Source organism: Algibacter lectus, from assembly GCF_004368925.1.
GTDB classification, from domain to species: domain Bacteria; phylum Bacteroidota; class Bacteroidia; order Flavobacteriales; family Flavobacteriaceae; genus Algibacter; species Algibacter lectus.
Genome location: NZ_SORL01000013.1, coordinates 115,343 through 173,013 on the forward strand (window position 1 = coordinate 115,343; position 57,671 = coordinate 173,013).

General features: G+C 32.6%; 46 protein-coding genes (2 of these 46 running past the window's edge). 21 read left to right on the forward strand and 25 right to left on the reverse strand.

Annotated features, from left to right (window positions below; genetic code table 11):
- Window positions 1–167: the final stretch of a dimethylarginine dimethylaminohydrolase family protein gene (locus tag DFQ06_RS17745; RefSeq protein ID WP_133969174.1), read on the forward strand. 748 nt of this gene lie to the left of the window's left edge; the window shows 167 of its 915 coding nt (coding positions 749–915); its start codon lies off the left edge, out of view; the stop codon is at window positions 165–167.
- 40 nt (window positions 168–207) lie between these two features.
- Window positions 208–1,143, forward strand: coding sequence for a citrulline utilization hydrolase CtlX (gene ctlX / locus DFQ06_RS17750; protein WP_042505208.1), 936 nt, complete (start codon window positions 208–210; stop codon window positions 1,141–1,143).
- 2 nt (window positions 1,144–1,145) lie between these two features.
- Here the strand turns inward: ctlX and DFQ06_RS17755 are convergent, their stop codons facing one another.
- Window positions 1,146–3,218 (reverse strand): tetratricopeptide repeat-containing sensor histidine kinase, encoded by a 2,073-nt coding sequence (locus tag DFQ06_RS17755; protein ID WP_133969176.1) that lies wholly within the window; start codon window positions 3,216–3,218, stop codon window positions 1,146–1,148.
- Between the two features lie 460 nt (window positions 3,219–3,678).
- Here DFQ06_RS17755 and argS point away from each other — a divergent pair, with 460 nt between their 5' ends.
- Window positions 3,679–5,454, forward strand: a complete 1,776-nt coding sequence (gene argS / locus DFQ06_RS17760; protein WP_042505206.1) for an arginine--tRNA ligase — start codon at window positions 3,679–3,681, stop codon at window positions 5,452–5,454.
- Window positions 5,455–5,541: 87 nt separating this feature from the next.
- Here the strand turns inward: argS and DFQ06_RS17765 are convergent, their stop codons facing one another.
- The 7 genes from DFQ06_RS17765 to DFQ06_RS17795 form a co-directional block, all read right to left on the reverse strand.
- A complete protein-coding gene (locus DFQ06_RS17765) occupies window positions 5,542–6,591 on the reverse strand; it encodes a nucleoid-associated protein (RefSeq protein ID WP_042499174.1) in 1,050 nt (349 codons plus the stop codon).
- A gap of 48 nt (window positions 6,592–6,639) precedes the next feature.
- Window positions 6,640–9,069, reverse strand: a complete 2,430-nt coding sequence (locus DFQ06_RS17770) for a ribonuclease HII (RefSeq protein ID WP_133969178.1) — start codon at window positions 9,067–9,069, stop codon at window positions 6,640–6,642.
- Window positions 9,070–9,153: 84 nt separating this feature from the next.
- Window positions 9,154–9,741, reverse strand: a complete 588-nt coding sequence (locus DFQ06_RS17775; protein ID WP_133969180.1) for a ribonuclease HII — start codon at window positions 9,739–9,741, stop codon at window positions 9,154–9,156.
- Window positions 9,742–9,887: 146 nt separating this feature from the next.
- The gene (locus tag DFQ06_RS17780; protein ID WP_133969182.1) at window positions 9,888–11,117 is read right to left on the reverse strand and encodes a DUF4302 domain-containing protein; all 1,230 of its coding nucleotides are present in this window, start codon (window positions 11,115–11,117) and stop codon (window positions 9,888–9,890) included.
- Between the two features lie 5 nt (window positions 11,118–11,122).
- Window positions 11,123–11,920: a zinc-binding metallopeptidase gene (locus DFQ06_RS17785; RefSeq protein ID WP_159140103.1), complete on the reverse strand. Its 798-nt coding sequence runs from the start codon at window positions 11,918–11,920 to the stop codon at window positions 11,123–11,125.
- 111 nt (window positions 11,921–12,031) lie between these two features.
- Window positions 12,032–13,597 (reverse strand): RagB/SusD family nutrient uptake outer membrane protein, encoded by a 1,566-nt coding sequence (locus DFQ06_RS17790; protein ID WP_042505200.1) that lies wholly within the window; start codon window positions 13,595–13,597, stop codon window positions 12,032–12,034.
- Between the two features lie 26 nt (window positions 13,598–13,623).
- On the reverse strand, window positions 13,624–16,956 hold the full coding sequence (locus DFQ06_RS17795; protein ID WP_083415824.1) for a SusC/RagA family TonB-linked outer membrane protein: 3,333 nt from the start codon (window positions 16,954–16,956) through the stop codon (window positions 13,624–13,626).
- Window positions 16,957–17,682: 726 nt separating this feature from the next.
- On the opposite strand from DFQ06_RS17795, the gene DFQ06_RS17800 reads away from it, so the two are divergent.
- From DFQ06_RS17800 to DFQ06_RS17830, 7 genes are all read left to right on the forward strand, one after another.
- A complete protein-coding gene (locus tag DFQ06_RS17800) occupies window positions 17,683–18,210 on the forward strand; it encodes an RNA polymerase sigma factor (protein WP_262481204.1) in 528 nt (175 codons plus the stop codon).
- 142 nt (window positions 18,211–18,352) lie between these two features.
- The gene (locus DFQ06_RS17805; RefSeq protein WP_133969186.1) at window positions 18,353–19,546 is read left to right on the forward strand and encodes a FecR family protein; all 1,194 of its coding nucleotides are present in this window, start codon (window positions 18,353–18,355) and stop codon (window positions 19,544–19,546) included.
- Between the two features lie 89 nt (window positions 19,547–19,635).
- Window positions 19,636–23,301 carry a SusC/RagA family TonB-linked outer membrane protein gene (locus DFQ06_RS17810; protein WP_133969188.1) on the forward strand — a complete coding sequence of 1,222 codons (3,666 nt, stop codon included), beginning with the start codon at window positions 19,636–19,638 and terminating at the stop codon, window positions 23,299–23,301.
- A 4-nt stretch (window positions 23,302–23,305) separates the two neighbouring features.
- A complete protein-coding gene (locus tag DFQ06_RS17815) occupies window positions 23,306–24,760 on the forward strand; it encodes a RagB/SusD family nutrient uptake outer membrane protein (RefSeq protein WP_133969190.1) in 1,455 nt (484 codons plus the stop codon).
- Between the two features lie 22 nt (window positions 24,761–24,782).
- Window positions 24,783–25,730, forward strand: coding sequence for a substrate import-associated zinc metallohydrolase lipoprotein (locus DFQ06_RS17820; RefSeq protein ID WP_042505190.1), 948 nt, complete (start codon window positions 24,783–24,785; stop codon window positions 25,728–25,730).
- 33 nt (window positions 25,731–25,763) lie between these two features.
- Complete coding sequence (locus DFQ06_RS17825) at window positions 25,764–27,077, forward strand: DUF4302 domain-containing protein (RefSeq protein ID WP_042505189.1); 1,314 nt, start codon at window positions 25,764–25,766, stop codon at window positions 27,075–27,077.
- Between the two features lie 201 nt (window positions 27,078–27,278).
- Entirely contained in the window at window positions 27,279–29,255 is a 1,977-nt protein-coding gene (locus DFQ06_RS17830; protein WP_074939018.1) for a putative porin, read from the forward strand.
- A 40-nt stretch (window positions 29,256–29,295) separates the two neighbouring features.
- Here the strand turns inward: DFQ06_RS17830 and DFQ06_RS17835 are convergent, their stop codons facing one another.
- Genes DFQ06_RS17835 through DFQ06_RS17855 form a run of 5 tightly spaced genes read right to left on the reverse strand, consistent with a single transcriptional unit; the run spans window position 29,296 to window position 34,917 of the window.
- Window positions 29,296–30,786 carry a cellulose synthase family protein gene (locus tag DFQ06_RS17835; protein ID WP_042505187.1) on the reverse strand — a complete coding sequence of 497 codons (1,491 nt, stop codon included), beginning with the start codon at window positions 30,784–30,786 and terminating at the stop codon, window positions 29,296–29,298.
- Entirely contained in the window at window positions 30,783–31,475 is a 693-nt protein-coding gene (locus DFQ06_RS17840; protein WP_133969194.1) for a glycosyltransferase family 2 protein, read from the reverse strand. Before DFQ06_RS17840 ends, DFQ06_RS17835 begins: the two co-directional genes overlap by 4 nt.
- Complete coding sequence (locus DFQ06_RS17845; protein WP_074939022.1) at window positions 31,472–31,948, reverse strand: toxin-antitoxin system YwqK family antitoxin; 477 nt, start codon at window positions 31,946–31,948, stop codon at window positions 31,472–31,474. The genes DFQ06_RS17840 and DFQ06_RS17845 overlap by 4 nt, the downstream gene beginning before the upstream one ends.
- Entirely contained in the window at window positions 31,948–33,570 is a 1,623-nt protein-coding gene (locus DFQ06_RS17850; protein WP_133969196.1) for a 4Fe-4S binding protein, read from the reverse strand. Before DFQ06_RS17850 ends, DFQ06_RS17845 begins: the two co-directional genes overlap by 1 nt.
- Before the next feature lie 3 nt (window positions 33,571–33,573).
- The gene (locus DFQ06_RS17855) at window positions 33,574–34,917 is read right to left on the reverse strand and encodes an NAD(P)/FAD-dependent oxidoreductase (RefSeq protein ID WP_133969198.1); all 1,344 of its coding nucleotides are present in this window, start codon (window positions 34,915–34,917) and stop codon (window positions 33,574–33,576) included.
- Window positions 34,918–35,121: 204 nt separating this feature from the next.
- On the opposite strand from DFQ06_RS17855, the gene DFQ06_RS17860 reads away from it, so the two are divergent.
- From DFQ06_RS17860 to DFQ06_RS17905, 10 genes are all read left to right on the forward strand, one after another.
- A complete protein-coding gene (locus DFQ06_RS17860) occupies window positions 35,122–35,838 on the forward strand; it encodes a DUF547 domain-containing protein (RefSeq protein ID WP_162857689.1) in 717 nt (238 codons plus the stop codon).
- A 20-nt stretch (window positions 35,839–35,858) separates the two neighbouring features.
- Window positions 35,859–36,743: a hypothetical protein gene (locus DFQ06_RS17865; RefSeq protein WP_133969200.1), complete on the forward strand. Its 885-nt coding sequence runs from the start codon at window positions 35,859–35,861 to the stop codon at window positions 36,741–36,743.
- 37 nt (window positions 36,744–36,780) lie between these two features.
- Window positions 36,781–37,788, forward strand: a complete 1,008-nt coding sequence (locus DFQ06_RS17870; protein WP_133969202.1) for a glycoside hydrolase family 113 — start codon at window positions 36,781–36,783, stop codon at window positions 37,786–37,788.
- Window positions 37,772–38,521 (forward strand): hypothetical protein, encoded by a 750-nt coding sequence (locus tag DFQ06_RS17875; RefSeq protein ID WP_133969204.1) that lies wholly within the window; start codon window positions 37,772–37,774, stop codon window positions 38,519–38,521. Before DFQ06_RS17870 ends, DFQ06_RS17875 begins: the two co-directional genes overlap by 17 nt.
- Window positions 38,521–39,780, forward strand: a complete 1,260-nt coding sequence (locus tag DFQ06_RS17880; RefSeq protein ID WP_133969206.1) for a POTRA domain-containing protein — start codon at window positions 38,521–38,523, stop codon at window positions 39,778–39,780. The genes DFQ06_RS17875 and DFQ06_RS17880 overlap by 1 nt, the downstream gene beginning before the upstream one ends.
- A gap of 158 nt (window positions 39,781–39,938) precedes the next feature.
- The gene (locus tag DFQ06_RS17885) at window positions 39,939–40,343 is read left to right on the forward strand and encodes a DUF8192 domain-containing protein (protein WP_133969215.1); all 405 of its coding nucleotides are present in this window, start codon (window positions 39,939–39,941) and stop codon (window positions 40,341–40,343) included.
- Between the two features lie 153 nt (window positions 40,344–40,496).
- Window positions 40,497–41,177: a hypothetical protein gene (locus DFQ06_RS17890; protein ID WP_133969217.1), complete on the forward strand. Its 681-nt coding sequence runs from the start codon at window positions 40,497–40,499 to the stop codon at window positions 41,175–41,177.
- A gap of 307 nt (window positions 41,178–41,484) precedes the next feature.
- A complete protein-coding gene (locus DFQ06_RS17895; RefSeq protein ID WP_042505178.1) occupies window positions 41,485–41,673 on the forward strand; it encodes a hypothetical protein in 189 nt (62 codons plus the stop codon).
- Window positions 41,674–41,743: 70 nt separating this feature from the next.
- Window positions 41,744–42,193, forward strand: coding sequence for a hypothetical protein (locus tag DFQ06_RS17900; protein ID WP_133969219.1), 450 nt, complete (start codon window positions 41,744–41,746; stop codon window positions 42,191–42,193).
- A gap of 98 nt (window positions 42,194–42,291) precedes the next feature.
- Window positions 42,292–42,885, forward strand: coding sequence for a hypothetical protein (locus DFQ06_RS17905; protein WP_074939040.1), 594 nt, complete (start codon window positions 42,292–42,294; stop codon window positions 42,883–42,885).
- A 354-nt stretch (window positions 42,886–43,239) separates the two neighbouring features.
- Here the strand turns inward: DFQ06_RS17905 and DFQ06_RS17910 are convergent, their stop codons facing one another.
- On the reverse strand, window positions 43,240–46,692 hold the full coding sequence (locus tag DFQ06_RS17910) for a pyruvate carboxylase (protein WP_133969221.1): 3,453 nt from the start codon (window positions 46,690–46,692) through the stop codon (window positions 43,240–43,242).
- A gap of 195 nt (window positions 46,693–46,887) precedes the next feature.
- Between DFQ06_RS17910 and DFQ06_RS17915 the strand changes: the two genes are divergently transcribed.
- Window positions 46,888–47,619 (forward strand): metallophosphoesterase family protein, encoded by a 732-nt coding sequence (locus DFQ06_RS17915; RefSeq protein ID WP_074939044.1) that lies wholly within the window; start codon window positions 46,888–46,890, stop codon window positions 47,617–47,619.
- Window positions 47,620–47,849: 230 nt separating this feature from the next.
- Here DFQ06_RS17915 and DFQ06_RS17920 read toward each other — a convergent pair whose 3' ends face one another.
- From DFQ06_RS17920 to DFQ06_RS17970, 11 genes are all read right to left on the reverse strand, one after another.
- Window positions 47,850–49,373 carry a carboxypeptidase-like regulatory domain-containing protein gene (locus DFQ06_RS17920; protein WP_042499218.1) on the reverse strand — a complete coding sequence of 508 codons (1,524 nt, stop codon included), beginning with the start codon at window positions 49,371–49,373 and terminating at the stop codon, window positions 47,850–47,852.
- Window positions 49,374–49,564: 191 nt separating this feature from the next.
- A complete protein-coding gene (locus tag DFQ06_RS17925; RefSeq protein ID WP_042499220.1) occupies window positions 49,565–50,272 on the reverse strand; it encodes a TIGR04283 family arsenosugar biosynthesis glycosyltransferase in 708 nt (235 codons plus the stop codon).
- Window positions 50,265–51,161 carry a DUF547 domain-containing protein gene (locus DFQ06_RS17930; RefSeq protein ID WP_133969223.1) on the reverse strand — a complete coding sequence of 299 codons (897 nt, stop codon included), beginning with the start codon at window positions 51,159–51,161 and terminating at the stop codon, window positions 50,265–50,267. The genes DFQ06_RS17925 and DFQ06_RS17930 overlap by 8 nt, the downstream gene beginning before the upstream one ends.
- Entirely contained in the window at window positions 51,158–52,039 is an 882-nt protein-coding gene (locus DFQ06_RS17935) for a sterol desaturase family protein (RefSeq protein ID WP_133969225.1), read from the reverse strand. The genes DFQ06_RS17930 and DFQ06_RS17935 overlap by 4 nt, the downstream gene beginning before the upstream one ends.
- 71 nt (window positions 52,040–52,110) lie before the next feature.
- Window positions 52,111–52,314 (reverse strand): hypothetical protein, encoded by a 204-nt coding sequence (locus DFQ06_RS17940; RefSeq protein WP_042505168.1) that lies wholly within the window; start codon window positions 52,312–52,314, stop codon window positions 52,111–52,113.
- A 1-nt stretch (window position 52,315) separates the two neighbouring features.
- Window positions 52,316–53,128: a purine-nucleoside phosphorylase gene (locus DFQ06_RS17945; RefSeq protein WP_133969227.1), complete on the reverse strand. Its 813-nt coding sequence runs from the start codon at window positions 53,126–53,128 to the stop codon at window positions 52,316–52,318.
- Complete coding sequence (locus DFQ06_RS17950) at window positions 53,121–53,750, reverse strand: TIGR04282 family arsenosugar biosynthesis glycosyltransferase (RefSeq protein WP_133969229.1); 630 nt, start codon at window positions 53,748–53,750, stop codon at window positions 53,121–53,123. Before DFQ06_RS17950 ends, DFQ06_RS17945 begins: the two co-directional genes overlap by 8 nt.
- Window positions 53,743–54,237, reverse strand: a complete 495-nt coding sequence (locus DFQ06_RS17955) for a rhodanese-like domain-containing protein (RefSeq protein WP_133969231.1) — start codon at window positions 54,235–54,237, stop codon at window positions 53,743–53,745. The genes DFQ06_RS17950 and DFQ06_RS17955 overlap by 8 nt, the downstream gene beginning before the upstream one ends.
- Before the next feature lie 52 nt (window positions 54,238–54,289).
- Window positions 54,290–55,120, reverse strand: coding sequence for a metallophosphoesterase family protein (locus DFQ06_RS17960; protein WP_042505162.1), 831 nt, complete (start codon window positions 55,118–55,120; stop codon window positions 54,290–54,292).
- Entirely contained in the window at window positions 55,105–56,448 is a 1,344-nt protein-coding gene (locus tag DFQ06_RS17965; protein WP_162857688.1) for an SLC5/6 family protein, read from the reverse strand. Before DFQ06_RS17965 ends, DFQ06_RS17960 begins: the two co-directional genes overlap by 16 nt.
- Window positions 56,441–57,671: the 3' portion of a SusD/RagB family nutrient-binding outer membrane lipoprotein gene (locus tag DFQ06_RS17970; RefSeq protein WP_133969233.1), read on the reverse strand. Its footprint extends 212 nt past the window's final position; the window shows 1,231 of its 1,443 coding nt (coding positions 213–1,443); its start codon lies beyond the right edge, outside the window; it ends in the stop codon at window positions 56,441–56,443. The genes DFQ06_RS17965 and DFQ06_RS17970 overlap by 8 nt, the downstream gene beginning before the upstream one ends.

Below are 57,671 nucleotides of genomic sequence, written 5' to 3' on the forward strand. Positions count from 1 at the left end.
ATGTTTTTTCAATTTCCGAAGATGTTATTATTTCAGAAAAAAACTTCACACGTTTAAATACTTGGTTAAGGTCTGAAGGCTTCACTGTTGAAGAAGTTCCTTATGCCGAAATAAGTAAACAAGAAGGTTTGTTGCGCTGTACAACCATGCCTTTAATTAGAGATTAAATTTTCAACTATATATTTAATAATACTTTTGTAATACATTATGCAACAAACTACAAATACAATTTTAATGATTCGTCCGGTTAATTTTAGGATGAATGAGCAAACGGCTGTAAATAATTATTATCAAAAGGATTTAGAAAATACTTTACCTAAAACGGTTAATGCAAAAGCACAGCAGGAATTCGATACTTATGTTGATAAGTTAAGAAACATTGGGGTAAACGTAATTGTGGTTAATGATACAGAGGATACTGATACGCCAGACTCTATTTTTCCTAATAACTGGGTGTCATTTCACGAAAACGGGAATGTTGGTTTATACCCTATGTTTGCCGAAAACCGTCGTGTAGAGCGTCGTGAAGATATTTTGGAAACTCTCGAAGAAAATGGATTTGTAATAAATAACGTTATAGATTATACAACGGCGGAAGATGAAGATATTTTTTTAGAAGGAACTGGAAGTGTAATTTTAGATCGTGTAAATCGTAAGGCTTATTGTGCGTTATCTCCAAGAGCAGATGAAGATTTATTTATAGAATTCTGCGAAGACTTTGAGTTTTTCCCTGTTATTTTTAACGCAAATCAAACTGTTGAAGGAGAAAGAAAAGCTATTTATCATACAAATGTAATGATGTGTGTTGGTGAAACTTTTGCGGTAATTTGTTTAAGCAGTATTGATGATAAAAAGGAACGCAAAAATGTGTTAAAGCATTTAAAAGAAGACGGAAAAACCATTATTGATATTACGGAAGATCAGGTCAATAATTTTGCGGGCAATATGCTTCAGGTAAAAGGAAGTGATGATACTTCGTATTTAATAATGAGTCAGTCGGCTTTTGATAGCTTAACAAAACAACAAATAAATACTATAGAACAACATACTAAAATACTATCGAGTTCTTTAAGTACTATAGAATTTTGTGGAGGTGGTAGTGCACGCTGCATGATGGCCGAAGTATTTCTACCAAAAGCTTAGTTTTATTCTTCTGGTTTCGATTTGGGTAACTGTATGTAAAATGTTGTACCAACGTTTACCATACTTTCTACCCAAATTTTACCGTTGTTTAGTTCAACCAGTTCTTTACAAATAGGTAAGCCTAAGCCTGTGCCTTTTTCATTGTTTGTGCCAGAGGTTGTAAACGGAGTGCTTTTAAAGAGTTTATTAATATTTTCTTCAGGAATTCCAATACCAGTATCAGCAATACTCACAATACAACTTCCATTATTTATATGGTTGGTAATACTAATCACATCACCTTTTTTACAGAATTTAAGTGCATTGGCTAATAGGTTTTGTATTACTATTTCAAACATGCTTCTATCCGCGAAAGCGAAATCACGAAGAGAATTATTCATTAGCGTGATACCTTTCTTTTCCATTCTTTGTTCAATAAGTTGCACTTTGTCTTTAAATACTTCCTGAACATCAAATAGAGTTGGCTTAGGCTCTAAAGATTGCATTTGAGACTTAGACCAGTTTAATAGATTAAAAAGAAGTAGTGACGCGTTATTGGCATTTTCACTTAATTCTGGTATTAAGGCATCGAACTCTTCTTTTGTTAACGAACCGTCTTTTAGTAAATTAATAAAACCTGTGATAGACGATAGCGAATCTTTTAAATCGTGAGAAATGATTGAGAATAATTTATCTTTCACATTTATAACATTCTCAAGGTTTTGTGTTTCCTCTAGTAATGCAGCATTTTCTAATTCAACTAAAGTATTTCTTTCTTCAAGTTCTGTTGCTCTTTTAGCATTTTTATTTCCTTTAAGGTAAATAACTATTAAGATTAGAACAGCTATACAAAGTGCGGATACTAAAAAATATACATAGAAGTTATAGTGATTAAATTTTAATCGGCTACCAGATGCACTTTCGTCAATACTTTTAATGTCTTGTGTTAAGTTTGACGATGTCAATGTATCAATAACTTCAGAATCAAAGTCTATCGTAGTTGGGCTTGTTACAGGAGCTTGCACAACTTCAACAGGAGCCTGTAAATCAGCTTTTAATTCATAATATTTACCTTGCCAGATAAAAGCATTATAGAAATTCCGTTGCGTAGAGTCTACGGCTTTCATTAACTTGTATTGCTTAAGTAATTCGGATTTATTATTTAAGTTTTTTGCAATTTCTCCAGCTTCGAGTAGTTGGTTTTTAGCTGTCTTTAATCGGTTTTTCTGTAAGTTTAAATCACCAAGGTTATTTAATACAGTAAGTAAATTATGCTTGTTGTTACTAGCTCTGTTTAAGTTGTAGCCTTTTATTAGGTAATTTGTAGCCTTATCATAATTTTTAATCGCCAAATACTCCCCACCTAATTTAGGATATATGGACGCTCTTAATGTATCCGAATATCCTTTTAAACTCAGTAACTTTTCAAAATAAAATATAGATTTTTTATGTTCTTTCTTTTTATAATAAAGGTCAGAAAGTCTTTGGTACGTTTTATTTACTCCACTAGAATCTTTTAATTGTTCCTGTAGAGCTAAAGCTTTTATGTTGTAGGTTATAGCGAGATCTTGTGCATTTGTGTGGTAATAACTTTCGGCTAACGTATTGTATGCTAGGCTAAGTTCTTCTTTTAAATCACTGTTTTCTAGTGTTTTTGTTGCAGCCAAAGCATGTTCTATACCTTTAGTAAAGTTGCCGCGGCTACTTTCTAGTGTGCCAATACTGTTGTGTACTTTGGCAACAGCAATAGTGTCGCGTTGTTCAATAAATAAGTTTTTGGCTTTTGCAAAGCCACTTATAGCATTGATGTAGTCGTTCTTTTCGGCATAATACAAGGCTTTGTAAAATGTAGTTTCTGCAATACCTTTTTGGTAGTTGAAAGAATAGGATAGTTTTTCACTAGCCTGAACATATTTCATACCTCTATCATACTCCTTTAGAGCATACAGCGATTTAATTAAATGTAAATAGGGAACAACCTTGGTGGAATCTTGTTTTTGAAAAGCAAGTTCAATAAACAGACTATCTATTTCTTTGGTTTGTGAAAAACCAAGAAACATAGTAAAAAATAGAAAAGCCGTGATTATTTTCCTCATAAAACGTCGCAATCACTTTTAAGCTAAACTATAAAACAACCGTGTAGTATTGAGAGCGGTTATAGTTGTTTTGGCTACTAGAGAACTGTTAGTTAGGTGTTATAAAAAATTAATTTATTTTTTGTTGTAATAGCATTACGTTGCTAATTTTATAAAAAGCATGTTTATAATCTAATTTTTAGGGCTTATTGCCAATATATTAGATGAAATACGACTTAAGTTTTTTCGAATATTCGACGAATAGTTAAAAGACAATAAATACTGATGAAATACAATTTGGATAGCTAATTATTTTTGAACCCTTTACTCAGTAATCCCTTTAAAAACATAGGGTTATGCCTACAAATAAAGTTTGTTTTTTTGTGTAGAAGAGTTCGTTTTTACTTTTATATATTAAGACAAGTTTTTACAATTAGGCATAAATAAAAATTTTATCTTTGCAGACTTAAAGTTACAAGACATGAATCTTCAAGAAACCTTATCAAATCAAGTAAAACAAGCTGTTTTATCTTCATATAAAGTAGAATTAGACACTGTAGAATTTCAAGCAACAAGAAAAGAATTTGCTGGAGATATTACGGTAGTTGTTTTTCCTATGCTACGTGTTGTAAAAGGAAACCCAGTTCAAATTGGTGAAACAATTGGAAACTATTTAGTAGATAATGTTAGCAGTGTAAAAGCTTTTAATGTCGTTAAGGGCTTTTTAAATATTGAAATTAGCGATTCTTATTTTATCGATTTCTTTAATGAAATAAAACAAGAATCTGCATATGGTTTGGTTGCTCCAACGGCAGGTGATAAGGCGGTTATGGTAGAGTATTCTTCACCTAACACAAATAAGCCATTGCACTTAGGCCATGTTAGAAATAACTTGTTAGGCTATAGTGTAGCCGAAATTTTAAAAGCTTCGGGTAAAAAAGTATATAAAACTCAAATTATAAACGATCGTGGTATACATATTTGTAAAAGTATGTTGGCTTGGCAGAAGTTTGGCGAAGGAGAAACACCGGAATCTACAGGGTTGAAAGGAGATAAGTTAGTTGGTAACTATTATGTAAAATTCGACCAAGAGTATAAAAAAGAAATTCAAGATTTAATTACTAAAGGAAGTTCTGAGGAAGAAGCTAAGAAAAATGCACCTATTTTATTAGAAGCTCAAAATATGCTTTTGAAATGGGAAGCTGGTGATGAGGAAGTGGTTAAGCTTTGGAAGGAAATGAATAGTTGGGTTTACGATGGTTTTAATGTTACTTACAAGAATTTGGGAGTAGATTTTGATACTTTATATTATGAGAGTAATACTTATTTATTAGGAAAGGAGTTTGTTGAGCAAGGCTTGAAATCTGGTGTTTTTGTTAAAGAAGAAGATGGATCGGTTTGGTGTGATTTAACAGAAGACGGACTTGATAAGAAAATTGTACAACGATCGGACGGTACTGCTGTTTACATGACCCAAGATATAGGTACAGCCATACAACGTATTAAAGATTTTCCTGATGTTGGCGGTATGGTTTACACCGTAGGAAACGAGCAAGATTATCACTTTAAAGTGTTGTTTTTAATTCTGAAGAAACTCGGGTTCGATTGGGCTAAAAACCTGTACCATTTAAGTTATGGTATGGTAGATTTACCTAGCGGAAAAATGAAAAGTCGTGAAGGAACTGTTGTTGATGCTGATGATTTGGTTGAAGAAATGGCTAAAACAGCTGGAGAAATTTCTGAAGAATTAGGAAAACTTGACGGTTACTCTGACGAAGAGAAACAAGAACTTTATAAAACAATTGGTTTAGGCGCCTTAAAATACCATATTTTAAAAGTGGATCCTAAAAAACGTATTCTGTTTGATCCTAAAGAATCTATCGATTTCCAAGGAAACACAGGGCCTTTTATTCAATATACTTATGCTCGAATTCAATCTATTTTAAGAAAGGCAGAGATAGAAAATTCAGATTTAAAAAGCACGGATTTACACCCAAAAGAAAAAGAACTAATAAAGCAACTTCAATTATTTCCAGAAGTTGTACAAAATGCGGCAGAACAACATAGTCCTGCTTTAATAGCTAATTATACTTACGATTTGGTTAAGGAGTTTAATTCATTCTACCAAAATGTATCTATTTTAGGAGCAGATAACGATGTTGAAAAACAATTAAGAGTACAATTATCAAACACGGTTGCAAACACTATAAAAAATGCTTTTTCATTATTAGGAATTCAAGTTCCTGAGCGTATGTAGGACCATGGTTTAATAATATAGATTAAAAAAAATCGGCTTTTCTTTATAGGAAAGCCGATTTTTTTGTTTTTGATAATTGCTTACTTGCTAAGCTTCTTCATTAAAAAACACTTTGTAGTAGTGCATTTTCTTTTCCTCATCATAACCACGTTCTAAATATTCTTCCGAGGCATCGGGCGCATCAATATCGAGTTTAATTTGGATGTTGGTATCTAACTTTATATCAGTTTTAATCTTTCTTTTTTCTTTGGTAACAACAGCCTCTGCAACATCAAATTGATTTCTAATAATGTAGCTTTGTTCACCTTCAAACTCTTTTTTGTAAGAGTCGAATTCTTTTTTGTGTTTATCCTCTTCGAACAATTCGTCTTTAAAACGCTCGATGTTTACAATTTCATTTTCTTTAAAAAAATCTATCGATTTAGCTAAAAAAGTGTTTTGCTCTTTAGCTCCATAATTAGGTTTTAAAACATCGGTAGAAAAGTCTTTTAATAGTTCTATATATTGTTGTGTATGGTTGTTAGCATCATCAGCATACTTAATATTTAAAAAGTGATTTAACCAATAAGCAGCATCATAACTATTATTATCTACACTTAAAATAATATTGCCTTCACCATCAGATTGATTTAAAATTAAACAACCCTTATCTACCTTTTTAGAACTTATTCCGTTTTGTACCAAAACATCATAACTATTGTTTTCTAAATACGTTTGAAAAAAATTTACCTTGCTTTCAATTTTAAAAATACCAATAGCATTTGTGGTAATATCTCTAAATTCGATGCCTTCAAACATCACAATTAAAACATCACCTGTTTTTATCTGTGCAGAACTGGATTGCTCGTATAGGTGCGTGACAATGTGTTTAGAAACTTCAACAAAAGCCTCTTCATCATTAAACATTTGAGCCGAGTAGCTGTTTATTTCGTTTAGTGTAATATTGGCATGGTGGTTAAAACGGTAACTTTGTACAACACTGCCAAAAGGACGAAGGAGAAAAGGGAGCATCAGCTCGTAACTAGCTTCATCAAATTCAACGAGGTTGTCGGAAAATGCATTTTTAGTATCGTTAAATTTATTACCAACTTTATGAATTATGAATTTTGATATTTCGGCATTTTTTCTTGTAATCATTTGCGTTTTTTTAAGTAGAGTAGTTTGAGTTTAAACTAAAAGAATAGATTAATTAATTTGATAAAGTAAAACCGAATTAGAGTCTCCTTTAGTAATAAACTCTAGGTTTTTGTCTTTATCACTATTTGCTAAGTCTATTTTAGAGTTGGCATACACCGGGAAATTTGGTAGCAACTTGGCTTGGCTATCGAACAAATACGTTTTTTGCGACTGTAAGTCGGTAATGGAAACGTAAATTTTATTGTTTAGAATAAATATTTCGGCATCGGCATAATTTCCATAATCTAAATTTATGGTTTTATTTCTAATAGTTAATTTGTTTTCCGATTGATATACTAATGTTTTACTTGTAGTAGCGATGTTATTTTTGCTAGATAAATTGAGGTTTTGGGTAGTAACATTACCTTTTGTATCAATACTTATTAAATCGCCTTTATTGGTGGTAGTTGTAAATTTACTGAGGTATATATAAATAGGTTTGCTTGAAAACGAAAGTGTAGTTTTCGGTGTTACTCTGGTTTTTCCAACACGATCTAATATTAAAAGTTTGTTTTCGGTTGTTATGGTAATATAATCTTTATTCCCAATTCTAAAGTGTTGTGGTTGCGAAATAATAGTGTTGTTGGCTGCTTTAAAGGTAAATCCTTTTACAATTTTTCCTTTAGCATCGTACATTAAAACGTTTTTACCTTGAGTTACTAAAAGACGATATTTTTTGTTGTTATCATAATCAAAAACAGAAAGTGGCTGTGTAATAGCATCGCTGAATTTTAAAGGGAAGGAAGAAACATCTTTGCCTTTTCGGTCTAAAATATAAACACGGTTTGGTGTAGCAAAGACAAGTTGTAGTCTGCCATTTTTATAGATGTCAATTTGTTCAATTTTACCTAAAACAGGACCTTGTAACTGTTTTTTCCACTGTATTTTTCCACTGTTAGAAATTAAGTATAGGTTATTCTCAATATCTTGAACTACAATATCTTTTTGCTTTGTAATATGGTTGGTTACAAATTGTGGAGTGTTTAGTAAATCGGCATCTAGCTTGATGTTGAATTCTTCGGAAATAGATTGTTCTACGGCCTTCGTTTTATTCTTTTTTATGATAGCATTTACATGCGAAAAATTAGTGTCGTATATAAATTGAAGTGCCGATGTTTTGTATGCTTCTAAGGTTAAGCTAGGCGTTTCTGTTAGGTTTTTATTTATAATTGTTTCTAAGCTATTTGAATTGGTTATCATTAAAATTGAAGCAGCATCGCTTAATTCTTCCTGAACATCTTTGAAATAATTTCGAGAGCCTAAAGTTGTTTTGTTTTGATAGTTAGAGATAATGTTCTGAAGCATTTCTAAATCTGCTGCAAAAACAAAAAACTGATCTAGAACACAATATAATTTAGCTTGGTTTGAAGAAATTAAAGGTGAGAATGTTTCAAGAAATAGGCTAGAATTACTAAAGTTATAAATAGAAATATCTCTATAGGTTTCTTCTATATTTTGTTCTGCAAGTAAAGCATCTTTAGTAGCTATTATATCTGTTGAATTTAAAACGATAGCTCGTTTTTCATCTTCATAAATAACACCAATTTCGATAACGTCATCAAAAAGATTAGTAGTGCTCGTTATAGTGTCTTTTTCTCTAAAAAGAGCTAGATTATGTTTTAATACTTTAAAATCGTTAAAAGTGAAGCTCATAAAGGCATCACTATTCGAAGGTGTAATATGTTGAATTGTGTTAACCTGCGGAATGGTGTTTTTAAAAATATTTACTAAACTTTTTGCAGAATCGGTGGCTTTAGTAATTCCATTAAATTTTAAAGTGTTTTGGCTCGCGTCTATATCTAAGGCCAAATAATTTGTAAATGTTTTTAATGGGATAGAATCTTCAATAAAAATTGAACTTATAACGTTGGCTTTAGTATCGATTATTACAGATAGATTTTCCTTGTCTGTACTTTTGTAAATCTTTTGTTTTTCGTTGTCGATGCTAACTGGAGTAGAAGCTAATTCTATTGTTTTTTTAGAAGAGGACGCTATAAATATACTATCTATAATTGCGCTGTAAAAAACGTTTTTGTTAAGCGTACTTTTTATAATGGTACTCTTTTTAAAAGGAAAAGATTCTTCTTTATAATTTTTTAGAGAATCTGTAACAAATAGACTATCGTGGTATTTTGTAATTAGGGTGTAGTTTAAACTATCTTCTTTTGTTTTTGAAAAGCAAATTAGTAGTGGGCTATTTGATTTTAAAATATCTAAATTTGCGAATTGGGTCTCTAAATTCTGATAGATATTAGCTTTGGAAAACTGCTGAATGAGTTCGCTATTGCTTATAGTGCTTTGCAGACTTTCAATGTTTCTAGCCTTTAAAACAACGGCACTGTTTTTAGGTATAAAATCGATTAAGCCAGTCCGTTTTTTTTTAGTATTGGAACAGCTTAAAGTGATAAATAATAAAAGAATTATTGAAAGAAAACGCATGAATAAATTAATTTTTACAAACCTACGATTTTTCGGTTTTATAATATTAAAAAAGTATTAATTACTAGTGTAGCTAGATAAGGTTTAAACTGCTTCGGGCAAAAGTCTAAACGATTTTCTATGGTATTTTGTAATGCCAAATTCTGCTATAGCACGTCGATGCTCTTTAGTAGGATAACCTTTGTTTTGTTTCCAATTATACATAGGGAACTCTTCATGAATTTTATTCATATATAGATCTCTATATGTTTTTGCTAAAATAGATGCTGCAGCAATGCTTAAGTACTTACCATCACCTTTAATAATGGTTTCAAAAGGGATGTCTTTAAAAGGTTTAAACCTGTTACCATCTACAATAATAAATTCTGGCTGTGGTTCTAGTTGCTGAATAGATTTATGCATCGCTAAAATTGATGCGTTTAATATATTTATATGGTCAATTTCTTCTTGAAAAACGTGGGAGACTCCAAAGGTTAATGCTTGTGCCTCAATAATAGGTTTTAAAATATCACGCTTTTTCTCACTAAGCTGCTTGGAATCGTTTAAGATGATGTTTTTAAAATTTTTAGGCAAGATAACTGCGGCAGCGGTAACTGGTCCGGCTAAACAGCCTCGTCCAGCTTCGTCTGTGCCACATTCTAGGAGTATGTTTGAGTGGGTGTTTAAAAGCATATGGCTAAAATAGAATAAAGCCAATAAAGATTCAAGATGAGTAGTGATAATTTTGTAGATATAGAAAAAGCCCAAGGTTAAATTTTAACCTTGGGCTTTTTTTAGGTTTATTAGCGATACTGATAAACGTTAGTTTTATATACAGTTTATTTTCTAATAGTAAACCAAACGTCTGGATCTACTGTACTAGTTAATTTAACGACTGTAGGGTCATCAGCAGGTGTGCCTTCTACTTCGTAGGGTTCATTATCCACAATTAGTGTTATTAGAGGATCTAAATGTCCATACCACTGCCAGTTGAAGCCTGCACCTTTTCTAGCTATAGACAATAATTCGGGATTACTAAAAAGTAAAGGGAATGTAACGTTATATTCTGCGTAATATCCAGATGAATAGAACTGGATGCCAGTAGGTGTTATTGTATTCCCAAATTCTATATCTGTAGACAACGTTTCTCCATATATAGCGCCATTGTTATTATAAATATTAACAAAAGTATTAAAAAAGGTGTCAGAAACTTCACCAGCGCCAATAACATTAATTATCCAATTTTGACTTGTATTAAGAGGAGGGAATACAATGTCTAAAACTGTACTGCCATCTAAAGAAATTAATTGATTAGCATCTTTGTCTAGCGTGAATTCAGTCACTTCATTTCCATTAATAGTGGTAGTTTCGTATAGCTTTATACCTGTGTCAGTATAAATAAAAGCTACTACCGTGTCTTCTTCAAGATCCTCACCAGGGAATGTAATGTTACGATTTGATACAGGAATTTGTGTTATTTCCCCGTCTGTAGACATTATATAAACAGCTCCATCTAAATAATCGACAATCTCTTTTACTTTTGTTAAGTAAGATTGAGGTGATTCTGTTAATTTAATTAATTTTAAATTATTGTCAGAAACAGTCCCTCTAGCATTCAAAACGTCTTCAACATCAGTATGAGATAAGATAAACTCATGGTCTCCACCTTTTGCCTGGTATTCCGCAGCCGATGGTGTAGAAAACTCATGCATCACAGAGTTGTAAGTGTCAAAGGTTAAAACAGGTCCTCCTATAGATAGTATATCATAGCTAGAGGTCTCTGGGATAGAGAAGTCAGCTTGGCGTTCTGAATATACATCTACCATGTTGTTATCGTCAAAAGATAAAATGTAATTGTAACCACCATATATTTGTAAATCATGTGGGTAGTATTCAAATATCCAACCCTCAGTAGGTTCTGTTAATGTTGCTTTAATTTCAGTTACAGCTTCTGAAGATCTTTCAGAGGCTGAAGTATCAAATGCAGGATCATCACCAATTTCGGTGCAAGAAAATGCAACCAAAAGGATTAGTGTGCAAAATTTAAATTTATTTATAATTGTTTTCATATTTCTTAGTTTATGTTATCTAAATCTTGATCATTTAAGTTCGCAGATCTTGTTTGGATTTCATCACGTAAATCATCAATGTTTATTGACCAAGTTGTTTGAAGATATTTTTTTACAAGTTCCATTTTTTGAGTAATAATTGGACCACCTGTATCACCAGCCGCCGCTATTATGTCATCCCATGTAGAGGTAGAACTTGTTATATAATGAGCAATTAACTCAACAAAATCTTCAGTTGCTTCTTTACTTGCGTAGTTACTAATATAACCAGCGGCGTTAGATGGGTTAGCAGCTGTCCAGCTTTCATTCCATGAATCACCTACGTAAGTTGTTTCAGTGATGGCATCAAAATCAGAAGAGAAATCAACGTTTTGATGTAATATATGAGAAAACTCGTGATAAATAGTTCTGAAATAAAGAGCATTTAATGTTTCAATATTAGTTACATCTAAGTTGTTGATTTCAAATAAAGAAATTTTTAAACCACCTTCGGCTGTACCAATAATTCTAGTACCATTATTTTGATAAGCAGCAGAGCCAACCATTAATAATTGTTTAGGAAAGAATTTTTTCATAAAAAATTCTGGTGCAACAGCATCATAAGGTTCTAAACATAAGTATTTAACTAGGTTAGACATCTTAATTGAGTTTTCTAGAGTCGCAGGTACCAATGTGTGATTGAAATTGGTTTCGATATCTGGTAATTTGTATAAAAAACTGATATTGTATGGGTCTACATATTCTCTATCAAGATAGAGGTCAAATTTATTTTTTTCACCATCATCTCCATTTACTACGCTCACATTTCTATCTAATGCATCTGTGTTTTCACATGAATTGAAAATGACAGATGAAAATATAAGGAGTATTAAAAAATTTATTTTTTTCATATTTATATATTTTAAAATTACTTTTTATCTTGGGTTTGGAGTAATACCAGCACTAACAACATCTTGAGGTATTTGTAGTGCTTTACGGGGATCATCAGCTTCCAATTCTGCATTAACACTTATTGCGTTATTTAAACCAATTAAAAAACGAGAAACTGGAATACCATAACGTTTAATATCAAACCATCTTAAACCTTCGTGTAAAGTAAGTACACGCCTGCATTGCAGTACATAGTGTATCAAGTTTTCTTGATCACCAGCGGTAACTGTAAATTTAGGGTTTAATTCTTTCTTTTGAGTAATGTTCGTTCCAGAAGAATAATCTAGGCTGTTGTAAAAACTATTTACATCTGCTAAGGTTACAGTTCCTGGGTTTGCGTAAAAATTAGTACTCCAAGTATTAATGTCATCTAGTCCAGCATCAAACAAGCCAAGCATAATATTTGCTTCAGCTCTTACCAAAAGAGTTTCATCTGTAGTGAAAGGTACTAAAATGGTTTTGCTATATCCAATTTGTGCAACAGGATCTGTATACTCAAACCTGTAAGGTATTTTGTAAAGTAACGATTTATCTAAATTTGTTGCAGAATAGTTAAAAGGACGAAATTTATGTGCAAATGTAGATAAACTAGATGTTGGATTCCATGGTAAAGGAGCAAGAGAGGTTTGCTCATCTGCTATTTTACGGCTATGGTTAAAACGAGCTCCAGAATAGTAAGCGCCAAATACAACTCCCATACTTGAAGTATAAGCTTGTACTAATAAATTACTGTTATCTTCTATATATGCATTGGTTACTACGGTGGTCGTTCTTGGTAAGTTACCTAAAGCATCCCAATCTCTTAATGCGTTTGCAGGATTAGAACCAAGTGCAGCAGTAGCATAATCTTTTGCTTTTTGCCATTTTTGGTAGTATAAATTAAATCTTGCAGCGAAGGCATTAGCTGCTCTCACATTAAAATGATAAGACGGTACATCGTAAATAGAATCGTCAATTAAAGGTAGTCCATTTTCAATATCGGCATTTATTTTTTCATAAACTTCGGCTACAGTTCCTCTTTCGTAAGAAGGATTCAAGGTTGTTTCCGGATCTTCTAGAAAAGGAACTCCTAAATCGGTTATGCTTGATTGTTCGTTATAATGTTTACAGAACACATTTACTAGTACAAAGTGACCGTAAGCTCTAGCTACTAATGCTTCTCCTTTTTCAGGCAAAAGATTGTCTGGAGTGCCTAGTTCTTCTATAGCTGCTAAAGCTTGATTGGCATGTGCTATAGCTAAATAAGCACTTTCCCAGGCTCCAAGTGGATCATCGTTACTAGTTTCAGTAACATCTTCCCAGTATGCCATTTGGCTATCGATTCTTTCTCCGTAAGGATTGCTTGTACCTGCATCATCGACATTATCTGAAGATAGCTCTGTGTACAAAGCATGTGTAGATTCTGGATATGCGGATACTAACAGCTTTCTAATCTTTGTAGCATTGTCAAGTTCTGCTCTATTATCTGGTAATTCATCTAAGAAATCATTACAAGACACCACAAACAGCGACAAAAGCAAAGCCTGAAATAGTATTTTAATATTTTTCATTATCTTAATATGTTTTCGTTATTTTATTATAGACCTAATCTAAGTGAAAAGGTAATTTGTTTTGCTAATGGTGAAGCAACACCACCTGAGTTGAAAAATTCAGGATCTTGACCGTTTAATTTTTTATCAGAATAAAGTAAGAACAAGTTGGTAGCATTTACACTCATAGATAAGCTGCTAATTTTTAGTTTTTCGATTAAACTTTGGTCAAATTGATAGCCTAAAGTTACTTGCTTAAGTCTAATAAAATCTCCCTTCGCTATTCTAGCAGTGGAGTAGTTGTAAGCATTATAAGCAATGTCTAACTCACTACCACCATAATTGTCAACTTGTCTTGCAGAAGCAATTCTAGGTATATCTGTAAAGTTTTCATCACCAGGAGTTACCCATCTGTTTTCAAATTCTCTAGGAAAAGCAGTTAAGTCTGTATACTCATCATTAAAGATAGGGTTAAGTCTCACTACATTACCAAAAGAGTAGGAAGCAAAAACATTTAAGCTAAAACCTTTATAAGTAAATGTATTCCCTAAACCTCCAATATCTGTAGGGTCAGCAGAACCTGAGTATTCTAAAAAGTCAATATTATCTCTTTCTTGAAAGTAAATATCGCTTACAGTGGTTTCACCGTTTTCATTAGTAAATGTAGGTAATCCTTCAGAGTTTAATCCTTCAAATGGAATTGAAAATATAGACCTTACAGGGTATCCTGTTCTTGCAAAACCATTTCCTGTAATTAAATCAATTACTCTAGATCTGTTTTCTAATTCAGTAACCTCATTGGTTGTTTTAGAGTAGATGAAGTTTGTTCTCCAAGAAAAATTATCAGTTTTTATATTGGTAGATGAAATCGATAGCTCAAGTCCTTGAGAAGTCATAGAAGCTACGTTACCAAATTTTGTTGCTTCACCACCGATACCTTGGGTGTTTACAATACCTATTAAATCATAGTTATCTCTTGTGTACCAATCGAAACCTACATTTATTCTGTTGTCTATAAAGCCAGCATCAAAACCAATATTAATCTCATTTTTCTTTTCGTAAGTTAAGTCGCTGTTTTCTAAAGATTCAATGGTTAAACCACTTTCTCTTACACCAGAACTAGGTCTCCACGGGTTTACACTTCTAATATCAACGGCTGAGTTTGTAACATCAAAAGGTCCGCTATCTGCAGTTAAACTGTACGATGCTCTAACTGTGAAGTTAGATAAAACAGGATTTAAAGCCTCAAAGAAATCTTCTTCATGAGCATTCCATGCACCAGATATATTCCAAGTTGGAAGCCATCTAGATTTTGTAGATTTTCCTAATCTATTTGTTCCTTCATAACGAACAGTACCATTTATAGTGTAACGTCTTTTCCAAGAATATGTAGCATTAGAAAAGAATGCAACACCTCTATTTTTTGTGTTATTTAAACCGTAGTATAGAGAGTTTTCTTCAACTTGTTTTTTGAATAATTCATATCCATAAAAAGGAATTTCTCCTAATGAATATTGTAATCCCCAACCTGTAAAATTAGTTCTGCTTCTATCTATAGAATTTAATTGCATACCAGAATAGAAGTTTACAGTATGAATGTTGTTAAATACATTCTTGTAAGAAAATGTAGAAGTTAAATCGTATCCTAAAGATTCATAATCTGTTTTTCTATAAATACCTCCTTCTGGTAACACGCTAATAGGTGTTGCAGAGGTGTCGTCTGGATCTGTGTATAAAAATGGATTAGCATCTCTAATAGTCGCGTTTTCTGGGTAAATACCAGCTCTATATGCATTTGCTTGATTAGAAAACTCTGTAGAGTGATGCTCTTGAGTTGACGTTTGGTATTTTAAAGCACCTAAAACACTAATCTCAGTTTTTTTAGTAGGCTTGTATTTTAATTGAGCCTGAAATCTTAAATCAGTCGATTTTAAATCGATGTAATTCTCTTCCAATTCATCTAGAATATTGAAATCTGTATAATTAGCAATATAAGATTGATTTGGATCTAATGTTCTTGAAGAGTTAATTGCAAAAGAGTAAGGGTTGATGTCAAAATCTCTTCGAACCTCACCAGTAACAACATCTGTTTCTTGTGCTAAAGTACCTGGAGCTTTTTGATTTCTAAAAGACACATTACTAATAGTATTTAACTCTAATTTATCAGATAATTTGTATGAAGAATTAAAGTTAGCTGTGTATCTATTTACGTTACTAGCTTTTGTCCATCCCGGATCTAATAAAGCACTTACCGATCCATAATAAGTAGATTTCTCTGTACCAGAAGACATACTAATAGAATGGTTTTGCATTAAGCTAACATCAAATAATTGTTTAAACCAGTTTGTGTTTCTGTATTCTGCCATTCTTAAAAATTCTGCAACACCAGAGGCATCGTTTTTTACAGCAAAATTTCCACTTGAGTCAACATCATAAAATGAGTTGTAAAGTTTTCCGTAAACACCAGAACTAGCAGCTGTTGATACATCTGCAGGATTTAACCAACCAGATCTTCTCATTTCTTCATAAACAGACATTTGATCTTGAGAATTCATAACATTAAAGTCGTTGTAAGAAGGAATTGTTCTAAACGTAGATTCAACGCTATAGTTAATTCTGCTTACGCCTGCTTTACCTCGTTTTGTTGTTATAACAATAACCCCACCTTTAGCACGTGCACCATAGATTGAAGTTGCAGAACCATCTTTTAATACATCAAAAGTGTCAATGTCTTCAGGGTTTAATCCTGCTATAGCAGAACTTATTAATGTTGTAGCATCACCAGACGATAAATCATCTGCTGTAATTTCTACGATATCTTCAATAATAACACCGTCAATTACCCATAACGGTCTTGAACTTCCATAAATAGAAGTAGCACCTCTAATTCTAATTTTTGGTGCTGCACCAAAAGTTCCGGAGACATTTTGCACAGTAACACCTGCAGATCTACCTTCTAGTGATCTACTAATATCTGGCGTACCAGCTAATTTGATTTCGGTTGCTTTAACCGAGGAAGCAGCACCAGTAAACAAACGTTTATCTGTTGTTGTAATTCCTGTAATTACAATTTCGTCTAGACTTTCAGAACTTTCTTTTAGAACGACATTAATTGTGTTTCCTTGTGTTACTGTTTTTTCAATGGTTTCCATGCCAAGGTATCTAAATACCAGCACGTCTCCGGGTTTTGCCGAGATGGCATATACTCCGTCAAAATCGGATGTAACTCCAGTTGCAGTGTTTTTTAAGATAACCGATACACCGGGAAGTACTCCACTAGCATCAGAAACCGTTCCTGATACCGTTTTCTTTTGTGCAAAAGACATCTGCATAAAAGACACCAGGAAAAGCGTAAAAATTAAGGTAGTTTTTAATTTCATTTATAATTGATTTGAATTAGTGTTGCAATAATATTAAATTTATGTTAATAACGGGTTTATTGGTGTGATAAAAATAGAGAAATATTGATTTTGGTGATTTTTTAATAGGTTTATGATGGTAATGGTGTTAAATCGGTATTTTTTTGTGTTTTTTTGAGAATAATGTATTTCCAGGTAGGTATCTCGTTTTTGTCTCGTTTAAATGGTGTGTTAGTTGTGAAAATTGGATAAAAAAAGGAATGAAAAACTCTACTAGAGTTTTATTGTTATATATTTTTTTTGAATAAAAATTCGTACAATTTTTTATAACAGATTGTCTTTTGTGATTATTGAATAATCATTAATTTTGAAATTTTAGTTGTTTTATTTTATTAAAAAATATAAAAATAAGGATATAATTTAAGTAAAATCATAAAATGGTGAATGATGTATCGTTAATTATTTGAATTTGTTTGTTTCTTTAGTATTAAATTAAGAGGTTTGTTTTTGTTAGTGAAACTGTCAATTCTTTTTTTAATCGTAAAATGAATTGTGTTTTATAAAATTTAAAACTTCAATTATTTTTTATAAAAATCAGGATTAATAAAGTTTTACTAATATCCAATATACGGCATGTAAATTTCACATTAGTAAATAATCATCATCATTAAACATCAATCTAAAATAGAAAAGGAAGAAGAAATATGGTCTAAATTTGTAAGAGGTGATAAGAGTGCTTTTTCATCTATTTACAGTCTACACATCGATTCTTTATTTTCTTACGGTATGCGATTGAAACCGGATAGAGATTTTGTTAAAGATTCTATTCAAGATGTTTTTTTAGATGTTTATGAACACAGGGAAAAACTCTCTAGACCAAATAATATTAATTTTTATTTATTTAGAGCTCTCAAACGAAATATATTTAAAAAGCTTAAAAAAGAAAGGAAAACAGACGATTTTAGTGCATTGAGCACCATGGATTTTGTTACTGAGTATAATGTTGAGCATGCAACTATCGATAAAGAAATTGATAAACGTAACAAAAAAATTATTACGCAAGTAATGAAAGAGCTTACGTTTAAGCAACAGGAAATATTGTATCTAAAGTTCACAAAAGGCTTTAGCTATATTGAGATTTCTGAAATAATTGGTATAGATCATAATTCTGTACGTAAACAAGTTTATCGAGCTATCAAAAAAATACGAGAAAATCCTGTTTTTAATGTGCATACCAATATCATATTCTTTATGTTATATCCTCGGTTAAGCTAATTAATTTCTTCATTAATTTAGTGCCTCTGATATTCTTTTCAAGTCTATAATTTCATAAAAAGAAGGCTTTATTAAAAAAAAACTTAAAAAAAGTGTCCACAAAAATAAAGTTTTGAGCCCTATGTGAATATAGACCTAAATTATGAAACCTTATTCTAAATATCTTGAAGACAGCTTTTTTATAGATTGGATATACAAGCCAACGCATGAAAGTGATGTTTTTTGGGAAACCTACATTTTAAATAATCCTCAAGAGCAACAGGTAATTTCAGACTTAAAAGAAGTTTTGTTAGCGATAAAAACAAACGATTTAAATCTAACGGAAGCAGAAAAAAAGGAAATGCTGGGGAAGATTTTGGATAAAATGATGTCGTCTAAAAAAACATCTACAGAATTTAATTTATTTAAAAAATATTTTAAATATGCGGCCATGTTGTTGGTTCTGCTGGGGGTAGGTCTTTTTTTTAAAAACATGTTTAGTCAACAAAATCCTACTCTAGTCAAAAATTTAGACATGATGTCTTTGGATTCGTTAACACATACGCAACTAGTATTTAAATCAGGAGAACCACTTTTAATAAATAAAAAGGAGTCTGAAATTAAATATACTAGCTCGGGTAAAGTTGTTGTGAATGCTAATGACACTATAACTAGTGTAACCGAAGAAAAAGAAAAAGAAACTTATAATAAATTATTGGTGCCTTATGGACAACGTAGTAAGATAACTTTATCCGATGGATCTGTTGTGCATCTTAACGCAGGAACAAAATTTATTTTTCCCGAAAAATTTCTTTTAAGAGAACGTACTGTCGTTTTATCAGGTGAAGCTTTTTTTGAAGTTAAACCTAATAAAGAACGTCCGTTTATTGTGAAAACAATGGAAGAGAATTTTTCGGTTGAAGTCTTAGGTACCAAATTTAATGTGTCAGCATACCCTGCAGACGGCTGCATCTTTACAGCTTTAACAGAAGGTAAGGTTAATGTAGTGGAAAAAGGTTTTTTTAACAATAAAAAAACAGTTTTAAAGCCAGGTCAATTGGCTACATGGTCTAAAAAGAATGGTAATGTCGAGGTGAAAAATGTCGATACCGATAATTACACCTTATGGACATCAGGGCTTTTATATTTTGAAAGTGAATCTGTGATAAATATAATTAGAAAGATTGAGCGTTTTTATAACATAGACATTGTGCTGGATGAAAAATTGGATATTTATAAAATAAAAATAAGCGGGAAATTAGATTTAAATGATAAGATAGAAAAAACACTTCAAAATTTAATGTTCATAACAAAATTTAAAATAGAATTAATAGATGATAAATACATTATAAAATAAAAAAAAAACAGAGAATGCGCCAACATTCTCTGAATAGAAAACTGTTAAACTAACAGCTTATTTATGCTTAATTAAAAACAATCAAACTTATGAAAAAAAATCAAAATTCTTGTAACGCCTTATTGGATTTCAGGAATAAAACTCTATTTATTATGAAGGGGCTCAGTTTCTTTTTACTTCTGTTTACATTTTATTCTTTCTCAAATTCCTATTCTCAAAACGCCAAATTGAAAATAGAGATTCAGAATGCTACATTAATGAATGTAATTAAAACTATTGAAAACCAAAGCGAATTTGTTTTTATTTATAAAGATGAAGTTTTACCTGAGTTAAGAAAAGAACTAGGTGATGTTAAAATTAAAGATAAAACGATAAACAAAGTTTTAGAAAGAGTTTTAAATACAGATATATTTAGTTACTCTATTAACGAGCGCCAGATTATTTTGGATAAAAAGGAACAAGTGTCTATCGTTAAATTTCAGTCAAGAACAATTTCAGGAACTATTACAGATGCAAACGGGGTTCCTGTTGCAGGAGTAACTATTGTTGTCGATGGTACTAATCGAGGTGTTGTCTCTGATTTTGATGGTAATTATGCTATAAAGGCGGAAAAAGGTGAAGTTCTTAAAATGAGCTTCATTGGTTTGGAAACAAAATTTATCACTGTCGGCGCTTCAGATACTATCGATGTTGTGATGTCAGAAGATGTTGAAAGCCTAGATGCTGTAGTGGTTACCGGATATCAAAAAATTGATAGAAAACTATTTACAGGTTCTGCATCTACCGTTAAATTAGAAGATGTGAAACTTGAAGGAGTTCCAGATGTTGCAAGAGCTTTACAAGGCCAAGTAGCTGGTGTGGAGATTGAAAATGCATCTGGAACTTTTGGGACGGCTCCAGTAATTAGAATTAGAGGTAACTCATCAATTAATGGTATTAATAAACCTTTATGGGTTATTGATGGCGTTGTTTTAGAAGATGCTGTAGAATTATCAAATCAGGATATAACCACAGGGAATTTAGAAACTATTTTAAGCTCGTCTACAGCAGGAATTGGACCTAACGATATTGAATCTTTTACAGTATTAAAGGATGCTTCTGCAACGGCGCAATACGGGGTGAGGGCTTTGAATGGTGTAATTGTTATTACGACTAAAAGAGGAGAAACAGGAACTCCAAGAATTAATTTTTCTAGCAGTTTAACAACAAGAACAAAACCAACTTACGGTCAATTTAATATATTAAGTTCTGGAGATGAAATGGCGATTAACCAAGAACTTTACGAAAAGGGATGGATTGATATAGCTAACTCTAATACAGCTAGAAATCACGGAGTGTTTTCTGATATGTTTTACAAAATAAGAAATAACGAAATCAATTGGGGCCCAGGAGGAACGCCTAATTACGATTATTTGCAACGTTATGCCGATGCAAATACCGATTGGTTTGATGTGTTATTTAAAAATTCATTTGTTAAAACAAATAGTTTAAGTATTAGTTCTGGTACCGAAAAATCTAAATATAGAGCATCTATTAGCTATATGGATGATGAGGGACAAACTATAGCCGATGATGCTAAAAATCTAACGGCAAATTTAAATGCCGATTTTAAAATTGCTGATAATATAAGTGTTGGGTTTAAATTAACTGGTAATGTTAGAGATCAAAGGGTTGCCGCTTCTCAAGATCGAACATTTGATGCGCTTTCTGGAGTTTTTGAAAGAAATTTTGATATTAATCCATTTAATTTTGCTTTGTATACCAGTAGAAGCATGACGCCTTATGATGAAAGTGGGGATTTACAATATTACAGAAGAAACTGGGCGCCGTTTAACATTTTACATGAAGTAGAAAATAATTATGTAGACTTAGATTTAACAGATTTGTCTTTACAAACTAGTTTTAATTGGGAAATTAATGAAGATTTTACTTTTAATACCGTTTTACAAGGTAGATGGTATGGAAGTAGAGCAGTACAAACTGTGCATGAAAACTCTAATAATGCAGCAGCATATAGAGCGGATGATCCATTATTAGTTAATAGTAATATTTTCTTATTTGATGACCCTGATGCTCCCGAATTAGATCCTTACACAGTATTGCCTAATGGTGGTTTTAGAAATACAACTAATAACACGCTTGTAAATTATTTTATGCGTAATACTCTTAATTACTCAACGCGATTTGGAGACAACCATCAAGTAGATGTTCTTGTTGGTCAAGAAGTACGATCTAGTGATAGAACTAAAGAATATGCCGAAGGGTGGGGATATTTATTTGATAAAGGAGGTCTTGTGTTAAGTGATCCTAATTTTATAAGATTCCTAGATTCTAGAGGTGATGATTATTTCGAAGTTAATGAAACTAGAAATAGAGCTTGGGGTACATTTGCAACGGGAGCATATGCTTTAAAAGGAAAATATATTGTTAACGGTACTTTTAGGTATGATGGAGACAATAGAACAGGTAATTCTAAAACAGCACGTTACTTACCAACATGGAATGTTAGTGGAGCTTGGAATATCCATCAAGAATCATTCATGGATAATGTAGATTGGGTAAACCTATTAAAACTTAAGTCTACTTATGGTTTATCAGGATCTAATCCTTATGATGCTAGTGCGGGTTTAATTGTAAGTGGAGATGAGCCTTTACGTCCGCAAGCATCGGAAAGAGAAATAGCTTTAGTTATCAACCAATTGGAAAATTCAGAATTAACATTTGAGAAATTATACGAATGGAATATTGGTTTAGAAACAGCATTTTTGAATAATCGATTAGGAATTGAATTTGAATATTATAGAAGAAAATCTGAAGATTTAATAGGTTTTGTAGAAACTAACGGTGTTGGTGGTGAAGGACGAAAATTAGGTAATATTGGCGAGCTAGACCGTAATGGTTTTGAGTTTACTTTAAGAACAACCAATTTTGAAACAGAAGATTTTAGATGGACTTCAAATTTCAATTATAGTTATTCTAAAAGTGAGATTACAAATTGGCAATCTCGAGATCGTATTGGCGATGCTATCAGTAGAAATGGCGGTAACTTTGTAGGATATTCCGCTGGCTCGCTATTTTCAATTCCTTTTGCAGGATTAGATGCTAACGGTATACCAACATTTTACGATAAAGATGGAGGTGTTATTCAATATTTAAACTTGCAAGAAAGAGAAGATGTATTAGATTATGTTACTTATGAAGGGCAAACGGAACCTACCTTCTTTGGAGGTTTCAATAATACTATTTCTTATAAAAATTTAGATCTTAATTTTGGTTTTTCATATAGAGGTGGTAATAAAATCCGTTTGGACGATTTATATGATGTGCGTTTAAGTGATGGTTCTGCTAGGTTATATGATGATTTTAGTTCTCAGTCGGGCGACTTAATCAATAGATGGACATTGCCAGGTGATGAAAATGTTACTAATATCCCTGCCATACTTTCAGCTACTGCAGTTGAGGCATTAAGATCTCAAGGATTAAACCCTTTTGATTTATATAATAAAAGTGATATTCGAGTTGCAGATGGGGATTTTGTGAGGCTTAAAAACGTAAAACTTACCTATAGATTCCCTAATAGTTTTATAGATAAAACTTGGATGAAATCTGCATCAATGAGCTTATCTGCTCATAACCTTTGGTTAATTTATTCCGATGATAAATTGAATGGTGTAGATCCAGAGTTTTTTCAATCGGGTGGTGTTTCTTTACCATTAACAAAAACATACACCTTTACTCTTAATTTTAATTTTTAATGCTATGAAGAAAAGATTTATAATACTATTTACTCTAGTTTCATTTTTTTCGTGTGATTCTTATTTAGATGAGGTTCCAGATAATAGGCAGGAAGTAAAGACTTTAGATGATGTTTCAGAGTTATTGGTTTCTGCCTATTCTCGAGCAACTTATAATTTTGTTGAAGCGAAATCAGATAACGCAACGTATATTATTCAAAACACTCAATACCCTTGGATGACCGAAAATTATACTTACGTACCCGTAGTATCTAGCGAGCAACAAGATACGCCTACTTATTTTTGGGATAATACTTATAATGCAATTGCTCATGCTAATCAAGCGTTAGTTGGTTTATCTGAAATAGATGGAGGTGATGACGATTTTAGAAATTCATTAAAAGGAGAAGCCTTAGTTTCTAGAGCTTATAACCACTTTATGTTAGCTAATATATTCGCATTACATTATAGTGAAGCAAATAAAAGTGCTTTAGGTATTCCTTACATTACGGCTCCAGAAACAGAATTAAGTGTTTCTTATGAAAGGGGGACTTTAGAGGAAACATACAATTTAATTGAAAAAGATTTATTAGAAGGACTGCCTTTAATATCTGATGATTATTATGTAGGAACAGGAAAGTATCACTTTAATAAAAGTGCAGCTTACGCTTTTGCTTCTCGTTTTTATTTGTTTAAAGGAGATTACGTAAAATGTATAGAATATTCCAATAAACTTTTAGGGGAGGGCGTAGTGAGTATAAACTATATACGTGATATGGATGAAGTTTTTACAGGTACTGGTTCTGTTCAAATTGCAAATAATTTTATAGACGTATCAAAGCCAAGTAACTTGTTAGTGGTAAGAAAAGAAAGTTTCGCTGTTACTAGATATACTAGGGGATTTCAGGCAAATAGTGCTCTTCTCACTGAAATTTATGACCAAGATAATCCACAAGGATCTTCTGATTTTCGTGATTTAGGTTATGGTTTTTCATCATCATCTGCAAGAACTCCACCTAAGTACACGGAGCTCTTCGAATATACAACATCTACAACGGGGTTTGCTTACTTTATTATGCCAGAGTTGCGTAGTGAAGAGGTGCTTTTAAACAGAATGGAGGCCTATATTATGGAAAATAGATTGGAAGATGCTTTAAATGATTACAACACTATGTCTCCTTTGAGGTATAGTAACGGTGGGCAACTAACCTTAGGAGAGGTAGCTGCATATTATGGAGGTACTGAGAAAGATGCCATGTTTAGTTTGGTAATATCTGAACGTAGAAAAGAATTTCTTAGAGAAGGGTTAAGATGGTTTGATATTAAGCGTTTAGGACTGGAAGTGTATCATGTTGTTTCAACAGATGGAGACGGTAATGTTGTAACTGATGTTACATTGGCTGGTGACGATTTAAGAAAAGCTGAGCAGTTACCGGCTAAAGCAATTGCTAATGGTATTGAGGAAAACCCAGGTTACTAATTATAAAAAAAAAATGAGAACAATGAAAAATACAATTAAATATTTTGCTGTTATAATACTAGCAATATTTAGTATTCAGTGCACATCTGAAGATAGTAATGCGGTATATGTACAGCCTGAATCTGGAGCGTTAACACATCCAAACGATCTTTATTTATACGATAACAATGGAGAAAGTTTGTTTGAAGAATTTAAAACAGCTACACGTTGGAGGTGGAATGATAATTTTATAGATCCATCACAAAGAGCTACACCTATCAATGCGGAATTGGTAATTCCATCCACACAATTGGTCCGTCATTTGTGGATCGAGCCTTATTCGTCGTCTGGAGAAGGTGGAGATAAATTAATTCAAGATTTATTTCCTGCAGAGTTAGTTTATATTGGGTCTTATATATATAAAGATGATGGATCTAGACTTTTAGGGTATGCTGAAGCAGGAGCTCGTGTTACCTTGTTGAATTTGAATAGTTTAGATTTCTCTAATCGAACTTGGCTAGCGAACCCAGGAGGAGGGATTTTGTCAACAGTTCATCATGAATTTTCTCATATAGTACATCAAACTTATGGTATGCCTGTTGGATTTAATACTATTTCTGAAAAATATTTAGGACAAAACTGGTCCAACGGTGTAAGTCGTGATGATGCGATTAAATTGGGAATGGTTAGAAATTACGCAACTTCAAGTGAGTTTGAAGACTTTTGCGAAATTGTATCGCATTTATTAGTTGTAGATAAAGAAACATTCGATGAAGATTTTATTACACAACAAGATTGCTCGTCATTAACAGATCTAGATGAAATTATAAATTGTAGAGAACTTAATGAAGGACGTCAATTAATTCAAAAAAAAGTAGAGTTAGTAGTAGGTTACTATAAAGACAATTTTAACATTGATTTATTAGAGGTTAGAGATATTATTCAAGAGCGATTGGATAATGTAGTGGAAAATGGAGCAATTCCAGATTAATTAAATTATAACTAACATAATAAAAATATAATAATGAAAAATATATTTAATCTTATTACAAAATTAAATTTACTCCTTCTGCTTCTTTTTGCCTTAGGTTGTACAGATAATGATGTTGAACCATTATTCGAGCAGTCGATAAAAGAGAGAACAGACGAGTTTATAGCAAATTATCAAGAAATTTTAACCAAGCCAGAAAATGGATGGGTTGGTGTTTACTCCCCAAATAACTCATTTGGGGCATATACTATGGTTATGGATTTTGATGAAAATGGTAATGTTAAAATTAATTCAGATTATGAAACAGGTGGTCAAGATAATACCATAACTTATAGATTAGACAAAACATTAAAAATTGAATTAGTTTTAGAAACTTACGCAGTTTTTCATGAAATATTTTCTTTAAATGATAATAGTAATCAAGGTGAGTTTGTATTTAATATTCTTTCTGCTACTAGTGAAGAGATAGTACTTGAAAGTAAATTAGATTATGGTGATGATATTACTATTTTTACCTTAAGGCCAGCCGCTGCCGATAGTATTAATTTTGATCAAGTTTATGAGTCTGCTGAACAAATTGAAGGAGATGGAACAGAGTCTGTATTTAGAAATATTTTATTGAATGATGAAGTTATAGCTACTTTTGATTATAATAATTCATCAAGGCTTGCAACTATAAGTTATATAAAAGAAGATGTTACAATATCTGTAAGTGCTCCCATTGCGATTACGGCAACAGGTTTTAGTTTTTTGAAACCAATTGATGTTAATGGTACTAGCTTAATTAGTTTCGAATATAATGAAACAGATAATGTTTATGAAAACATAGATCAAGGTTTAGTAATCTTGTATGATAATATACCAGGTTTACCACTAGCAACACCTGCATTTGCTGGTTATGCAAATTTGAGATATAATTATGTAGATACAGAAAGATCGAGTACTGCATTTAATGATCTTTACGCCAAAACTCAGGAAGATTTCACTAATGCTAATGGTGGTAGAACTATTTATAGATTTTACTTATACAATATATTGCCAGATGCAACAGGAGATCCTTATCTTTCTATACAGTACTTAAGCGGAAGTTCAAGTTACAGTATGAATTACTATTTAGAACGTCAAATTGTTGATGGTAAAATGTATTTTGAGGTTACAGGGCAGAGTGGTAATGCAGATAGTAGAGGTGCAACAGTAGTTGAACTTGTAGATGCTATTGTAACAAGTGCTTCTGGTTTTTATATGAAATATGATGGAACCTTTTCTACTTATACTAATCCTACAGTAACGATGATTAATGGTGATAATACTAAATATGCTATTAATTATTATCAATGGGGGTCTTAATTTTTTAACATAAATAATATGCGTGTTAAAAAGCCAACTTCTAAGTTTTTAGAAGTTGGCTTTTTAGGTTTATAGAACTGAATGTTTTTTTATATTGATTCTTAAATAATTCTCAGCATTTTTCAGCGTTATCATATTTTGTCTTTACATTTGCAACGGTAATATTTGTAAAAGTAAAACCAAAGCAAGATTTTTGTATTTATGAATAAAATAGTTCTATCATTCTTTTGTTTGCTGTTGTTTAATGCGTTAAACGCACAAAATACGCCGCGTGAATTACCCGAGAGCAAGGCACCTAAAACAGAGGAGCAAGATAGTTTGAAGCCTCAAAGTAAACTGTCTAAAGCTGTTTTTGGGAAAGATAAAGAAGACGAGAAGCCGAAAATTCAGGACTATCTTATTATATCTCATGAAAATGATACCACTTTTGTAGATACTACATTGTCTGTGAAAAAAGATTATAAATTCAATTATTTAAGAAAAGATAATTTCGGATTGATAGCCTTTTCAAACTTAGGTCAAACATATAATAGCTTAACTTACAATTTCCAAAGTACCGATTTGGTGCCAAACTTGGGTGCGCGTGCTAGGCATTTCAATTACATGGAAATTGAAGATATTAATTACTACCGTGTACCAACACCGCTGACAGAATTAATGTATAAAACAGCTTTTGAGCAAGGGCAGTTACTCGATGCGTTTTTTACTGTAAATACAAGTCCACGTTTTAATTTTTCCATAGCCTATAAAGGCATGCGTTCCATTGGTAAATACCAACACATTATTACAAGTACGGGTAACTTTAGATTTACATCAAATTATCGGTCTGAGAATGATAGATACCAAGCACGCGGCCATATTGTAACCCAAGATTTATACAACGAGGAAAACGGAGGGCTTCAAGATGAGAGTATTGAGTATTTTGAGTCTGGTGATGAGGAATTTATAGATCGATCTATTCTAGAAGTGAACTTCGAAGATGCCGAAAGTATGCTGAAAGCAAAGCGTTTTCATTTAGAACACAGCTATGCTTTTATAAATCAAAAAGACTCATTGTCTCGTAATAATTTAAGTTTAGGTCAAGTTGTTTCGTTTGAAGATAAGTATTTTGAATACAGCCAATCTAGTGCCGAAACCGATATTTTTGGTGAAGCTTTTAAGAGTTCAAGTTTACAAGATCGTGCAACTTTAGAACATTTTCACAATCAATTTCAATTAAATTATAGCAACAATATTCTTGGCGATGTACAGTTCGATTTAGGTTATGATAATTATAATTACGGTTATGATAAAATCGTTGTTCTAAACGGAACAACAATAACAAACCGTCTTAAAGGTGATATTCTATCGGCTGGTGGAAAATACCACAAGGAATACAAAGGTTTCGATCTTTTAGGTGAAGTAGGATTAAACGTGTCTGGAGATTTCGATGGAAACTTTTTGAAGGCTCAGGCTAGTTTCAAATTAAACGATGATATCAAAGCTATTGCATCGCTTAATCATAGCTCTAAAGCGCCAAATTTCAACTTCTTGCTGTTTCAAAGTGATTATTTAAACTACAACTGGATAAATAATTTCAATAATACAGAAACACAACAATTGGCATTCGAATTAAAATCAGATAAACTAGTTAACTTGAGTGTCGATTATTCTACCATTAGTGACTATGCTTATTTTCATTTAGATGAAACAACTCAGTTGGTCGCGCCAACTCAATACAGCGGCACTATAAATTATTTAAGAGCTAAACTAGATAAGGAAATTAAAGTCGGAAAGTTCGCTTTAAACAATACCTTTATGTACCAAAATGTTACAAATGGTGAAGGTGTTTTAAATGTGCCTGAATTAAACTTACGTAGCACACTCTATTATTCTAGCCATTTGTTTAAAAAGGCGTTGTTTCTTCAAACAGGTGTAACCTTAAATTATTTCTCAAAGTACAACATGAATGCTTACGATCCTGTTTTAGCGGAGTTTTATGTGCAAAACGAACAAGAGATAGGGGAGTTTCCTAGGTTAGATTTCTTCTTAAATGCTAAAATACGTCAAACTCGAATCTATTTAAAAGCAGAACATTTTAATGCAGCCTTTACAGGGTACGATTATTATTCGGCACCTAATTATCCGTATCGAGATTTCTCAATACGTTTTGGTGTGGTTTGGAATTTCTTTTTATAGGAAACGTTTATTGTTATAAAATTTCAGCTAAAGCTTAAAATTAAACTTTAGAAACTAACGATTTTATAAACACAAATCCGAAGCCTAAAAATAGCATCAGGTGAAAAGGGAAGAGCCCAAAATCGCCTCCTTGGTTACCAACAATAAAAGCACTGTACATACCAAAACCGAAGTAAGCCATAAGTAGGCCTTCAAAAATAACGTTGATAGATACTGTTTTCTTTATGTATTGGTTTGTTTTTAAGTTGTCTTTAAACTTACTAATGTTGAATTTTGGTGTACGTACAAATTCACTTTTCTTACCAATATGACCTTCAATTACAGCAATAGTATTGTGTAGTGAAAAACCCATAGCTATTGAGAAAAAGACAAAGAACATGGCTATATAATTTACAAAGTTCTTTACGCCGCCACCATAGATGTTTTTATACATTACCCAATAGCAGATAAAGAATATTAGTGTGCTTATCACAAAGAAACTCATTACAATAAAATACGTTTTTAAGTGCGCGTATTCATTTTTTATGTAAAGCATTGGTATACTCAAAATAGCAACTAATAAAATATTTAAAAACATGGTGCTGTTCAGTAAATGCAACAAGCCGTGTATTTTTGTTTTAGTTGAAATGTTTTTACTTTTAAGAACACGCCATTTCATTTTCTTAAAATTTTCTGCTCCACCTTTATTCCATCTAAACTGTTGCGAACGTGCGGCACTAATAACAACTGGAAGTTCTGCAGGAGTTTCTACATCTTCTAAATACTTGAATTTCCAGTTTTTAAGTTGTGCACGGTAACTTAAATCTAGATCTTCAGTCAAGGTATCACCTTCCCAGTTTCCTGCGTCGAGAATGCAAGCTTTACGCCATAAACCAGCGGTACCATTAAAATTTATAAAATGTCCTTTACTGTTTCGTCCTACTTGTTCTAGGGTAAAATGCGCATCTAGAGCAAAGGCTTGTATTTTAGTAAGTATAGAGTAATTTCTATTGATGTGTCCCCAACGGGTTTGCACAACACCAATTTCAGAATCTTTAAAATAAGGAACCGTTTGTTTTAACCAGTCTTTTTTAGGAAGAAAATCGGAATCGAAAATGGCAATAAATTCACCTTTAGCAATCTCTAAACCTTCTTTTAAAGCACCTGCTTTAAACCCAACTCTATTTGTACGGGTAATGTGCTTAATATCCAAACCTGTTGCTTTAAGTACTTCTACTTGAGCTCTTGTAGTCTCTATGGTTTCATCTGTAGAATCGTCTAAAACCTGAATCTCTAATTTGTCATTTGGATAATCAATTTCTGCTATATTATCCAGTAACCGTTGCATAACATACATTTCATTGTAAACAGGAAGTTGTATGGTAACAAAAGGAATTTCATCTGGATTGGATAAATCGAATTTTACAGATTTATCGGTTTTTCTTTTCGCCGATAAGTAATTGAAAAGTAAGTTAAGTTGTGCCAATGCATACATTAAAATAAGTAGTAATGCAATGGTGTAAATTGTAATTATTATGCTCTCTAAAATCATTTCTTTATGCTGTATTTAAAAATCCATCCCAAGATTTTTGCGCCTGCAAATATAGCCCCTTTTACCGTACCAGACACTTTTGAGACGCCTATTCTGTTTCTATAATTAACAGGGACTTCTGTGTAAGATAATTTTTGCTTTAAAGCCTTTAGTTGCATCTCTACAGTCCAACCATAAGTTTTATCCTCCATGTTAAGAGCTAGTAACTTATTGTATTTTATGGCTCTAAATGGTCCAAGATCTGTAAATTTAGCGTTAAAAAACAAGCTCATTAAGGTTGTTGCTAGCCAATTCCCAAAAATTTGTGGCATAGTCATCGACCCAGCTTCTCTTAATTCTTTTACACGGGCTCCAATAACAAAATCTAAATTATCATTAATTATAGGTGAAACTATTTTAGTAAGCTCTTCGGGGTAATCGCTATAATCACCATCTAGAAACACAATAATATCTGGTTTTTTAGATTGGTTAGCAATATACTCCATGCCTTTTAAACAAGCATATCCATAACCTTTATTTGTTTCTTTTAAAACGGTAGCACCTGCATTTCTGGCATTAATTTCTGTATCGTCGGTAGAGTTGTTGCTTACCACAATAACTTCGTTAACAATGTCAGGAATGGCTTTAATAACATGTGTAATGGAATCTGCTTCGTTGTATGCAGGAATTATGACTTTTATTTGGGTCATCTTAAATTAAGTAGGTTGTTTTCTTTTTTAAAATCTTTTAGGTTGTACCATTCTTTAATTTTTTTACCCGCATTGTATTTGCTAGCAGAAATAATATCGCCGTTTTTATACTTTAAACAATATCCGTTTTTCTGATTAAATTTAAGTTGACACTTGTGGCTAACCTGTCCTGAATGGTCATAAAACACCCACCAATTTGTTTTTTTTCCGTTAACAAAGTGGCCTTCGCTTTCTTTTAATCCATTTGGGGCGTAAAAATACCAATATTCTATAGGATTATTGTTTGAAAAGTGACCTTCTTTTTTAATTTGGCCATTATCGTAGTAAAATTTCCAATAATCTTCTTTTTTATCCTGCTTAATCCAGCCTTCAGATTCTAAACTTCCGTTTTCGTAAAATGTTTTTACATAAGTCTCATTGTCAAAACTATTGAAAGACATAGAAACTAAAAGCAGGTAGCAGATATATTTCATTATTTTTTATTTACTAAATCCATTAAATCAACATCGTTACCAAGTAAAACATCTGTTGGATTTATACGGCCTTCTTCTGGTCCGTTTTCTAATTTTAAAACTCCTCTTGGGCAAACTGCAGAACAAACTCCACAACCTACACAACTAGAGCGTACAATATTTTCTCCTTTTTGTGCATAAGCTCTAACATCAATACCTTGCTCACAGTAAGTAGAACAGTTTCCACAAGAAATACATTGCCCTCCATTTGTTGTAATTCTAAATCTAGATTTAAAACGTTGTACAAAACCTAAATATGCAGCTAAAGGGCATCCAAAACGACACCAAACACGGTTACCGAAAATAGGGTAGAAGCCCGTACCAATTACACCAGCAAAAATAGAACCGATTAAAAAGCCATATATATCTTGTATGGTTTGTGTTTTAATACCTAATACTTGGCCTTCACCAGAAAAGAAAGTGTACAGAGCAAAACCCGTCATGACTAAAACAAATATCAAAACAGAATGGATTATAATACGTTCTACTCTCCAAGATAATAATGTTTTACTAGAAAGTTGTCTGTATGGATCTCCTAATGTTTCGGCTAAACCTCCACAGCCGCAAACCCAAGAACAATACCATCTTTTTCCGAAGAAGTAAACCATTACCGGTACTACTATAATAGTTAAAACAATACCCCAAACTAATATGAATAAGCCAAAAGCACCACTAGCAAGAAGTTCTTCTAAATTCCATCTAAAGAAAAAATCGTAATCTAAAGGGAACGCATTTTTAAAATCGTACCAAGGTTTCTCAAAACGCACTAGAATTTCTGGAATTAAGAAAGCAAATACAATTTGAAAGAATAAAACAGATGTCGTTCTTAATATTTGATATTTGTTATGGCGGTATTTAATATACATTCTAACAGCCATTACCGACATTACTGTACAGTATAGAAAGCCATATAAAAACCATTGACTTGCAGGATTTCCGCTTATAGATTTGCTAATAGGGTCTACTAAATATACCCAGTTTACAATATAATCAGGAAAGAAATAAAGTAGAATGTAGAATGTAACTAAAAAGATAAATGCAAACCAACCAATCCAACCGCGGTTTGTGGCAGCATTCAGAAAAACACCATTGTTTTTAATACCAGGTTTTCCTAGTAAAATAACATCCGGAACTATATACATAAGTGCTCCAATAATAGCTAAGCCAAACGTTAGAAACCACATAAGGCCAGTACTATCTGGAGCAGGACCTTTTCCTGCTGATTTAGCTAGTGAAAAACTTAAACTATGCGGTTTTCCTGAGATTTTATATTGAAATTGTTTTCCTTTTTCGTCCCAATTTTTTTCAGCATCATACTTCTTAATAAGATTGTCATAATGATTGTTAGATGCAGCATATGCATTTCTAACCGCATTAGAAAACTGAAAAATGTTTAAATCGTTAGTGGTAACAACAGCTTTTTGTAGAGCTTCACCTATAACTTCGCTTTTATAATTTTGCTCTTTTAAAAACGTATCTAACTCAGCTTGTTTTAAACTGAAAGAACCTGTGAAAATGGTTCCTATGAAAATGGCAAGTCCTAATAGAAAAAGGACTAAACCGGTTTGTTTTATTGCTTTCATATCTTATGCTTTGCTAAAAATACGTTTCCAGCTTTTCTTTTTTAATTGAATGTTAGTGTTGTTCTCTTGGTTGAATTTTGCAACGATTTCCTTTTCGTGAAGTTTGTAAAATTCAGGATCGAAATTAGCATCGGCTAAGTGTTCTAAAACATAATCTACCGTGCGCTTTTCATTTAAAACCTTGTCGAAAAATTCGTGACGCATTCGTATTCCGAAGTTGTTAATACCAATAAATTCTCGAGTGGTTTTATCGTAATTAATATGAATACATTTTTTACCATCTTCATGTTCCCAATAAAAACGTGATTCATGGTCTTTAGCTTGTGCCCAAACCCAACCATAAGTTTGGTATTCTATATCGATAAATTTGGCAGAATTAAACCAATGCCCAGGTTTGTATTGTGTTTTATTATCGCAAATAGTTTGTGCTAAAGTTTCTCCCATCATACGGCCCGTATACCAAACGGCTTCAATAGGGCGACGTTGGTCAATACCTTCATGTTGCTCGGCACAATCGCCAATAGCATAAACATCTTTTACATTAGTTTCTAGGTAACGATTCACTTTTACGCCTCGACCTATTTCAATACCAGAATCTCTTAAAAAATCTATATTTGGAGCAACTCCTGCGGTTAATCCAACCACATTACAAGGAAGTTCTTCTCCTGTTTCATCAATAATAACCGATTTAACATTGCCGTTTTCATCAGCAACTATCTCTTTTAAGTTGGTAGAAAGGCGTAAATCTATACCGCTACTTAAAATTTCACGGTTTATCATGTTGCTTTCACCTTCTGGTAATACACCATTCCAAAAACTATTTTCTCTTACTAAAAATGTTACCGGAATATGGCGAGAGTGTAGCATTTCGGCCATTTCAATACCAATTAATCCGCCTCCCACAATTACGGCACGTTTACACACTTTGTTATTTGGAGCATATTTTTCTAGATTTTCTAAATCTTGTTTATGGTACATGCCCATAACGCCATCTAGATCTTGACCAGGCCAACCAAATTTGTTTGGTTTACTTCCGGTAGCTATAATAAGCTTGTCGTAGGTTAAAGAATCTCCATCTGCAAAGTGAAGCGTTTTATTTTCAGTCTCAACTGTTTTAACAAAAGCCTTTTTTAATTCTATTCTATTCTTTTTCCAAAACCAATTTTCATAGGGTTGCGTATGTTCAAACGTCATGTGCCCCATGTATACATACATAAGTGCTGTTCGAGAGAAAAAATATTCGGTTTCAGCCGATATAATAGTAATTTTTTTATCAGAAAGTTTTCTAATGTGTCGCGCTGCGGTAACACCCGAAATTCCATTCCCGATTATAACAATATGTTCCATAATTTTTAGAATTGTGATTCTTTAGGTCGTTTTAAAGATAAGAACTTAACTTGGTGCATTAATTTAGAATAGATTTAAATAGAGAGGGCCTCTGTAAGGCAAAGCCTAATTGTCAGACTTTTCAAAAAACTTTTTTAAAGTGTAAGTTGGCTAACAAATAAAAAGCAAGAGGAAGTTTTACTTTGTATCATTAAAATTTATAAAATGAAAAAACATATTATTATAGTATTTACCATGAGCTTATTATCGGTTACGAGTTTTGCTCAAAACACAAACGAATTCTTTTCTAAAGCCGATGCTTTTTTTAAAACCTATGTAGTTAATGGTAAAGTAGATTATTCTAAAATACACAACGAACCTAAAACTTTAGATGAGGTTTTAAAATTAGCCGAAGGTATTCCGGTATCAAAAACAGATGCTAGTGTTTACCAAGCATTTTGGATAAACGCTTATAACTTATCAGTAATAAAAGGCATTGTAGATAACTATCCGCTAAACTCTCCTCTAGATAAAAAAGGCTTTTTTGATAAAACAACATATGCTTTAGGTGGTAAAAACACAACGTTAAATAATATAGAACATAAACTTTTACGAGAGGTTTTCAATGATGCTAGATTTCACTTTGTACTTGTTTGTGGCGCTGTAGGTTGCCCTCCATTAATAAGTAAAGCATATTTGCCTAAAACAGTAGATAGCCAAATGACGAAGCAAACTAAAATTGCCCTTAATGGAAGCTTTTTAAAGGTGAATGCTAAAAAGAAACGTGTTGAGGCTTCTCAAATTATGGAATGGTATAAAGGCGATTTTACCATGAATGGGAAAAATGAAATTGACTTTATTAACCTTTACAGAACTGAGAAAATAGCTGCCGATTTTAAACTGAGTTACTTTCCTTATAACTGGAAAACTAACGCGCTATAATACTAATTTTAAAACACATAATGATGAAAAAAATACTAACAACTTTATTATTAACTATATCTTTAGTGGGCTTTGCTCAAGAAGATACTACTGAAAATGAAAAAAGTAATATTCAAACCTATACACCATCAAAACTATTAAGTAGTGGCCAATGGGATATTAAATGGTTTAATAATTTATATACGGAAACCAAAGATTTATTTGGGCCAAATGGTTCAAAACAAGATATACCGAGAAATACATTTTTTACGTCTACGCTGGATGTTTTTACGGGTATTTCAGCTAACAGTAAATTAAATGTTGGTTTGTTATTAGAGTTTCGTTCCAATGTTGTTGCAGGTAGAGACGCTTTAGATGTTTTTAAATTTGATGGAGAAACAAATTCAGCACGTTCTGGTTTAACATCTTTCGCACCAGCAATAAAATTTAATCCTATAAAAGGTGTTGGTAATTTTACTATTCAAACCGCTTTTCATATTCCTTTAATAGACAATGAAACTGAAAACGGTGTGTTTTTAGATCAAAAAGGATTTATTTTTCAAAACCGTTTCTTCTACGATTATAGTTTTTCGGGTGATAAATGGCAATTATTCTCAGAGCTTAACACAGAGTATAACTTTGGAAAAAAAGAAGATAGCTTTGCAAACAATAGCCTGCGTTTAACACCTGGCGTATTTTTAAGTTATTTCCCAAGTTCTAAATTTACTGTATTAGGGTTGATACAACACTCACAATTAATTGATGCTGGAAATGATTTCTCTCAAGATTTTACAGCACTTGGTGGTGGTTTAAAATATCAATTAACAGATGTTCTCAATGTAGAAACCCTTTATACAGGCTTTGTGAGAGGTAATGATACAGGGCTAGGGCAATCTTTTAACATAGGTTTAAGAGCTTTGTTTTAATGTTTAGTAGTAAATTAGGAGCAAAAAAACTTTTTTAATGAGAAGAAATATATTCCTAGTTTTACTTACCCTGTTTATTTTACAGAGTTGTAATGCCCAACCAAAAAAAATAAATGGTGTTAGTTTTGTAGCCTCTCGAGAAGCTATTTCTCAAAAAAATGTAATGCCAGTAATTAATATAAATGCCAATTTTGCGGCAGTTATGCCTTTTGGTTTTATTAGAGATATTACGCATCCCGAAATTGCTTTTAATACACAAAGGCAGTGGTTAGGCGAAACTAAAAATGGTGCACAGCAATATGCCGTAGAACTTCAAAAGCACGGTATAAAAATAATGATAAAACCTCAAATTTGGGTGAGTCATGGCGTGTATACTGGGCATATAGAAATGGCTACGGAAGCAAACTGGAAAGTTTTCGAACAATCGTACTCTAAATTTATTTTAGAATATGCCAAGTTAGCCGAAGAGGTAAATGCCGATATATTTTGTATTGGTACAGAACTAGAAAAGTTTGTTGCAAACAGACCAGAATACTGGAACAATTTAATTGTAGAAATTAAAAAGATTTATAACGGTAAATTCACTTACGCTGCCAATTGGGATGAGTTTAAACGTACTCCCTTTTGGGCGCAAATGGATTATATAGGTATAGATGCTTATTTTCCGGTTAGCGAAACCAAAACACCAACAGTTGCGGAGTGTATGGCTAATTGGGGCACGCATAAAGCGGTTATTAAAAGTACATCGGAAACTTATAAAAAGCCGATACTATTTACAGAATTTGGTTACCGAAGTGTCGATTTTACGGGTAAAGAACCTTGGCGAAGCGATAGAGCTATGGATTCCGTAAACCTAGAAGCACAGACTAATACGTCTGAAGCTTTGTTTAAAACCTTTTGGATGGAAGATTGGTTTGCTGGAGGGTTTATTTGGAAATGGTTTCATAACCATGAAAAATCAGGTGGAGAAAATAACTCGAGGTTTACGCCACAAAATAAACCTGTAGAACAGTTAATAAAATCTCATTATGAGGCTTATAAGTAATTTAAAACTTTTAATAATATGCTTATTTATTAGCGCTTGCGATAGCGATGATGGTGCTGAGTTGCTTTTAAATAATAATACCATTTTATCTGAAGTTTTAAGCGTTAATATCTACGAAGAAGATGCTGTTATAGCTTGTGCGGCTAGCACAGATTATGATGCTAATTTGGTTAATGTTTATTTTTATCCAGAAGCAGGAGCTCAATCTTTTAAATTATATGAAACCGATGCTTTTACGGTAAATGGCGAAGATTTTTCAGAATACAATTTTATTGATTTAGAAACCAAACCACTTTTTAATGGCGCTTTGCGCTTTTTTGAAACCACATCTAATGCTGCTTGGTTTACGGTGGTTTATCAGGTGGGTGATGTTATAAAAGTTGCAACACCTGTTCGGAATAAAAAAAGCAGTCAACCATCGCAGTGGACCGATGAGGTGCTTATTAATCAACAGCAATCAGGAATGCCAATTTTTTCATGGGATGTGCTTTCCGAAGAAAACAATGCTATTTTCTTTGAAGTTTTAACTACAGAGAGTTCCGATTTAATCTCAGGAACCTATACCTATAACAATCAATTTCAATATTATAAACTCGATAATGTGGTGCTAAATATTACTCCAGATACACCGCCAAATTTAATATCGGGAAATAATTATATATTTACAGTAATGGACGTGAGCTTGGATAATTGGGTAAACCAAGTGATTATGACGCCATTTACTGTAGAATAATGAAAAAAACTTTACTTTTTATTTTATTAATAACCTTTGCTCATGGTGTGGCTCAAAACCATATGGTGGCCGATTTAAAAATTCAGGGGAATAATAAATTAAAAACATCTTTCATTAAAAGTTTAGCGTCTATAAAAGGTGGTAGCATTTTAGATTCAACCATTATAGAGCAAGATATTAAACGATTAAAGCGTTTGCCGTCGGTTGCTCATGCGTATTATCAAGTTTTTTTGTCAGATGATGGTGCTTACAATGTGTTTTATGGCATTGAAGAAAACTTTACCCTTATTCCTTCACTTAATATTTATACTACCGATAACGATGAGTTTGCCTACCGCGTAGGTTTGGCAGAATTTAATGCTTTGGGCAGAAATATTGCCGTTGGTGGTTTTTATCAAAAAGATGTTTTTAATAGTTATGCTTTAAACTTTAGAGCGCCTTATTTGTTTTCTAAACGGTTTGGTTTGGCTTTTAACCTGCAAAGTTTAACGACTCTAGAACCTGTGTTTTTCAATAATACATCGGCTAATTATAGGTATAATAATAAGTCTGTAGAAATCTCTGGTTTGTACGAGTTTAATTTTAGTAATAAGCTCGAAATTGGATTAAATAGTTTTGAGGAAGATTACCAATACCAAAGTGGTGAAACTAGCGAAAATGTGCCGCTAGAACTCAATATACCCAAGTGGCTTATAAAGGGTATTTACGATTATAATATGTTAGATTATTTTTATCAATATATTTCCGGATTCCGAAGTCAGTTTAATTTTCAGTTTGTAACCTCTAATCAAGATGGGGTTGATGATTTCTATATAGGCTGGAACGATTTTTTTATTTTCAAACGCGTTGGCGAAAAAGGGAATTGGGCAAATAGAGTTCGGTTAGGTTTAGCATCTAACAACGATACGCCTTTTGCACCATTTTCTGTAGATAACAATATTAATATACGTGGCGTAGGAAATACTATAGATAGAGGCACCGGAGTTATTGTTGTGAATACCGAATATCGCCACACACTTTTCGAGAAAGATTGGTTTGTTCTACAAGGTAATGCCTTTATAGATGCTGGTTCTTGGCGAAATCCCGGTGGCGAACTATCCGATTTTAGTAGAAGTGAAAACATGAAACTTTACCCAGGCATTGGGTTGCGGTTTTTTCATAAGAAGATCTATAATGCTGTTTTTAGAATAGATTACGGCTATGGTATTTCTAAAAACGCCACGCAAGGTTTAGTATTTGGTATTGGTCAGTACTTTTAATTTTTTGATACTTTACCGTTATTTTTTTTTAATTGCTGAAGTTGTTTTACGTAAAAAAAACTTATTTTTATTCGGAAGAAAATTCTTTCGGTATAGAGAGGTGGGATATTTCTATGAATCATATACCTTAGTTACCTGCAAGCTGAAAAACAGAACTTATGAAAAAAATCGGAACATTAATTTTACTGTTAATTTCCTCAAATATATTTGGACAAAACCTCTCTGAATGTGGAATTGACAATAATCCGAAACTCACTCAAGTGGAGTCTGAATATCTGAACGCATATCTGAATGAAAAACTAAACGGATTTGACTTTAAGGACAAAAAAGTGATTTTCATAACTGGGAATAGCGGTAACCGAATTGGAACTAAAAAGGAATATTTTGAGCACATAAAAAAGTGGGATGAGAAAAACTCTAAAGTAGCGACTGGTATTGATATTCTGACTAATGAGCAAAAATCGGAATCTGGAGGATACGATGTTATTGTGACTTATTGGGTCAAGGTTTTGACAGAAAAACGGAAAAATAAAATATTAATAGGAATAAAAGCCAGCAGGTAACATTGTATAAAAACAATGCTTAGTTTAGTGCTTAATCAAAGGTTAGTGCGCTTTTTCTAGCTTCTGATTTTTCTACGGAAAATCCTCGCATACAAAACTGCACTATTCTTATACTTAAACGTTGTGTTTCATCTGAAAAACCGATAATAAATAATGTCCTTCAGTAGCAGAAAATTCGATTTTTATATTCTCTTTGGAGACAATCCTAAAAGCGGATTCTTATGGACAAAGGAGTTTTGGACTTCAAAAACGGAGCCTTTACTCAATCAGATACTAAATTTATCTGTTAATAAAATTGAAACTGGACTAAAAGTACTTGAATATGATTTCAAAAACACAACTGATAAATATCGGGGAGAACTTAAATTCGGACAATTAAAATGGGATAAAAAATCACATAACAAATGGATTTTAGAAAAAAATGACACCAAATTGTTTACGCATTTTGAATCTTGGACACCAAAACGGACAATTTGCGAAAAAAATGATAAATCTCCAGATGTTTTTATTGCTATCTGGAATGAAAGACATTTAGGAGAAGATAGAAATTATCAATTTGATTATTTAATAACCATAGCAATTGCTAAAGATTTGAATAAAGAAACTAAAAGCGTAATAAAGAAAGTTTCTAAATGCCTAAATGCAAAAAAAACTATTTTTTGCGAGAGAACTTGGGGGCGTGGGAAAATTGACAAAAATGAATGCTGGGAATTTAGAAAATGGATACAAGACATTTCTAGCAATGGTATTTATAAAAAAGACGGGAAATTGAATATACACGAAACTAAATTTGAAAATATTGAATTTGAGCCCTATTGGGAAATTATCGACTAAAAAAAGCTGAACATGCAAAACTTTATAAAAATAATTGTGGTTTTGTGCTTAATCAAAGGTCGTTGTTATTTTGTTACGTAAACGTTATTATACTTTAAACTTTTTAATACTCTCGAAAAATGATAAAAAGAAATTTAGCTTCAATATTTGTAATAGCCTCTTGCGTTTTGGGTATATTAAATATTGATTTTTCAAACATTTCAGACCCCAACGAATATTGGCTTTTGATTTTTTCATCGTTAATTATTTTAGCATCTATAATATTCACTTTAAATACGGAATCAAAATTTAATAAAAACAAATAAATATGAATTATATAAAAACAGGATTAATCATTTCGACAATTATTATTTTTCTTTCTATGGTGTTTTTAGAGTATGATGTGCTAAGTGTTAATACCATTAAAGATGTTTTTGTAATTCCTGCATTCATTATTAATGTAGCTTTGATCTTTAAGGTTTTTAAGAAGAATAAACAAAATAGCGATGTTGTGTAGGCTAATTTAATAAACATCCAAACGCAACCTTTTTGTCAAAATTTCATCTACAAAGCAAAATCTAATTCTGATGAAAAACTTCTATTTACTTTTAGTATGCGTTACATTAATTTTCCAAAGTTGTAAAAGCGATGATTGTGGAGATTGCTTTACGCCACCTAATAGTTTTATTTTCGAAATTGTAGACAAAGCGAGTGGCGAAAACGTATTTACGAATGGTACCTATGTGGCTGGTGATATCGAAATAACAGACCGTTTGAATGATAATGAACGTATTGAGTTTGTGTTTATTTCAGAAGATAATATAAATCAAATTCAAATTGGTTCAATAGGTTGGGATACAGAAATTGTAAATTTAAAAGTGAGTATTTCGGGTCATGAAATTTTTAATCTTTATGTGGATGCCGAAAGAAAAATGGGTGAGTGCTGTAGTTATACAGAATACAACGCAATCACGATTATAGATGCTGAATTTGAATTGGATGCTGAAACTGGTATTTATAAAATACTTGTGGATTAGAAACTATTTCCTAAGTAGTTGTCTAAATAAATGTTATTGGAAAAAATTAGGTTGAACTGATTTTTGAATTTTATAAAAATAGTATCTTGGGTAAATTTATGGAACGATATATAATTATAATAAGCCTGATTAGTTGCAATTTTGTGAGTGCTCAATTCTTCGGTAATAAAGCCTTTTATTCATCAGGTGAATTAAATTTTGGAAATTACATTGGTGTTGATTTAAATTTAAATTATGTTTATAAAGAAAAGTATTCATTTATAATTGGATATACGGGTAACATTCGCAAGCCTAAATCACAGCCCAGTGATTATTCTTCGGGAATAGTCGGAGTGTTTTCTTTTGGTTTGGCTAATCCTCATGACCAAATGGAGAACTATAAAATAGGCGTTGGGAAAATCTATAAGCTCAATGAAAGCGGTACCATTAGGGTTAATATGTCTGTTGGAGTAGCTTACACTACGATAAGAGAACCTGAGAATTGGCAAACAAAATCTGATACTTTTTTTGTAGAGAATTATACATGGAACTATAAAGCTCAAAATACATTGAGTTTAATTCTTAATCCTAAAATAGAATTTCCGTTTACGAGGTATTATGGGTTAACAATTTCTCCTATGGTGCAAATAAATAAAGACCGTACATATTTTGGAATAGGAGTAGGACAAATGATTGGGTTGTTAAGGCCTTAAAAAAAATATGATTTCTATAATACACAACACATTGATTTTACCCCAAAATGATGCAAAATTAACAGATAAATAAGCATACAAATACATCAATTTCAGTGTTTTAAAAAATGGATGATGACTATACCTTTGTAGTGTAAAATATTGCAAAAAAGAACAAGTCCAAATCTTAATATTATGTTTATATCTCAAGCTTACCAATGTTATCAAGTATTACACGAAGAAAAGAGTTCAATTTCAAAAACGAGTAAACAAACAAATACGGATGTTAGTTTTTCTCAAAAATTAAAACAACTTTTCAGTGTTAAAAAGCGTGTATTCCAATCGTAATAAATAGTATAATATATAATGTTGTGTTTATTCTAGAACAACAACAAGATCTTCTGAGTTTACCATATAGCCAGTTTTTAAAACAATTTTCTTAACGGTAGCATCGGTATTTGCTGTAATTGTTGTTTCCATTTTCATGGCTTCAATAATAAATAATGGCTGATTTTTACTCACTTTTTCGCCTTTTTTAACCAAAATAGTAGAAAGCATACCTTGTAATGGCGCTCCAATTTCGTTATCATCGTTTTTATCGGCTTTCATGTTTTCAACTTTATCAACTTTGATAGCGGTGTCTTTTATTTCAACACTTCGACCTTGGCCATTCACTTTAAAATAAACGGTTACAATACCATCTTCATTAGCTTTACCTATGGAATCTAAAGTAATAAGTAACGTTTTTCCTTTATCGAGCTCAACAATGGTTTCTTCACCAATTTCCATTCCGTAGAAAAAATTCTTGGTCGGTAAATTCATGAGGTTATCGTATTTTAAATGCTTATTGAAAGCATCTGTAAAAACCTTAGGGTAGAGTTGATAAGATAGAAAATCGGTATAATCTATAGTTCTGCTTAAATCGTGTTCAAATATTTTTTTGAAATCCTTGTATTCCTGATCTAGATCTAATGGCGGAATATGCGCATTTGGTCTGTCCGTATAAGGTTTTTGGTCTTTTAAAATTAATTTTTGCAACGCTTCCGGGAAACCGCCAACAGGTTGGCCAAGTTCGCCTTTAAATAAATCTACAACCGATTGTGGAAACGAAATACTATCGCCGCGCTCAATAACATCTTGTATTGTTAAATTGTTGCTCACTAAGTATTGTGCCATATCTCCAACTACTTTGGAGCTCGGTGTTACTTTTACAATATCACCAAAAAGGGTGTTTACTTCGCCGTACATTTTAGTAATTTCATGAAAACGACTTTCTAAACCTAATGCTTGTGCTTGTGGTTTTAAGTTTGAATATTGTCCGCCAGGAATTTCATGTTTAAAGACTTCGCCAGATCCGGCTTTTAAACCCGATTCAAATGGGTAATAATAATCTCTTACGGTTTCCCAATAGTTAGAATATTCATTTAGAGAATCAATATTTATACTGCTGGCTCTATCTTGAAACTTCATCATCTCTACCACGGAGTTAAAGTTTGGTTGAGATGTTAATCCGGATAAACCACCAAGTGCCACATCTACAACATCTACACCAGCTTCAATAGCTTTTAAATAAGTGGCAGATTGTATTGATGAGGTATCATGTGTATGTAAATGGATAGGGATTTTAAGTTCAGATTTTAATGCTGAAATTAATTCGTAGGCTGCATAAGGTTTTAGTAAACCAGCCATATCTTTCACGCCTAAAATATGTGCGCCTGCATTTTCAATTTCTTTGGCGAGATTAACGTAATATTTTAAGTTGTATTTTGTGTTTTCTGGATTTAAAATATCATTGGTGTAGCAAATAGAACCTTCGGCTAAACCGTTTGTTCTCGTGCGTACATGCTCGATACATGGACCAAGAGATTTCATCCAGTTAAGTGAATCGAAAATTCTAAAAACATCCACGCCATTTTCCCAAGCTTGTTCTACAAATTCACCAATTAAATTATCAGAATATGCTTTGTAGCCCACACCATTAGATCCGCGAATAAGCATTTGTAGTAAAAGGTTTGGCATCGATTTACGTAGCATACGTAAACGTTCCCATGGGTTTTCTTGTAAAAAACGTAAGCAAACATCAAAGGTGGCGCCACCCCAAACTTCCAGACTAAAAATATCAGGATGATTTTTGGCATAACCTTCGGCAACCTTTAGCATATCGTAAGTTCGCATACGCGTGGCTAATAAACTTTGGTGTGCATCGCGCATGGTAGTATCGGTAAAATGAACTTTTTTTTCATTCATTAACCATTGAGAAAATTTTTCAGGACCAAGTTTTGAAAGCAAATCCTTTGTGCCTTCAGGAAAACGAGCATCTGGATCAAATTTTGGAACTTTTGGTTTTATAAACGTTTTAGAATGATCTATTTTTTTAACATCAGGATTTCCGTTTACAATAACATCACCTAAATAAGTAATGAGTTTTGTAGCTCTATTTCTAGGTGCTTTAAATATGAATAAATCCGGATTGGCTTTAATAAAGTTAACAGTAACCTTACCTTGCCTAAAAGTATCATGTTTTAAAATATTGTCTAGAAAAGGCATATTGGTTTTTACACCGCGAATTCTAAACTCTGCCAAGGCTCTACGTATTTTTCTACTTGCACCATCTAACGTTCTACTATTCGCTGTTACTTTAACTAGCATAGAATCAAAAAATGGCGAAATAGTAGCACCTTGATAAATACTTCCGGCATCTAAGCGAATACCAAAACCAGAAGCGCTCCTGTAGGCAGATACCGTGCCGTAATCGGGTTTAAAATCATTTTGTGGGTCTTCGGTTGTAATTCGGCATTGCAACGCATAACCGTTTATTTGAATAGATTCTTGATTTGGTATTTTTATTTGCTCATCGGCCAGTTTATAACCGCCAGCAATAAATATTTGTGTTTTTATTAAATCGATGTTTGTAATAACCTCCGTAACGGTGTGCTCTACTTGTACACGCGGGTTTACTTCAATAAAGTAAATAGAATCATCATCGTCTACTAAAAACTCAACCGTACCAATGTTATTATAGTTTACGGCTTTACAAATTTTAATGGCGTAATTGTATAGGGCTTGTTTGGTTTCATCTTTTAAACCGTATGATGGAGCAAACTCGATTACCTTTTGGTAGCGTCTTTGTACGGAGCAATCGCGCTCAAATAAATGCACGGTATTGCCATAGCTATCGGCAACAATTTGAATTTCGATATGCTTAGGGTTTTCTACAAATTTTTCAAGAAAAACGGTATCGTCTCCAAAAGCATTTAAGGCTTCGCGTTTACTTTCATTAAAAGCTCCTTTAAGTTCGTCTTCTTTTCTAATAACGCGCATACCACGACCACCACCGCCAGAAGCCGCTTTTAGCATAATTGGGTAACCTATTTTTGTTGCTTCGGAAAGTGCTACATTAATATCTGTCAAAGGTTTTTCATTACTTTGAATAATAGGAATATTGTTTTCTACAGCCACTGTTTTGGCTGTGATTTTATCACCTAAAGCTTTTAAAACAGAAACTTTCGGACCAATAAAAATAATGCCGTTATCTTCACAAGCTTGAGCGAAATCAGCATTTTCAGATAAAAAACCATAGCCAGGATGTATGGCATCGGCTCCATTTTTTAATGCTATTTTTATAATAGCATCAATATTTAAATATGGTTTTAAAGGCTCGTTGTCTTCTCCAATTTGGTAAGATTCGTCTGCTTTGTATCGGTGTAAAGAGTAGCGGTCTTCAAAAGTATAAATTCCTACTGTTTTTATGCTTATTTCGGTACAAGCTCTAAAAATTCTAATTGCAATTTCACCTCTATTGGCTACTAATATTTTTTTTATTTTCAAGGTAGTTTCGTGTTTAGTTTGTTTGGTATTAAATATAGCTAAATTATTTGTAATATATTTCTTTGATATGCCTTATAATTAATACAAAACAAGAGTTTTAGGTAGAAAACCGTTAGATAATTTTTAATCTAAATTTAATCTTACAATTTTTTAAATAATTTATATTCCGTTAGCTTTGCTTAAAAAGGAAAATACATGCGTACAATAGCAATTGGAGATATTCACGGTGGGTTAAAAGGTTTGGTTCAACTTTTAAATAAGTTAGAGGTTAGAGATGAAGATGAACTTATTTTTATGGGTGACTATGTAGATGGTTGGAGTGAGTCGGCTCAGGTTGTGCAGTTTTTAATTGAATTGTCACAAAAAATAGAATGTGTTTTTATTAGAGGAAATCATGATGTTTGGTGTGAAGAATGGTTGGAAACTGGAGAGGTGAACATGACGTGGTATATACATGGAGGTATGGAAACGATGGCGAGTTATGATGATTTTTCAGATGAAGAAAAGAAAGAGCATCTTGCCTTCTTTAGAAAACTTAAATTATATCATTTAGACGATCAAAATCGATTGTTTTTGCACGCCGGATTTACATCTATGCATGGCGTAGAGAAAGAAGTGCATAAACCTACGCTATATTTCGATAGAACACTTTGGGAACTTGCTTTGGCCATGGATAATAACTTAGATACTAAATCGTATTTCTACCCAAATAGATTAAAACATTATCATGAAATTTATATAGGGCACACACCAACAACTAATTTTAAATGTGATATTCCTATGAATGCTATAAACATCTGGAATGTAGATACCGGAGCGGCTTTTAAAGGTAGAATTACAGGTATGGATATTGAAACTAAAACGTTTTTACAAAGTGATCCTGTTTACACCTTATACCCAAATGAAAAGGGACGTAATAAGGATTAGTTATTACACCCTTTTTTGAAAAATAGTTATGTTATGCCGACAAAGGAGACATCGCATAATATTGACTTTCATTATAAATGTAGAAGAAATCAACAGCGAAGAACATTGCAGTATATAGTTCTGTTATTTGTTATAAAAGTCATGTCGACAAAGGAGACAACACATAACGGTGGTTTTAATTCCTCATGAGATGTTTCCTTTGTCGACATGACAAAAAGATTTTTATTTTTTTACTCTAAACTTTTAAAATCTTTAATAGCTTGGTTAGGCTCAATAACATTATAACCTTTCCAAAATTCCGGATCGTATTTTGGTAAATACACGGGTTTTACTTCTGGTTTTTCTTTAAAGTCGTTAAAAGCAACTTCTGTTATTTGTTCGTTTTCAAAAACAACTAATTCGCTTTTTTCCTTAATGGCCATTATAAAATGAATATCAGTATCCAATTCGTTTTGTTTACGTCTGCCTTTAACGTGTTTGTTTTTTTCAATAATGGTTAATGGCCGTTTAATTCCAAATTGGCTGCCTTCTTCAACTTCGGCATATTTTAAAGTATATTTCTCGGCTTCGTTTTTAGAATAAATAAGCGTTCCTTTTTTTAGGTTTCTTGTGTGCGATAAGCCAAATAATTTAAAACTATTAAGCACTTTTACGTTTTCATAATCTATTCTAACAATCGCAAAATCATCAGTGTTTACATAAATTGTTCCTTTGAAATCTTCTTTTCGTTTTGGTGTAAAAGTTATTTTATAAACGAACTCATCATTTAAAAAACTATAATCTTCCACTTTAAATTCAAAACGATTTTGTTTTTCTAAAAAGTTTAAATCGCTGTCTTCAAAAATAAAACTACCATGCTCAAGTCTCGCAATAGCCGATTTACGGTAATTAGCAAAATCTTTTTTGCGCTCAGCTTCTTTCTTTTTTTCTTCTGCGAGCATAGCTTCGGTTTTTTCAACCTCTTCCTTTTGCTCACCGTAATCAAAGGCAGTAGAGTCTATATCTGTTTTTACGCCAAATAAGCCCGATTTAATTTTGAAATATGAATCACGTTTTACATTTTCTTTTAAAATAGTATTTAGTTTTTCTTCGTAGGTCTCAAAACTCATTTCTGCGCTTTTATCATATAGATGAGAAGCCTTAATAATATCTATTTTTTGCTTATCCTTTTTACCTGGTATGCCGTATGAGTTTGCTAGAAGCTCAGTGTAATCGTCTGCGTTTTTCGGTATGGCAGCAATTAAACTATCTATAAATTGTTGATTAAATTCAGGAATAGTCGATTCGTTAACCTCAACATCACTTTTTATTAAATTTTGAAATGATGAAGCGCGATAAAATAATTTTCTTTTAATAAAATTATAATCATAATTGTTTGCTAAGTTTTCTTGTACTTTTTCAATAATTTCCTCTGGAGTATAATTTTTGTTAGAAACTAAAACTTCATCTAATTCCATGGCTTTTGTGCTTAGAAAAACAATGCTGTCTTTAAAGTTTTTAGCAAGAAATTGTTTGGTTTCGTAACCTAAACATCTAATTTTTAAAGAATCTTTCTTGCCCGATTTTTTATTTAAATAAATAAGAAAATCGCCATTAGCGTTACTAATAACACCGGAGTTATCATTAATAGAAATAGTAGCATACGGAATAGGTTCTTGCGTAAGAGAATCTAAAATTTTGGCACTAAGCGATTCTTGTGAGTGGCTGTAAATTGATAGTAAACCGATGGCAATAAAAATGTAGAAATGTTTCATGTATCTTGTTGTTTCTTATAAAAGTAGACGAATTACCGAACCATTTGTAACATTTAATTTTTCTTTAAGTGAATTTTATAAGTTTTTAACACGGTATTAAAACTCTGTTAAACAAGATGGTATAACAGAATTTAACCTTATTTTATTTTGAAATAAAAAATGAAATTAGAAGCAATTAAAAATGAATTTACCTAATTATTCTGTGCTGCAATATGCTTTAAGTAGTAGTGGTTTAGTTTTTCTGGAGAAGCACCAAGGCGCTTTTTTAAATGAATGGCCCAGAAATGAAATTGAAGGTTGAAGATACCATGATTGTTGTATTTTCTAGCTGAGGTTGTTAGCCAGTCTTGCAGCACAACAAATTGCTTGCGTTGGTATAATTTGGAAATAAAATCATTGTCTTCGTAAATGGTGAAATTTTCATCAAAGCCACCAATATCTTTAAAAAGAGCATGTGTAATAAATAAGCTCTGGTCGCCACCTCGACACACTTGCCAATTAAACTGCGTAAACCAACTCGCTAATTTTAACCACCAATGGTTGGAGTCAAATTTCATTTTAAAACAACCAGAAGCGTTGCCGTTTTCTATAGCCGATAATATAAGTTGATCGTATCTATTTGGCGGGAAAGAATCGGCATGTAGAAAGTATAGAATATTACCGTTAGCCTCACTTGCTCCAAGATTCATTTGTTTGGCACGACCTTTTTCAGAGTTTAAAACTTTAATATTTAATCCTAAGTTTTTAATTATTGGTATCGTGCCATCGGTACTGCCACCATCGACCACAATAATTTCTGAAATATTGTTTAAAGCAGAACAATCTATAAGATGAAACAACAAGTTTTCAATCGTCTCAGCTTCATTTAAAACAGGAATTATAATGGAGATTTTATTCATTTAAATTCCAGTTATAGTCTTTGTAGCTTTTTTTCGCTTTCGCGGAAATGTCTAAGTTACTGTATTGGTTTAGAAAGTCTATGATGTCTCCATCTTGTTTAAAATCTTTAGAAAACCACTGAAATATTTTTGAGATTTTAATGCTGTTTTCCGAAAGTTCGTTACGTTCCGAGTCACTTAAAAACTCTTTAGTAGCGTTGGTAAGTTGAGTTTCTAGATTTGAAGCAGTAAAGGCAGTGTTTTGTAGTTTAGGACAAGACACGGAGGCACAAACTATAGCAAAATGAATACGTGGTTCGTCCATTTTACGTAATATTTCATGCTCAATATCACTTAAATTAAACCATTTGTCTCCTAGTTTCCAAAAACGTTGATCCCATGGTTTATCAATATCTTTTATACTTTTTAAAGGGTAGTTTTTTAGAATTAAATCTACCGTTAGTGCATTGTATGCATTTATCCAAAAGGCAAGTGTTTCTTCTCTAGAAAGTGATGTAAAGCTAGCGTCAGTATAAATAAGGTTTAAACCTTGTATATAACTCAGTAGTTTCGCTTTATCCGTTTTAAAGGCTTTGTAGTTTACCTGTCCAGCACCCGAAACATGTTTTTGTAATAAGTCATTCCATAATATGTGAGTAGCTACTATTTCTCTTTTAGTAGTTTCTTCAATAATATCGGTTTGGCTTACTGTTTCTTGGGGAGTGTTTATAGCAGGAGTTTCTGCTTCGCTACTTTCTTTAATAAGTTTTGTTTCTTCTATTTTTTCCGGTTCAGTGTTTACTGCTGGTAGGGTAGAAGGAGTGGTTTGTTCTGGTGCTTTGGTAACAGCTTTATTAGCGCTGCAAGCGAGCAAAAAAAAACTAAAACTGAAGTAAATTAAATATTTCATTTTTTTAACGGATAAAGTTCTTGACTTAAAAAATCTTTCGGGAACTTCTCATCATCCTCAAAACCTAATTCAATATCTCTACCATCGTGAGGGATATAGTCGGTTTTAAAAATGTAGTCCCAAATACTTAACGTTAGTCCGTAATTAACACCAAACCTAACATCGTTTGGTAAGCTTTTAACATGGTGCCAAATGTGCATTTTGGGGTTGTTAAACACGTATTTTAAAATACCATAATCCCAACCTAAATTGGCGTGATTTAAATGACCAATAGCAATACTGAAAAAATAAACAATAGCAACATCTTGCGCGCTGTAATTGGCTATTAATGCTAAAGGAATATAGAGTAACGATTTGTAAACCACTGGCTCCATCCAATGATAACGGAGGTGTGCGGCAAAGCCCATTTCTTTTACTGAATGATGGACTTTATGGAAATTCCAAAAGAATTCAAAACGGTGCAGTAATCTATGTGTGTTCCATTGCACAAAATCAGAAACTAGAAAGAAAATAATCAATCCGAGCCATTTTGGTAAATCTTCAGCATCAAAAATCTGCAAATCTTTTAGAGATAAGCCTATCATTTTTAGAGTATCATTTAAAAACTCTGCGGCCGTATTAGAGAGGGCCATTAAAATAATGAGGTTTAAAAGAAAGAAATTGAAGAACATGTAAAACGTATCTAACCAAAAGTCTTTTCTAAAAATAGATTGATTTTTCCGCCAAGGAAAAACAATTTCTAATACCCAAACAATAAGAGAAATGGCTATTAAGCCATAAAAATAATTATCCCAGTTGTTTTGAAAGAGAATCTCGTTTTTAAGATAATTCCAATAACCAGAATAGGCGTTTTTTATTATGTCTAGGTATTTATTCATATAAAACTAAATAATCTAATCTTGATTATTAAAGTAAATCAAACTCATTTCAAACAGAGCATTAAAGGCAACTATATGCCAAATTGCTTTTTGTCTTTGTATATTTTAAATAAATTATAAGCAAATGATACACCAGCTATAATCCATATACCTCTATAAAGCCAAATGTTTATTTTTATATCGAAAAGTACGCCGTATTTTTCGTCTAATAGAAAGCTAGTTAGTACTTTATATATGGATAAAGCGAGTATAATTACGGGGATTAATATTTTCAATTTAGAGTGTTTTTATCAATTCTTTAAAAAGTGTAATCATTTCTGGTTCAGCTTTGGCAGCCATAGCTATAATTTCACTAATATCTACAGGTTGTAAGTTGTTTGGGTCGCACTCATCGGTTAGTACCGAAATAGCTGCAGCTTTTAAGCCTAAATGGTTAGCAACAATAATTTCTGGAACGGTGCTCATACCAACAGCATCGGCACCAAGAATTTTTAACATGCGGTATTCTGCGCGTGTTTCTAATTGCGGTCCAACTACACTGGCGTAAACACCTTCGTGAAGTTTTATGTTGTTAGCTTTAGCAATGGCTTTAAATTTGTTGTTAATAGCAACATCGTAGGGTAGACTCATGTCAGCAAAACGTTCACCTAGCAATTCTACACCTTTAAACGCTAATGGCGAGCTACCTTGTAAATTTAAATGGTCGTCGATGAGCATAAGTTCACCCTTTTTGTAATCTAAGTTTATAGCGCCCGATGCATTAGAAACCAATAAGGTTTTTATGCCTAATTTTTCCATTATACGCACAGGATATGTTACATCTTGTAACGAGTAACCTTCGTATATATGAAAACGGCCTTGCATTATAATAACCTTTTTGCCTTCTAATTCTCCATAAATTAGTTTGCCTTTATGAAACTCTACTGTAGCAGTCGGGAAATTTGGAATGTGATTATAGCTTACTTCTTTTATGATGGTTATTTCATTTACAAGCTGGCCTAATCCCGTGCCAAGAATAATACCTATTTCTGGCTTTTCAAATCCTTTGTCTCTTAAATAATCTACCGTTTCTTCTATAAATTTAATCATGTAATTGTTTTAGTTTTTCTTGTAATTCCGTGTTAGACTGATAAAATTTTGAAGCTATTAAATCTTCAAAAGTATCAATGTCATTTAAGGTCTCTAAAGTACTAAAACTTACTCGGTTTTCTTTTAATTCGTTAAGCGTTTCTTCTAATAAATTATCTTGACTCCATGGCTTGTTTTGAAATACAAAATCGTGGAATTTAGAAAAACCAACAAGATAGTAACCACCATCTTCAGCTGGGCCAAAAACGACTTCATTACTCTTTAATGCTTGTAATCCGGCGTTAATTTGAGACTCGGTAATATCTGGTAAATCGGAACCAATTAGTACAATTCTATCATAGCCATCTTCAAAACCTTGTTTAAAAGCATGACTCATACGGTCTCCTAAACTTTCGCCTTGTTGTACGGCTTTAAAGTTGTTTTTCCATGTGTTTTCTACTACCGCTTCAGAAAAATAAATTCGCTTATCTGCTCTAATATTTTTAATAGATTTTTCTGTAACGTCTACCAATTGGGTATACACATCAAAAGCACCTTGATTGCCAATTGTAGCTGCAAGCCTGGTTTTTACTTTGCCTAGTTTTATGTTTTTTACAAAAACAATAACGAGTTCTTTATTCATATACTTTTATTCCTTTTTGTAACCACTTGCTCCATGTTTTATTGAAGGTATGGATACTATCTGTTTCTTTTTCTTGTTTATTATAAACGGGGAAATCATTGCTTTTCCATTGAAAAATACCGCCGTATAAATTTTCTACATGTTTATATCCTGCTTTTTTAAGACTGTCGGCAATGGATTCCGATCGAATACCAACGGAGCAATACACCACTATTTTGGTGTCTTTATTCGGTACTTTTTTATAAACACTATCTATTTTAAAATGATCGTAACCAACGTGAATAGCATTTTTTAAGTGGCTGGTTTCATATTCTTCTAGTTCTCTAGAATCGAGAATTATAGCATTGTTTTTTGGCATAGCTAATTCCTGTACACTTATGTAAGGCACACTATTATCGTTGTATTGTTTTAATAGTTTGTCAATTGATTTTTGAGCAAACATAGAAAACCCATGCAGAATTAATAATAAGAATAAGCTTTGTTTCATGTTGATTTAGTCTCTCAAATTTAATAAAATTACATTTGGTGGTGATTTTGATTTAAATAATCTGAACTCCAAAACCTTGTAAGCCACTTTCTATAGCTGGTAAAATCTCGGTGTTGTCCCAAATACCGGTAACAATAGTTCTTGCATATTCTTTTGGAAGCGAATCGTTTAACATGAGTTTGTTTGTTAATCTGTAATTGTAATTTAAACTATAATGTTTAAAACTGAATGTGTTTTGCGAATCGTCTAAAATTGCATACCACACATTTGGACTTCCGTCGTTTGCAGGCATGCCAATAACACCTGGGTTTAACCATAGTTTATTGTCGTGCTTATCTTGAAAAGGTAATCCGCAATGACCACCAATAACAACATCAAATTCATTGCCGTTAAAACTTGGTGCTTTGGCATCCCAAGGCGTGGATTTGAAAATAAATTCTGATGTATTTTCAAAAGAACCATGAACGACTAAAACCTTCCGGTTCGCATAATTAAACGTAATATGATCGGGTATGGAGCTAATGAAGCTTAGCGAATCTTTAGAAAGTTTACTTTGTGCATAAGGATACCATTGTTGAGAAAATCCATCGCATCGAGATCCTTTTCTAAAATCGCAACCACAATCTGTCGCGCCTTCGCTAAGTTGTACTTCCACATTACCCGCAATACTTTTGGCATTCCATATTTTAAAAAGCTGTACGGTTTCTTCGGGCTGTGCACAATAACCAACAATATCTCCGGTACAGATACAACGCTCTGGCGGGATATTTTCTTTCTCGGCAATTTGTTTTAGAGCTTCTAGGGCTTGAAGGTTGCTGTAAACACCTCCAAAAAGTAAAACTTTACCAGAAATTTGACCTAATTCTTCTATTTTTTTATCCATTTTGGAATAATATATAATGTGATACAACTTAAAACGCCCCAGAAATTAATCCAAAGTAAATCGGCATATTTTCCTTGAGTGAAAATGAGTGATTCTGGGAATATGTTTAATACTAAAATGATACCGAAAACTAATCCACAACTTACGCTGAGATAATAACTTATTTTAGGAACATCTATATTCCAGAATAGAAATACTGGCGTTAAACCAATAACCATAGTTCCTGATATGGTTGTGGCCGATAATATTTCAGCATCTAAAAACACAGGAATTGTGCCTAAAACAGCTATGATTATCATAGAAAGACGACCGAAGGTTACATTTTTTCCTAAGTTTAAATCAATGGATAATAACTTTGAAAAGGATGAAAACGTAGAGTCTAAAGTAGAAGCAGCCGAGGTAATCATAATGAAATTTATAATGAGTAAAATGAATACTCCAAATATTTTACCGACTTCTACAGCGGCTTGCCCTTGTATATTTTGAGTTTGGGCATAAACGCCAATGATACTAAATAGAATAATGCAAAGCGCACCCAAAACACTAGCGATTAAAAAGCTTCTTCTTGTAACTTTAGGGGAACTGATAAAAGCTCTATCTGTAAGAACAGGATCGTGAAATGGATAACTAAAAGATTGAATGATGGCTGCGAAAAATAAGTTTAAACCTAGCTCAAAACTCCATGTTCCAGATGATACAATATCTTGAGTTGAAAAGTCTTCGATTGAAAATATATGATACAAAATAATGAATAGTAATACCGAAAATAACCCCATTTGGATAACGTCGGTAAAAATAGAACTACTCAATCCGCCTTTTAAAGCGTAAGCTAAGGTTAGTAGCGTAAATAGAAGTATGGACCAGTAATATGGAGAACTTCCTGTTTCGCCAAAGTAACTGCCAATAACCATGGTGTTGCTCCATACTTCGTTAAAAAGTCTAAAAGCAATTAAAATTGAAAAAATGGCCATGGCACCTTTTCCAAATTTTGTAGTTAAAAAGTGGTGAATACTCTCAAAACCACCTTTAACTCTTAATTGATAAAGTAAAATACCTGCCACAGCAAAAGATAGATAATACCCAGCATAGGCCACACCACCAACTAAACCAAATTGCAAACCAAGGTTGGCTGCATTGGTTATGCTTTTAGCAAAAATCCAAGAAATTATAAGGCTTCCGGTTAAAACTACGGTACCTGGTTTTTTTAACCTTTTGGTTGCTTTAAAAAACTGATCTGTTGTTTTAGCAAAGGGCGATAAAAAAAATAATATCAAACTCGATGTTATAATTAACCCCCATTGCCATGTTATTGTGTCTATATTATTCATTCCACCATACGGGTATGTTAATACTATTGTTATCAGTGTTTATTGCGGCTTTTGCGTAATGTTCTGCATTTAAAGTTTCTTCTTCTGCGGGGTAAGGCATGCGTACAGGAATCAGGTTATTGTTTAAACTAGCCGAAATTGTTTTTAATTCAGGAAATCCGGTTCGGTTATATTCAATCCAACCTTCATACCCGTTTATAATATTTGCAATCCATTTTTGAGTTATTATTTGTTCTAAAGGCGTTTTGTCTGTATTATAATAAGCGGCTTGCTCTGTGAGGTAATTGACTGGTAAGGCTGTGTTCCAATATTCGAAAGCTAAAGCGACACCGTGGTTATAAAGTTGTTCTGCATCGGCTGTAATTAAATTCTTTTCAGCAGCTTCGGCTAGAGTAAATTGCACTTCCCAAGCGGTTATAAAATTAGCATCTAAAGTTGAGGTGTCGTCTCTAAAAGCGGTTCCTGCTAAAGAGTAGTCTGCTAGTTTTGGTGATGTTGAGGTAGCATCAATACCATTTAATAACCCATTAAATTCACTGGATTTTGAGTTTGAAAAAGGTTGGAACAAAGTGCTTATACGGGTGTCATTCAAATCAATTAGGATATCTTCCATAGTTTCAGAAAGCACAAAGTTTGTGAAATCCCCAATTCTTAATTGTGCCAATCTAAAGCTGTTTGGATCAGAATTTGTAAAGTTGAAAATGGCGTTTTCTGAATTTTCTTTGATGTAATTATCAGCATCATAAATCGCTTGTAATTCTGCAGAAACATCTTCTTTATTCGAAATACGTATCAGGTGTTTAATTTTTAAGGAATTTGCAAAGCGTACCCAACCTTGTAAATCACCATGGAATAAAATATCACCTTCTAATGAAATAACATCTGTATAATTTTCAATTGCAGCAATACCTTTGTCTAGATTATCTAGAATACCACCTTCGCTTAGGTAAATATCTTCTTGATTATCATAACTTGGTGTTACCGTAATAGTCGTGCCATTGAAAGCTTCATAATAGGGTACATCACCAAATAAATCGGTTAAGCCGGCAGCGAAATAAGCTTTTAGAATAAGTGCAGGGCCTTCGTAAACTGTAAAAGCATCAACGGTTCTAGACTGATTTAAAATAATTTCATTATCCCGTAAATTGGTGTAAAATATAGACCATGGGTTGCCTCCTAATTGAGGTGATTTAAGCGCATGTCTGTCGAATAAATTGAAACCT

Coding starts and splice junctions, on each gene's coding strand:
- DFQ06_RS17955 (WP_133969231.1), bottom strand. CDS start 54,237: ATGAAACAAAGCTTATTCTTATTATTAATTCTGCATGGGTTTTCTATG.
- DFQ06_RS17890 (WP_133969217.1), top strand. CDS start 40,497: ATGTCCTTCAGTAGCAGAAAATTCGATTTTTATATTCTCTTTGGAGAC.
- DFQ06_RS17810 (WP_133969188.1), top strand. CDS start 19,636: ATGAAAAAAAATCAAAATTCTTGTAACGCCTTATTGGATTTCAGGAAT.
- DFQ06_RS17895 (WP_042505178.1), top strand. CDS start 41,485: ATGAATTATATAAAAACAGGATTAATCATTTCGACAATTATTATTTTT.
- DFQ06_RS17915 (WP_074939044.1), top strand. CDS start 46,888: ATGCGTACAATAGCAATTGGAGATATTCACGGTGGGTTAAAAGGTTTG.
- ctlX (WP_042505208.1), top strand. CDS start 208: ATGCAACAAACTACAAATACAATTTTAATGATTCGTCCGGTTAATTTT.
- DFQ06_RS17780 (WP_133969182.1), bottom strand. CDS start 11,117: ATGAAAACAATTATAAATAAATTTAAATTTTGCACACTAATCCTTTTG.
- DFQ06_RS17950 (WP_133969229.1), bottom strand. CDS start 53,750: ATGAATAAAGAACTCGTTATTGTTTTTGTAAAAAACATAAAACTAGGC.
- DFQ06_RS17835 (WP_042505187.1), bottom strand. CDS start 30,786: ATGATTTTAGAGAGCATAATAATTACAATTTACACCATTGCATTACTA.
- DFQ06_RS17945 (WP_133969227.1), bottom strand. CDS start 53,128: ATGATTAAATTTATAGAAGAAACGGTAGATTATTTAAGAGACAAAGGA.
- DFQ06_RS17965 (WP_162857688.1), bottom strand. CDS start 56,448: ATGAATAATATAGACACAATAACATGGCAATGGGGGTTAATTATAACA.
- DFQ06_RS17930 (WP_133969223.1), bottom strand. CDS start 51,161: ATGAAATATTTAATTTACTTCAGTTTTAGTTTTTTTTTGCTCGCTTGC.
- DFQ06_RS17850 (WP_133969196.1), bottom strand. CDS start 33,570: ATGAAAGCAATAAAACAAACCGGTTTAGTCCTTTTTCTATTAGGACTT.
- DFQ06_RS17875 (WP_133969204.1), top strand. CDS start 37,772: ATGAGGCTTATAAGTAATTTAAAACTTTTAATAATATGCTTATTTATT.
- DFQ06_RS17840 (WP_133969194.1), bottom strand. CDS start 31,475: ATGACCCAAATAAAAGTCATAATTCCTGCATACAACGAAGCAGATTCC.
- DFQ06_RS17865 (WP_133969200.1), top strand. CDS start 35,859: ATGATGAAAAAAATACTAACAACTTTATTATTAACTATATCTTTAGTG.
- DFQ06_RS17880 (WP_133969206.1), top strand. CDS start 38,521: ATGAAAAAAACTTTACTTTTTATTTTATTAATAACCTTTGCTCATGGT.
- DFQ06_RS17795 (WP_083415824.1), bottom strand. CDS start 16,956: ATGAAATTAAAAACTACCTTAATTTTTACGCTTTTCCTGGTGTCTTTT.
- DFQ06_RS17920 (WP_042499218.1), bottom strand. CDS start 49,373: ATGAAACATTTCTACATTTTTATTGCCATCGGTTTACTATCAATTTAC.
- DFQ06_RS17845 (WP_074939022.1), bottom strand. CDS start 31,948: ATGAAATATATCTGCTACCTGCTTTTAGTTTCTATGTCTTTCAATAGT.
- DFQ06_RS17825 (WP_042505189.1), top strand. CDS start 25,764: ATGAAAAATATATTTAATCTTATTACAAAATTAAATTTACTCCTTCTG.
- argS (WP_042505206.1), top strand. CDS start 3,679: ATGAATCTTCAAGAAACCTTATCAAATCAAGTAAAACAAGCTGTTTTA.
- DFQ06_RS17820 (WP_042505190.1), top strand. CDS start 24,783: ATGAAAAATACAATTAAATATTTTGCTGTTATAATACTAGCAATATTT.
- DFQ06_RS17870 (WP_133969202.1), top strand. CDS start 36,781: ATGAGAAGAAATATATTCCTAGTTTTACTTACCCTGTTTATTTTACAG.
- DFQ06_RS17815 (WP_133969190.1), top strand. CDS start 23,306: ATGAAGAAAAGATTTATAATACTATTTACTCTAGTTTCATTTTTTTCG.
- DFQ06_RS17830 (WP_074939018.1), top strand. CDS start 27,279: ATGAATAAAATAGTTCTATCATTCTTTTGTTTGCTGTTGTTTAATGCG.
- DFQ06_RS17775 (WP_133969180.1), bottom strand. CDS start 9,741: ATGCTTTTAAACACCCACTCAAACATACTCCTAGAATGTGGCACAGAC.
- DFQ06_RS17770 (WP_133969178.1), bottom strand. CDS start 9,069: ATGCGTTTTCTTTCAATAATTCTTTTATTATTTATCACTTTAAGCTGT.
- DFQ06_RS17925 (WP_042499220.1), bottom strand. CDS start 50,272: ATGAATAAAATCTCCATTATAATTCCTGTTTTAAATGAAGCTGAGACG.
- DFQ06_RS17765 (WP_042499174.1), bottom strand. CDS start 6,591: ATGATTACAAGAAAAAATGCCGAAATATCAAAATTCATAATTCATAAA.
- DFQ06_RS17905 (WP_074939040.1), top strand. CDS start 42,292: ATGGAACGATATATAATTATAATAAGCCTGATTAGTTGCAATTTTGTG.
- DFQ06_RS17935 (WP_133969225.1), bottom strand. CDS start 52,039: ATGAATAAATACCTAGACATAATAAAAAACGCCTATTCTGGTTATTGG.
- DFQ06_RS17855 (WP_133969198.1), bottom strand. CDS start 34,917: ATGGAACATATTGTTATAATCGGGAATGGAATTTCGGGTGTTACCGCA.
- DFQ06_RS17900 (WP_133969219.1), top strand. CDS start 41,744: ATGAAAAACTTCTATTTACTTTTAGTATGCGTTACATTAATTTTCCAA.
- DFQ06_RS17805 (WP_133969186.1), top strand. CDS start 18,353: ATGAAACCTTATTCTAAATATCTTGAAGACAGCTTTTTTATAGATTGG.
- DFQ06_RS17860 (WP_162857689.1), top strand. CDS start 35,122: ATGAAAAAACATATTATTATAGTATTTACCATGAGCTTATTATCGGTT.
- DFQ06_RS17755 (WP_133969176.1), bottom strand. CDS start 3,218: ATGAGGAAAATAATCACGGCTTTTCTATTTTTTACTATGTTTCTTGGT.
- DFQ06_RS17885 (WP_133969215.1), top strand. CDS start 39,939: ATGAAAAAAATCGGAACATTAATTTTACTGTTAATTTCCTCAAATATA.
- DFQ06_RS17960 (WP_042505162.1), bottom strand. CDS start 55,120: ATGGATAAAAAAATAGAAGAATTAGGTCAAATTTCTGGTAAAGTTTTA.
- DFQ06_RS17790 (WP_042505200.1), bottom strand. CDS start 13,597: ATGAAAAATATTAAAATACTATTTCAGGCTTTGCTTTTGTCGCTGTTT.